Origin of the sequence: Streptomyces sp. NPDC059866 (genome assembly GCF_042731325.1) — a bacterium.
In the GTDB taxonomy this organism is placed as follows: domain Bacteria; phylum Actinomycetota; class Actinomycetes; order Streptomycetales; family Streptomycetaceae; genus Streptomyces; species Streptomyces flavusporus.
The window spans coordinates 284,581-340,281 of record NZ_JBHWJT010000006.1 but is presented as its reverse complement, the minus strand read 5'-3'; the positions used below and the strand labels follow the sequence as shown (position 1 = coordinate 340,281).

At 69.2% G+C, this 55,701-nt stretch carries 50 protein-coding genes and 2 pseudogenes (1 of these 52 only partly in view); 16 read left to right on the top strand and 36 right to left on the bottom strand.

Annotated features, from left to right (window positions below):
• Both ACFV7R_RS12055 and ACFV7R_RS12050 read left to right on the top strand, forming a co-directional pair.
• A protein-coding gene (locus tag ACFV7R_RS12055; protein ID WP_385262748.1) for an RNA polymerase sigma factor crosses the window boundary here: on the top strand, window positions 1-538 show its 3' portion. 137 nt of this gene lie to the left of the window's left edge; the window shows 538 of its 675 coding nt (coding positions 138-675); its start codon lies beyond the left edge, outside the window; it ends in the stop codon at window positions 536-538.
• The gene (locus tag ACFV7R_RS12050) at window positions 519-1,421 is read left to right on the top strand and encodes a CU044_5270 family protein (RefSeq protein ID WP_385262746.1); all 903 of its coding nucleotides are present in this window, start codon (window positions 519-521) and stop codon (window positions 1,419-1,421) included. The genes ACFV7R_RS12055 and ACFV7R_RS12050 overlap by 20 nt, the downstream gene beginning before the upstream one ends.
• Before the next feature lie 7 nt (window positions 1,422-1,428).
• Here ACFV7R_RS12050 and ACFV7R_RS12045 read toward each other — a convergent pair whose 3' ends face one another.
• Both ACFV7R_RS12045 and ACFV7R_RS12040 read right to left on the bottom strand, forming a co-directional pair.
• Window positions 1,429-3,000, bottom strand: a complete 1,572-nt coding sequence (locus tag ACFV7R_RS12045; protein ID WP_385262743.1) for a sodium:solute symporter family protein — start codon at window positions 2,998-3,000, stop codon at window positions 1,429-1,431.
• A 150-nt stretch (window positions 3,001-3,150) separates the two neighbouring features.
• On the bottom strand, window positions 3,151-3,939 hold the full coding sequence (locus ACFV7R_RS12040) for an SDR family oxidoreductase (RefSeq protein ID WP_385262740.1): 789 nt from the start codon (window positions 3,937-3,939) through the stop codon (window positions 3,151-3,153).
• 329 nt (window positions 3,940-4,268) lie between these two features.
• Here ACFV7R_RS12040 and ACFV7R_RS12035 point away from each other — a divergent pair, with 329 nt between their 5' ends.
• From ACFV7R_RS12035 to ACFV7R_RS12025, 3 genes are all read left to right on the top strand, one after another.
• Window positions 4,269-4,706, top strand: coding sequence for a hypothetical protein (locus ACFV7R_RS12035; protein WP_385262738.1), 438 nt, complete (start codon window positions 4,269-4,271; stop codon window positions 4,704-4,706).
• A 392-nt stretch (window positions 4,707-5,098) separates the two neighbouring features.
• Window positions 5,099-5,452 (top strand): hypothetical protein, encoded by a 354-nt coding sequence (locus ACFV7R_RS12030; protein ID WP_385262736.1) that lies wholly within the window; start codon window positions 5,099-5,101, stop codon window positions 5,450-5,452.
• A 277-nt stretch (window positions 5,453-5,729) separates the two neighbouring features.
• Window positions 5,730-7,826 (top strand): protein kinase, encoded by a 2,097-nt coding sequence (locus tag ACFV7R_RS12025; protein WP_385262733.1) that lies wholly within the window; start codon window positions 5,730-5,732, stop codon window positions 7,824-7,826.
• Between the two features lie 154 nt (window positions 7,827-7,980).
• On the opposite strand, the pseudogene ACFV7R_RS12020 reads toward ACFV7R_RS12025, so the two are convergent.
• The 5 genes and pseudogenes from ACFV7R_RS12020 to ACFV7R_RS12000 form a co-directional block, all read right to left on the bottom strand.
• Window positions 7,981-8,202, bottom strand: a pseudogene (locus ACFV7R_RS12020) (transposase); the annotation flags it as partial.
• A 268-nt stretch (window positions 8,203-8,470) separates the two neighbouring features.
• Window positions 8,471-8,683 carry a hypothetical protein gene (locus ACFV7R_RS12015; RefSeq protein ID WP_385262731.1) on the bottom strand — a complete coding sequence of 71 codons (213 nt, stop codon included), beginning with the start codon at window positions 8,681-8,683 and terminating at the stop codon, window positions 8,471-8,473.
• Between the two features lie 732 nt (window positions 8,684-9,415).
• Window positions 9,416-9,844 (bottom strand): hypothetical protein, encoded by a 429-nt coding sequence (locus tag ACFV7R_RS12010; RefSeq protein ID WP_385262729.1) that lies wholly within the window; start codon window positions 9,842-9,844, stop codon window positions 9,416-9,418.
• A gap of 405 nt (window positions 9,845-10,249) precedes the next feature.
• Window positions 10,250-10,513, bottom strand: coding sequence for a VOC family protein (locus ACFV7R_RS12005; RefSeq protein ID WP_385262727.1), 264 nt, complete (start codon window positions 10,511-10,513; stop codon window positions 10,250-10,252).
• Between the two features lie 44 nt (window positions 10,514-10,557).
• Window positions 10,558-10,794, bottom strand: a complete 237-nt coding sequence (locus ACFV7R_RS12000) for a response regulator transcription factor (protein ID WP_385262725.1) — start codon at window positions 10,792-10,794, stop codon at window positions 10,558-10,560.
• A 354-nt stretch (window positions 10,795-11,148) separates the two neighbouring features.
• Between ACFV7R_RS12000 and ACFV7R_RS11995 the strand changes: the two genes are divergently transcribed.
• Window positions 11,149-13,584: a SpoIIE family protein phosphatase gene (locus tag ACFV7R_RS11995; protein WP_385262722.1), complete on the top strand. Its 2,436-nt coding sequence runs from the start codon at window positions 11,149-11,151 to the stop codon at window positions 13,582-13,584.
• A gap of 28 nt (window positions 13,585-13,612) precedes the next feature.
• Here the strand turns inward: ACFV7R_RS11995 and ACFV7R_RS11990 are convergent, their stop codons facing one another.
• From ACFV7R_RS11990 to ACFV7R_RS11980, 3 genes are all read right to left on the bottom strand, one after another.
• Window positions 13,613-14,470: a hypothetical protein gene (locus tag ACFV7R_RS11990; RefSeq protein WP_385262719.1), complete on the bottom strand. Its 858-nt coding sequence runs from the start codon at window positions 14,468-14,470 to the stop codon at window positions 13,613-13,615.
• 93 nt (window positions 14,471-14,563) lie between these two features.
• Window positions 14,564-16,399 carry an MFS transporter gene (locus ACFV7R_RS11985; RefSeq protein WP_385262717.1) on the bottom strand — a complete coding sequence of 612 codons (1,836 nt, stop codon included), beginning with the start codon at window positions 16,397-16,399 and terminating at the stop codon, window positions 14,564-14,566.
• Window positions 16,400-16,598: 199 nt separating this feature from the next.
• Window positions 16,599-18,947, bottom strand: a complete 2,349-nt coding sequence (locus tag ACFV7R_RS11980; RefSeq protein ID WP_385262848.1) for a D-alanyl-D-alanine carboxypeptidase — start codon at window positions 18,945-18,947, stop codon at window positions 16,599-16,601.
• Between the two features lie 225 nt (window positions 18,948-19,172).
• On the opposite strand from ACFV7R_RS11980, the gene ACFV7R_RS11975 reads away from it, so the two are divergent.
• The 3 genes from ACFV7R_RS11975 to ACFV7R_RS11965 all read left to right on the top strand — a co-directional run bounded on the left by ACFV7R_RS11975 (window position 19,173) and on the right by ACFV7R_RS11965 (window position 21,512).
• The gene (locus tag ACFV7R_RS11975) at window positions 19,173-19,925 is read left to right on the top strand and encodes a GPP34 family phosphoprotein (RefSeq protein ID WP_224734706.1); all 753 of its coding nucleotides are present in this window, start codon (window positions 19,173-19,175) and stop codon (window positions 19,923-19,925) included.
• 356 nt (window positions 19,926-20,281) lie between these two features.
• A complete protein-coding gene (locus ACFV7R_RS11970; protein ID WP_129800053.1) occupies window positions 20,282-21,139 on the top strand; it encodes a helix-turn-helix transcriptional regulator in 858 nt (285 codons plus the stop codon).
• 184 nt (window positions 21,140-21,323) lie between these two features.
• Window positions 21,324-21,512 (top strand): DUF397 domain-containing protein, encoded by a 189-nt coding sequence (locus ACFV7R_RS11965; protein ID WP_129800052.1) that lies wholly within the window; start codon window positions 21,324-21,326, stop codon window positions 21,510-21,512.
• Between the two features lie 107 nt (window positions 21,513-21,619).
• On the opposite strand, the gene ACFV7R_RS11960 is transcribed toward ACFV7R_RS11965, so the two are convergent.
• The 3 genes from ACFV7R_RS11960 to ACFV7R_RS11950 are packed head-to-tail and all read right to left on the bottom strand — an operon-like array spanning window position 21,620 to window position 24,058.
• The gene (locus ACFV7R_RS11960) at window positions 21,620-22,498 is read right to left on the bottom strand and encodes a MerR family transcriptional regulator (protein WP_385262713.1); all 879 of its coding nucleotides are present in this window, start codon (window positions 22,496-22,498) and stop codon (window positions 21,620-21,622) included.
• Window positions 22,499-22,552: 54 nt separating this feature from the next.
• Window positions 22,553-23,056: a glutathione peroxidase gene (locus ACFV7R_RS11955; protein WP_385262711.1), complete on the bottom strand. Its 504-nt coding sequence runs from the start codon at window positions 23,054-23,056 to the stop codon at window positions 22,553-22,555.
• A gap of 9 nt (window positions 23,057-23,065) precedes the next feature.
• A complete protein-coding gene (locus tag ACFV7R_RS11950; protein ID WP_385262709.1) occupies window positions 23,066-24,058 on the bottom strand; it encodes a winged helix-turn-helix domain-containing protein in 993 nt (330 codons plus the stop codon).
• A 73-nt stretch (window positions 24,059-24,131) separates the two neighbouring features.
• Between ACFV7R_RS11950 and ACFV7R_RS11945 the strand changes: the two genes are divergently transcribed.
• Window positions 24,132-25,316, top strand: a complete 1,185-nt coding sequence (locus ACFV7R_RS11945) for an MFS transporter (RefSeq protein WP_385262707.1) — start codon at window positions 24,132-24,134, stop codon at window positions 25,314-25,316.
• 91 nt (window positions 25,317-25,407) lie between these two features.
• On the opposite strand, the gene ACFV7R_RS11940 is transcribed toward ACFV7R_RS11945, so the two are convergent.
• The 3 genes from ACFV7R_RS11940 to ACFV7R_RS11930 form a co-directional block, all read right to left on the bottom strand.
• Window positions 25,408-26,985, bottom strand: a complete 1,578-nt coding sequence (locus ACFV7R_RS11940; RefSeq protein WP_385262704.1) for a carbohydrate-binding protein — start codon at window positions 26,983-26,985, stop codon at window positions 25,408-25,410.
• Between the two features lie 281 nt (window positions 26,986-27,266).
• The gene (locus ACFV7R_RS11935) at window positions 27,267-27,728 is read right to left on the bottom strand and encodes a hypothetical protein (RefSeq protein WP_385262702.1); all 462 of its coding nucleotides are present in this window, start codon (window positions 27,726-27,728) and stop codon (window positions 27,267-27,269) included.
• Complete coding sequence (locus ACFV7R_RS11930; RefSeq protein WP_385262701.1) at window positions 27,725-30,493, bottom strand: phosphotransferase; 2,769 nt, start codon at window positions 30,491-30,493, stop codon at window positions 27,725-27,727. Before ACFV7R_RS11930 ends, ACFV7R_RS11935 begins: the two co-directional genes overlap by 4 nt.
• A 425-nt stretch (window positions 30,494-30,918) precedes the next feature.
• On the opposite strand from ACFV7R_RS11930, the gene ACFV7R_RS11925 reads away from it, so the two are divergent.
• Complete coding sequence (locus ACFV7R_RS11925; protein WP_385262700.1) at window positions 30,919-32,604, top strand: SpoIIE family protein phosphatase; 1,686 nt, start codon at window positions 30,919-30,921, stop codon at window positions 32,602-32,604.
• A gap of 78 nt (window positions 32,605-32,682) precedes the next feature.
• Here ACFV7R_RS11925 and ACFV7R_RS11920 read toward each other — a convergent pair whose 3' ends face one another.
• The 7 genes from ACFV7R_RS11920 to ACFV7R_RS11890 form a co-directional block, all read right to left on the bottom strand.
• A complete protein-coding gene (locus ACFV7R_RS11920; RefSeq protein ID WP_385262697.1) occupies window positions 32,683-34,272 on the bottom strand; it encodes a multicopper oxidase family protein in 1,590 nt (529 codons plus the stop codon).
• 166 nt (window positions 34,273-34,438) lie between these two features.
• Complete coding sequence (locus ACFV7R_RS11915; protein WP_385262694.1) at window positions 34,439-34,987, bottom strand: cupin domain-containing protein; 549 nt, start codon at window positions 34,985-34,987, stop codon at window positions 34,439-34,441.
• Window positions 34,988-35,052: 65 nt separating this feature from the next.
• Entirely contained in the window at window positions 35,053-35,613 is a 561-nt protein-coding gene (locus ACFV7R_RS11910; protein WP_385262692.1) for a DinB family protein, read from the bottom strand.
• 244 nt (window positions 35,614-35,857) lie between these two features.
• Window positions 35,858-36,088, bottom strand: a complete 231-nt coding sequence (locus tag ACFV7R_RS11905) for a response regulator transcription factor (RefSeq protein ID WP_385262691.1) — start codon at window positions 36,086-36,088, stop codon at window positions 35,858-35,860.
• 227 nt (window positions 36,089-36,315) lie between these two features.
• Window positions 36,316-36,984, bottom strand: a complete 669-nt coding sequence (locus tag ACFV7R_RS11900) for a PaaI family thioesterase (protein ID WP_385262688.1) — start codon at window positions 36,982-36,984, stop codon at window positions 36,316-36,318.
• Between the two features lie 52 nt (window positions 36,985-37,036).
• On the bottom strand, window positions 37,037-38,047 hold the full coding sequence (locus tag ACFV7R_RS11895) for a zinc-binding dehydrogenase (protein WP_385262687.1): 1,011 nt from the start codon (window positions 38,045-38,047) through the stop codon (window positions 37,037-37,039).
• The gene (locus ACFV7R_RS11890) at window positions 38,040-38,471 is read right to left on the bottom strand and encodes a 4-oxalocrotonate tautomerase family protein (protein WP_385262686.1); all 432 of its coding nucleotides are present in this window, start codon (window positions 38,469-38,471) and stop codon (window positions 38,040-38,042) included. The genes ACFV7R_RS11895 and ACFV7R_RS11890 overlap by 8 nt, the downstream gene beginning before the upstream one ends.
• 104 nt (window positions 38,472-38,575) lie before the next feature.
• Here ACFV7R_RS11890 and ACFV7R_RS11885 point away from each other — a divergent pair, with 104 nt between their 5' ends.
• Window positions 38,576-39,160 carry a TetR/AcrR family transcriptional regulator gene (locus tag ACFV7R_RS11885; RefSeq protein WP_385262684.1) on the top strand — a complete coding sequence of 195 codons (585 nt, stop codon included), beginning with the start codon at window positions 38,576-38,578 and terminating at the stop codon, window positions 39,158-39,160.
• 97 nt (window positions 39,161-39,257) lie between these two features.
• Here ACFV7R_RS11885 and ACFV7R_RS11880 read toward each other — a convergent pair whose 3' ends face one another.
• The 3 genes from ACFV7R_RS11880 to ACFV7R_RS11870 all read right to left on the bottom strand — a co-directional run bounded on the left by ACFV7R_RS11880 (window position 39,258) and on the right by ACFV7R_RS11870 (window position 41,331).
• Complete coding sequence (locus ACFV7R_RS11880) at window positions 39,258-39,734, bottom strand: 4-oxalocrotonate tautomerase family protein (protein ID WP_385262681.1); 477 nt, start codon at window positions 39,732-39,734, stop codon at window positions 39,258-39,260.
• 80 nt (window positions 39,735-39,814) lie between these two features.
• Complete coding sequence (locus tag ACFV7R_RS11875) at window positions 39,815-40,441, bottom strand: NAD(P)-dependent oxidoreductase (protein WP_385262678.1); 627 nt, start codon at window positions 40,439-40,441, stop codon at window positions 39,815-39,817.
• 41 nt (window positions 40,442-40,482) lie between these two features.
• Entirely contained in the window at window positions 40,483-41,331 is an 849-nt protein-coding gene (locus ACFV7R_RS11870) for an aldo/keto reductase (protein WP_385262675.1), read from the bottom strand.
• Between the two features lie 73 nt (window positions 41,332-41,404).
• Between ACFV7R_RS11870 and ACFV7R_RS11865 the strand changes: the two genes are divergently transcribed.
• Window positions 41,405-42,070: a DNA-binding response regulator gene (locus ACFV7R_RS11865; protein ID WP_385262674.1), complete on the top strand. Its 666-nt coding sequence runs from the start codon at window positions 41,405-41,407 to the stop codon at window positions 42,068-42,070.
• 839 nt (window positions 42,071-42,909) lie between these two features.
• Here ACFV7R_RS11865 and ACFV7R_RS11860 read toward each other — a convergent pair.
• Complete coding sequence (locus ACFV7R_RS11860; RefSeq protein WP_385262671.1) at window positions 42,910-43,131, bottom strand: hypothetical protein; 222 nt, start codon at window positions 43,129-43,131, stop codon at window positions 42,910-42,912.
• 216 nt (window positions 43,132-43,347) lie between these two features.
• Between ACFV7R_RS11860 and ACFV7R_RS11855 the strand changes: the two genes are divergently transcribed.
• Window positions 43,348-44,364 (top strand): DNA-directed RNA polymerase subunit alpha, encoded by a 1,017-nt coding sequence (locus ACFV7R_RS11855; protein WP_385262670.1) that lies wholly within the window; start codon window positions 43,348-43,350, stop codon window positions 44,362-44,364.
• Between the two features lie 320 nt (window positions 44,365-44,684).
• On the opposite strand, the gene ACFV7R_RS11850 is transcribed toward ACFV7R_RS11855, so the two are convergent.
• Window positions 44,685-44,825 (bottom strand): hypothetical protein, encoded by a 141-nt coding sequence (locus ACFV7R_RS11850; RefSeq protein WP_385262668.1) that lies wholly within the window; start codon window positions 44,823-44,825, stop codon window positions 44,685-44,687.
• 167 nt (window positions 44,826-44,992) lie between these two features.
• Here ACFV7R_RS11850 and ACFV7R_RS11845 point away from each other — a divergent pair, with 167 nt between their 5' ends.
• Window positions 44,993-46,015: an ADP-ribosylglycohydrolase family protein gene (locus tag ACFV7R_RS11845; protein ID WP_385262666.1), complete on the top strand. Its 1,023-nt coding sequence runs from the start codon at window positions 44,993-44,995 to the stop codon at window positions 46,013-46,015.
• Window positions 46,016-46,290: 275 nt separating this feature from the next.
• Here ACFV7R_RS11845 and ACFV7R_RS11840 read toward each other — a convergent pair whose 3' ends face one another.
• From ACFV7R_RS11840 to ACFV7R_RS11825, 4 genes are all read right to left on the bottom strand, one after another.
• Window positions 46,291-47,313, bottom strand: a complete 1,023-nt coding sequence (locus ACFV7R_RS11840; protein WP_385262664.1) for a LacI family DNA-binding transcriptional regulator — start codon at window positions 47,311-47,313, stop codon at window positions 46,291-46,293.
• A 63-nt stretch (window positions 47,314-47,376) separates the two neighbouring features.
• The gene (locus tag ACFV7R_RS11835) at window positions 47,377-48,213 is read right to left on the bottom strand and encodes an ATP-binding cassette domain-containing protein (RefSeq protein WP_385262661.1); all 837 of its coding nucleotides are present in this window, start codon (window positions 48,211-48,213) and stop codon (window positions 47,377-47,379) included.
• A 2-nt stretch (window positions 48,214-48,215) separates the two neighbouring features.
• Entirely contained in the window at window positions 48,216-49,229 is a 1,014-nt protein-coding gene (locus tag ACFV7R_RS11830) for an ABC transporter permease (protein WP_385262659.1), read from the bottom strand.
• 166 nt (window positions 49,230-49,395) lie between these two features.
• Complete coding sequence (locus tag ACFV7R_RS11825) at window positions 49,396-50,418, bottom strand: sugar ABC transporter substrate-binding protein (RefSeq protein WP_385262656.1); 1,023 nt, start codon at window positions 50,416-50,418, stop codon at window positions 49,396-49,398.
• A gap of 275 nt (window positions 50,419-50,693) precedes the next feature.
• Here ACFV7R_RS11825 and ACFV7R_RS11820 point away from each other — a divergent pair, with 275 nt between their 5' ends.
• Window positions 50,694-50,996 carry a putative quinol monooxygenase gene (locus tag ACFV7R_RS11820; RefSeq protein WP_385262654.1) on the top strand — a complete coding sequence of 101 codons (303 nt, stop codon included), beginning with the start codon at window positions 50,694-50,696 and terminating at the stop codon, window positions 50,994-50,996.
• Window positions 50,997-51,056: 60 nt separating this feature from the next.
• On the opposite strand, the gene ACFV7R_RS11815 is transcribed toward ACFV7R_RS11820, so the two are convergent.
• The 4 genes and pseudogenes from ACFV7R_RS11815 to ACFV7R_RS11800 all read right to left on the bottom strand — a co-directional run bounded on the left by ACFV7R_RS11815 (window position 51,057) and on the right by ACFV7R_RS11800 (window position 55,312).
• Entirely contained in the window at window positions 51,057-53,615 is a 2,559-nt protein-coding gene (locus ACFV7R_RS11815; protein ID WP_385262651.1) for a GH32 C-terminal domain-containing protein, read from the bottom strand.
• 324 nt (window positions 53,616-53,939) lie between these two features.
• Window positions 53,940-54,047 (bottom strand): annotated as a pseudogene (locus ACFV7R_RS11810) (DNA-binding protein); the annotation flags it as partial.
• Window positions 54,048-54,539: 492 nt separating this feature from the next.
• The gene (locus tag ACFV7R_RS11805) at window positions 54,540-54,875 is read right to left on the bottom strand and encodes a deoxyxylulose-5-phosphate synthase (protein WP_385262649.1); all 336 of its coding nucleotides are present in this window, start codon (window positions 54,873-54,875) and stop codon (window positions 54,540-54,542) included.
• Window positions 54,876-54,979: 104 nt separating this feature from the next.
• Window positions 54,980-55,312 carry a hypothetical protein gene (locus ACFV7R_RS11800; protein WP_385262646.1) on the bottom strand — a complete coding sequence of 111 codons (333 nt, stop codon included), beginning with the start codon at window positions 55,310-55,312 and terminating at the stop codon, window positions 54,980-54,982.
• Between the last annotated feature and the right edge of the window lie 389 nt (window positions 55,313-55,701).

Sequence of the window (55,701 nt, the reverse complement as noted above, 5' to 3'; positions counted from 1 at the left end):
GTCGCTGACTTTCCTGGAGGCCTGGCGCCTGCGGGACCGGCTCAGACCCGAGCCCTCCGACCCTCATGAGGGCGACGGGCTGCGGCCCTGGCTGTACGGCATTGCCACCAACGTCCTGCGCAACTCCCGCCGAGCCGCCCGCCGGCACAGCGCCGCGCTCGCCCGGCTCCCGGACCGGCGCAGCGACCGCGAGACCGTGCCGGACTTCGCCGACGAACTGGTCGGTCGTATGGAGGACGCCGAACGGCTCGCGGCCGCCCGGGCGGCACTGCACCGGCTGCGCAGACCCGAGCGCGAGGTGTTCTCGCTGTGCGTCTGGTCGGGCCTGAGCTACGCGGCCGCCGCCGACGCCCTCGGCGTCCCCGTCAGCACTGTGCGCTCGCGTCTCGCCCGCGCCCGGCAGCGACTGCGGCGGCTGGCCGAGGCGGAACTGAGGAAAACCCCGGGACGCACTCCCGCCGCCGGACAGGAACCGGATGGCCGCAGCGAGCGGCCCGGTCGAACCAGGAGAAGTGCCGATGAACCCCGCAGAGCGTGAAGAACTGGCCCGGCTGCTGCCGAGCCCGGGTGAACCGGTCCTGCCGAGCGACCGTCAGAGCCTGCTGAAGGACCGTCTGATGCGCGAGTTCACCCAGAAGTCCGCCCCTGTCCCCCGCCGACGTGTCGTGAAGATCGCCGTCCCCCTCGTCACGGCCGCCGCCGTGGTCGCCGTCGCGCTCGCCGCCACCGGTTCCGGCGAACCCGGCAAGCCCGTCACCGACCAGGAAGCCGTGGCCCTGCTGAACCGCATCGCCACGGTCGCCGACGCCAAGCAGACCGTGCCCGTCCGCGACGACCAGTACGTCTACACCCGTGTCCAGGGCACCGACTGGTGGGAGGCCGGCAAGGAGTGGAAGTACCGGCGCACGGACTGGCAGGCGGTCGACGGCAGGCGGGAAGGGCTGGCCACGATCACGGTGCTGGACCCGTCGCCCGGCGGGGGGCCGTTCCGCGGTGGCAAGTCGACCCACGACATGGTGATGAGCGCCGACCCCAACAACGCCACCTACCGGAAGCTGGAGGCCCTGCCGGCCGACCCGGAGAAGCTGTACCAGAAGATCTGGGCCGACACCGAGGGACAGGGACCGACCCACGAGGAGGCGGCGATGGAGATGATCGACTCGATGCTGGACCGGTCCGTCCTCGTCCCCGACGTGAGCGCCGCCCTCTACCGTGCCGCGGCGAAGATCCCGGGCGTCACCGTGGTCGAGGACGCACAGGACGCCGCCGGCCGGCACGGCATCGGGCTCACCTTCCAGGACAGCGACGACCTCGACACGTGGGTCTTCGACAAGACGTCCCTGGACTACCTCGGTACGGACGAGACGGCCCTGCTCGGGATCGGCGTCGTCGACAAGGTCGGTGAGCACCCGAGCAGCTGACGTCAGGTCAGTCCTTCGTCGTCGTACGCACCACGTCGTCCACCGACCCGGCGGGCGACGGGACCGCAGCCGCTGCCGCCCCGTCCCCGTCGGTGTTGATCCGCTCGATGATCGCCAGCCGCTCCGGGGTGTCCTCGGGCTTCATGTACCCGATGAGGATGTACAGCACCAGCGACACCGCCAGCGGCACGGACACCTGGTACTGGAGCGGCACTCCACCCTCGACGTTCCAGTTGATCGGGTAGTTGACCAGCCAGAAGGCGAGCAGACCCATCGACCAGCTGACGAGCGCCGCGGTCGGCCCGGAGCGGCGGAACGGCCGCAGCAGGCCCAGCATCATCGGGATGGCCATCGGGCCCATCAGACCGGCGACCCACTTGATCACCACGGTGATGATGTCCTTGAAGGTGGGGGAGTTGACCTGCGTGGCCGCCGCCATGGACAGCCCGAGGAAGACGACGGTGGCGATGCGGGCCACGACCAGGCCCTGGCGCTCGCTCCACGACCGGGCCCTGGCCCACACCACGGGCGCGCAGTCCCGGGTGAACACGGCGGCGATCGCGTTGGCGTCGGAGGAGCACATGGCCATGGTGTGCGAGAAGAAGCCGACGATGACCAGGCCCAACAGGCCGTGCGGGAGGAGCTGTTCGGTCATCAGGGCGTAGGAGTCGGAGCCGTCCGGCTTCTGCGACTCCACCAGCAGTGGCGACATCCACATGGGGAAGAACAGCACCAGCGGCCAGACCAGCCACAGGATCGCCGACAGCCGGGCCGAGCGCTCCGCCTCCCGCGGCGTGGGCGTCGCCATGTACCGCTGGGCCTGGTTGAGCATGCCGCCGTTGTACTCGAACAGCTTGATGAAGAGGAAGGCGAGCAGGAAGACCGTCCCGTACGGCCCCACCAGCGGCTTCTCGTGTCCGTCCAGCTCCGGCCGGTCCCAGACGCCGAAGAACCCGCCGTAGTCGCCGAGTTCCACCACGACGGCGACGAACATCGCTATACCGGCGAGGAGTTGGATGACGAACTGTCCCAGTTCCGTCAGCGCGTCCGCCCACAGGCCGCCGATGGTGCAGTACACGGCCGTGATCCCACCGGTGATGAGGATGCCCTCGTTCAGGGAGACCCCGGTGAACACCGACAGCAGGGTCGCGATCGCCGCCCACTTCGCGCCCACGTCCACGATCTTCAGCAGCATGCCCGACCAGGCCAGTGCCTGCTGGGTCTTGAGGTCGTAACGGCTCTTCAGGTACTCCAGCGGGGATGCCACATGCAGCCGCGAGCGCAGCCGGTTGATACGCGGCGCGAACAGCTTCGACCCGATGGCGATGCCCAGCGCGATCGGGAAGGACCACGTCACGAAGGAGGTCACGCCGTAGGTGTAGGCGATGCCTGCGTACCCGGTGAACATCACCGCGCTGTATCCGGACATGTGGTGCGAGATGCCGGACAGCCACCACGGCATCTTCCCGCCGGCGGTGAAGAAGTCGCTGACGTTGTCCACGCGCTTGTGCGACCAGATGCCGATCGCGACCATGACACCGAAGTAGCCGATGAGCACGGCCCAGTCGAGACTGTTCATGTGCCACCCTTCCAGGGTCCGCCTTGTGAACGGCCCGCTCATCGTGAGTGCGGTGACGAGGGCACGACAAGCAAGAGGAAGGTCAAGAGCAGGCAAAAATGTTCTGTCCGGTGACCTTCGTTCACAGACATGAATCCAGGAGGGGTGCGGTCAGCGCATCAGCTCCCCCGCGTTGACCAGCAGCGACTGCCCGGTGATGGCCCGCGCCCGGTCCGACGCCAGGAACACCGCCGCGTCCGCCACATCCCCGTCCGTGGCCAGCTCCGGCAACGCCATCCGCCCGGTCAGCCGCCCCAGCACCTCGTCCTCCGGCACCCCCTCGGTGTGCGCGGCGAACCGCACGTACGCCTGCACCGGCGGTCCCCACATCCACCCCGGCAGCACGGTGTTCACGCGGATCCGATACGGCCCGAGCTCCCGCGCCAGCGAGTACATCGCGCTCGTCAACGCCCCCTTCGACGCCGCGTACGCCGCCTGCCGCACCTGCGACGGCGCCGCCACCGCCGACTGCGTCCCGACGAACACCACCGAACCCCCGCCGCTCTCCTTCAGCCCCGGCAGACACGCCCGCGTCATCCGCAGCGTCCCCAGCAGGTTGACGTCGACCACCGACAGCCAGACCGAGAAGTCGGCGTCCTCCAGCCCGCCGAAGTAGCTGTCCCAGGCGGCGACATGGACGACCGCGTCGATCCCCCCGAACCGCTCCCGCGCCAGCCCGGCCAGCTCCTCGCACTGCCCCTCGTCGGTGATGTCGGTCGCCCGGTACGCCGTGTGCGCCCCGTGCGGATCGATCGCGGCCGCGCTCTTGGCGAGGTTCTCCGCCGTCCGCGCACCCAGTACCGCGTTCCCGCCGTCCCGTACGACCGCCGCCGCGACCTGGTGACCCAGTCCGGCGCCGACCCCCGAGACGACCACGGTCTTTCCCTCCAGCAGTGACATCGCAGACTCCCGGCTCCGACACGTTGTCTGACGGGTCGTCAGGGTATGGGGGGCGCGAGGAAAGGGGAACGCCATGGACGGCTCACCGTCGGGATCCGACGCCGTGGCTTCCGGGCACGGCCCCATACCCCAACTGGATGACCGGGTGCGACCAAAAGGGCAGTTTTTCGCCCCAACCCACTCGAACAGCCCACAATGTCACCCGAATGCTCCATCTTCCAGTGGTGCGCGACCCGTATTCGGCTGAGGGTGATCACGTCGCTACTGCGATTCCTGATGAGCCGGTGCCGTGCCGGCCATCGCAGTCGTGGCGAAAGGAATGTCTCCCCATGCGCATTACTCGCACCTTCTTCGTCTCCGCGGCTGCAGCCGCGGCTCTCGCGATCTCCGCCCCCGCCGCAAGCTCTCTCACCCCGGCTGAATTCGGGGCGTCGAACGGCAGCGTCTCCTATGGCGACTACGGCCACGACAAGGGCAAGGACGAGAAGGCCGGCTACGGCGAGGGCGACGACAACGAGGGCAACGACGGCAACACCCAGACGAACTTGATCGTGGGCAACGACAACGACGACAACGAGCAGGAGAACTCGATCGATGGCGACGGCAACGACGGGAACACCCAGACGAACTTGATCGTGGGCAACGACAACGACGGGAACACCCAGACGAACTCGATCGATGGCGACGACAACGACGACAACAGCCAGCTGAACTTGATCGTGGGCAACGACAACGACGACAACACCCAGACGAACTCGATCGGCTGAACACGTCACACCTGCCGATCGGCCTCGACGAGGTGAACCCGCCACAGGACCGTGGCGGGTTTCGTCGTCTCCGGGCCGCGGAATTTAACTTCTGATATTGATCCTGTCAAGCCCCGAGCTTCCGTAGCTTTGCTTGTTTCTTGCGATGGGTGAATGTGGTTCTAGGCGAATCGCCGGGCCGCCACATCTAAGTGGCGCAACAGGCAAGTGGAAATCTCGGCTTGCCGCACTTCAAAAAGCGAATCAAATTCACTCAAGGAGAAAACATCATGGCTGCAAACATGCGCGTACGCATCTCCCGCATCGTCGGCGTTTCTTGCGTTGCTGCGATTATTGCCGGAACGGCAGGGGTGGCGAGCGCTCAAGCGGTTCCTCAGACGACGAAGGCCGCGGTGAGCGCGGTGCAGGGCGGGGACAACGACTTCAACGAGCAGAAGAACCGGATCAAGGGCAACGACAACGACTTCAACAAGCAGAAGAACCGGATCAAGGGCGACGGTAACGACTTCAACAAGCAGAAGAACTCGATCGAGGGCGACGACAACGACTTCAACGAGCAGGAGAACTCGATCAAGGGCAACGACAACGACTTCAACGAGCAGGAGAACTCGATCAAGGGCAACGACAACGACGGCAACAAGCAGTCGAACTCCATCGAGGGCGACGGCAACGACGGCAACAAGCAGTCGAACTCCATCGAGGGCAACGACAACGACGGCAACGAGCAGTCGAACTCGATCGGCTGAGCACGCCACATGTGCTGATCGGCCTTGACGACGGAACCCGCCACAGGATCGTGGCGGGTTCCGTCGGGTTGTGCGACACGGCCTTTCTCGAAGGGGAGCAGAGGAAGTGGAACAGGACGAGAGCGGCGACGACGATGCCACTGATCTACTGGGGGAACATACGTGGACTACGCCTGTTCTGGGCGACTTGCCGCTCTTCGGGCGATATGAAATACCTGAAGGGGGTCTGTAACGCTCGCCGGGGACCCTGCTGGGCCGCCCTGGAAGAGGGAACGCCATGACGGGAGTGCACGAGGCCGCCGGGCGCGTGATCGCCGGGCGCTACCGGCTTCTGCGTCGGCTCGGCACTGGCGGCAGGGGACGGGTGTGGCAGGCGTATGACGAGCGACTGGTGTGCGAGGTCGCGCTCAAGGAGATCGTCCTGCCGCCGGACCTCCCGGAACAAGAGGTGAGCGCCCGGATCACGAGGGCCCGCGGCGAAGCGCAGCACGCTGCCCGGCTGCGCAACCATCCCCATGTGGTCACTGTGTACGACATCCTGGAGGCCGACGGCCTGCCGTGGATCGTCATGGAATTCGTCCCCGGCGCCATGGACCTGGACGCGGTGGTGCGCGAGCGGGGACCGCTGCCGCCCGCCGACGTCGCCCGGATCGGGCTGGCGGTCCTCGACGCCCTGCAGGAGGGTCACCGGCTCGGCATCCTGCACCGGGACGTCAAACCGGCCAACGTCCTGCTGACCTGCCCCGGCCCGCAGCCCTCCCACCCTACGGAGGGCTGCCAGGTACTGCTGATCGACTACGGCATCTCGCTGGAGCCGAACTCCGGAGAGCGCCTGACCGCCACCGCGGATTTCCTCGGGACCCCGGGCTACATGGCCCCGGAACGGGCCCACGGTGAACCCACCCCGGCCTGCGACCTGTTCTCACTCGGCGCCACCCTGTATTTCGCGCTCGAGGGGACCGGCCCCTTCGACCGCGACACCGCCGTCACCACGCTGAGCGCCGTGCTGTCCGAGTTTCCCACCCCGCCGCGCCAGGCAACGGAGCTGACCCCGGTCCTCCTCGGGCTCCTGGCCAAGGACCCCGAGCAGCGGATGGACGGTGATGAGGCAGCCCAGCTGCTCACCCCCATCGCCGCCCAACCCGGCCCTTCCCCTTCGCGCCCCCTGGTCATGCCGCCGGCCGAGCAGGAGGAACCGACCGGCCCGAAGCCGCCGCGCTCCTCGGAGCCGTCCCCGCCGACCGAGGTCCTGCCGTCGGCCGAGCGGGAGGACACGACCGGTCCGCCCCGGGAACCGCTGCCGTCGGCCGAGCCGGAGGAACTGACCGGCCCGCCCCCGGGACTGCCGCCACACAAAGGTGACGTGGTCCGGCCGCGGCGTCGCCTGCCGTGGCCCAGAAGTCGACGGGCCAGGCTCATTGCGGGGGTGGTGGCGGTGGCGCTGGTCGCGGGGGGTGTCGGCCTCTACCTGACACAGGGTCCTGAAGTGTCCCCGATCCAGGTCGGCGACGGCCCGGCAGGGGTGGCGGTGTCCCCGAATGGGGACCGGGTCTACGTGACCAACTTCAGCTCGGGTTCGGTGTCGGTGATCGACACCGCGACGAACCGCCCGGAGGGCAAGCCCATCCCCGTCGGCCGCGGCCCGAGGGGGGTGGCGGTGTCCCGGAATGGGGACCGGGTCTACGTGGCCAACTCCAGCGAGGGTTCGGTGTCGGTGATCGACACCGCGACGAACCGCAAGGAGGGCAACCCCATCCCCGTCGGCCGCGGCCCGGCAGGAGTGACGGCGTCCCCGATTGAGGACCGGGTCTACGTGACCAACGAGAGCTCGGATTCGGTGTCGGTGATCAACACCGCGACGAACCGCAAGGAGGGCAACCCCATCCCCGTCGGCCGCGGCCCGACAGGAGTGACGGCGTCCCCGAATGAGGACCGGATCTACGTGGCCAACTCCAGCTCGGGTTCGGTGTCGGTGATCAACACCGCGACGAACCGCCCGGAGGGCAAGCCCATCCCCGTCGGCCGCGGCCCAAGAGGGGTGGCGGTGTCCCGGAATGGGGACCGGGTCTACGTGACCAACTTCAGCTCGGATTCGGTGTCGGTGATCGACACCGCGACGAACCGCAAGGAAAGCAAGCCCATCCCCGTCGGCCGCGGCCCGGCAGGAGTGACGGCGTCCCCGATTGAGGACCGGGTCTACGTGGCCAACTCCAGCGAGCGTTCGGTGTCGGTGATCGACACCGCGACGAACCGCAAGGAGGGCGACACCCTCCCCGTCGACCGCGGCCCGCTGGGGGTGGTGGTGTCCCCGATTGAGGACCGGGCCTACGTGACCAACTTCAGCTCGGATTCGGTGTCAGTGATCACATTCTAGAGGACGTCTGAAAGTCAGGACTGCGCTCGGCCGATTCGGCGGAACAGCAGCATGACCATCCGCCCGGAAAGGAAACGTCTCCTCCGGAAGCGCGACTGACCTGCGCAGGCGCTGGCGCGGTCTTTGTCCGGTGGCCTGCTCGGCGGGGGTCCTACACGGCGTCTTGCCGGGCGCAGGCCAGGACGGTGATGGCCTGGGCCAGTTCGCTGTCCGCGGGCAGGGGCCGGTGTTCAGCGATGCCGGTGCGCAAGAGGTGCGCCAGGACCTTGGCGTTCAGGTGGTCGGACCTTTTGCGGCCCAGGGCGTAGCGGTCGCGGTAGCAGGCGGTCAGCGGGTTGATCGCATAGACGGACCGGCCGGTGGCGCGCAGGCAGGCCGCCGCGTCCAGCGGTTGCCCCTCGGCGCAGTGGTGCCGACGGGGACCGGCTCCTCACAGCCGTAGCATGCGACACAGAGGAATCGTGCAAGTGCTTCTTTCCGCGCAGCCAACAGGACCCTCGACAATTCCTGTTGTTGCGGGTCAGAAGCATTTCTCGGGTTTGTGATCAAGCCTTGGGCGACACACTTGGTGAAAGCGTGAGGCCACTGGCCGGTGACCACCCCAGGTCTGGTGAAAACGCGAGGTCCGTGGTGATTGCCTCACTTCATGGCGGGGTGCAGCCCGGCGGTCCCCACGTGCCGTCCTCGTTTTGCTTCTCGCAGGGCATGAGTGGTGCCGCGCTCAGCGATTCCACCGTGGCCTTCGTTGTCTGAGGCACCGCCTCGGCGCTCGCCACGCCCACCGTTCCGGCGAGCAGCGCAGCAGCGCAGGACGCGCCGACGAGGTGTCGGATGCGCCTTCGGGTGCTTGTCTCCATGATGATCTCCTTTGGGGATGGGTGGGTTGCTTACTCACCAGCGTGGGAGGTCGGCCATGATGGCGTCAACGGACATTAGGGGCTTGTCGCAGTATCGGGACATTCCAATGACATTGGTGACTTTCCATAAGTCTTCCCCCTCGCTCCGGAGGCCCCCTCCCAGGCCCTTAAGAGGTCGTTTCCTGCTGATTGAGCGTGTTTCACCCTGCGGATTTAAAGGCGAGGGCAGAAGGCCTGGCCTCGCGGTGTGCCCCGCGACTGGAAGCGGGCGCCTCTCAAGTAGGCCCGAGCGGACGACTCCGGTCATGTCACGAGAAAAGGTGTCTTGACGAAGGCGGGTACGTCAGCTACAAGCCGCAGGGATACGCAACCCTGGCGCTTGACAGTGGCCAGCAGGAACTGGCCACCGACAGGCGCTGCACACCACATCCCCGACAGACCGCCGCACCGGCACAACCTGGCGCACCCTCGGGACCGAGTGTCGGCGAGTCCACCAGGTCACCCTCGCCGGCCCGGCCGGACGCCTGCACCAGACCACCCGCATCGGCGACGCCCAGGCAAAGCCTTCACGGGTGCGGCGTGCCGATGCCCGCCAAAGATGAGCGGATCTCCAGACTCATGAACAGCACCTGACCAGACCAACGGCCACCGAGGCCGTGGACACACGACCCCGGCGGCTCGTCACACCCGTTCGCGCAGATCAGCCCCGGATCCAGGACAACCGCCTGCCTCTCAACCACGGAACCTCTCAACTGCGGAAGTCGGCTTCCAGCCATTGCTGGCGGCACCGCCGGTACCGCCCGTTCCGCCGGTGCCGCCCTTCCCTCTGTCGTCCGTGAGGTAGCACGAGGCAGTGGGAGAATTGCCCTTGTACCCAGGCGCACAGGGGTCGCCGAGGTGGCCGAAGGGGTTGCCGCCGGTGCCGTCCTTCCCGCTGGGCCACTCGCCGGTGCCGCCGCGGCCACCCCATCGCTCGTCACCGCCCTTTCCGCTGTCGGTGACGACGCTCGCGACCGTGGGCTGGCTCACGGCCGTCGTTGCGGCGGTTGCCGGAAGGATGACGCTTCCGGAGATCAAAGCGGTCGAGGCGAAGACCATGGCGAGGCGGAAGCCCCGCCGCTTGAGCTGTGCGTCGTTGTGTGTGTGAACACCGTGGATCATGGGTTTTCTCCTTCTGCCACCGAGGGGTTTTCCGCCCCTACCGTGCGGCCCCGTGTCCTTGTTCGGTGAGGCCCGCACTTTCAGTAGGTCCGACCGGCACAACGCCGTCACGTTCCGACAACTCGGGACTTGATAGAGCCGGAGGCGTCCGGTAAAAGCCCGCAGAAATGCCGCCGGGCAGTCCCCGACCGTTCGGGAGCCCGGCTGCCGAGCGGTGTAGGGCCGAGCGGGCTCGAGGCCGACGGCCGGGCGATCGGCCTCGCTCACGGGCCGCCAGGCGAGTAACGGGGTTGGTCGGTCATGGCGAGGTCTCCTGAGGCTCCCAGTACGTTTCGACCTGGTGGCCGTCCGGATCCGTGCATTTGAACGCGACGTAGGCCGGCTCGTCATGGTGCTCGATGATGTTCACTCCGTCCGCTCGCATCCGAGCGAGCAGGGTGCGTACCTCACCAGGGTCGGAGAGCCGGAGCCGAAGTGGAGGAACGGGGGCAGTGGCCCGACGTCCTGGCCGCCGTGCAAGGCGAGATCGAAACCGTCGGCGTTGCGGATGATGACCGTCCCGTCGTCGTACTGCTGCGCGGTGCCGGGGCCGAAGCCGAAGTAGGTCTCGTAGAACCGCCGGCTGCACAGCATGTCTCGGACGGGCAGATCGAGATGCATCAGATGCATGACCCTTCCCGGAAGGCATCCTGTCCGGCGGCCGGGCGTCACTGTCACAGCCCGAGGGTGATGGCCAGCCGCATGAGTTCTGCCGTGCTGTTGATGCCGAGCTTGGTCCGGATACGGCGCAGATAGGCGTCGACCGTGTGCTGGGAAAGCCCCATGCGGCGGGCCGTTTGAGCGTAGGTGCGCCCTGCGGCGATGTGCCGCAGAACCTCCTGCTCACGCGGGGCCAGCCGGGGCTGAGCGGCTGCGAGGGCTTCGTTGTACGGCGTGGGTGTGGAACTCATGGGATTACTGGGACTTTCCTCCGACGGATCGGCTCGGTCATCACTGCACACACCCTCGAAGGCTGTGGATATGCACCGAGATGTCGCTATTGCCGTACTTCACGCGGAGAGCCCGGGACGCGGTTCCACGCCGTGGGCACTTTCTGAAGATTTTCCGGGCCGCCCGGCCGGGGCGGGACAGCGCGCCGACCGGCTTCCTGCCACCTGATTCGCCCGCAGCCAGCTGGACCCCTCGTGACGGCGCTGCGTTGGTGCTGCGTGCCTCGCAGGATCATGCTTGTCAGTAGGGCCCTGGCCGTGCAGGTTCCCGTGGGACTGCGGGGAAAGGAACTAGCGAGGACGAGATGAGCGGCGATGGAGCGACTTCCCACCCCTCCTGGTGAGCGGCCCGACAGGGCGGACGACTTCGGCGAGTCGGCGTACACGGCCGCGGCCACCGTCGATGCGCAGGGCATCGTGACGGGGTGGAGCGAGGGGGCGCGGCGGCTGCTCGGCTACGAGCCCCCGCAGGTCGTGGGACGCCCCGCCGTACATCTGCTCGCCGACGAACCCGGCGGAAGCGCGCGGCGGGATGCACCCGGGCGGGACAGGTGGAGCGGCAGCGTGGCGGTGCGGCACCGCGACGGCAGCCGGCTTCGGCTGCGCCTGCTCGCCAACCGGCGCCCGCCCGGCGGGCAGGCCGACGAGTGGCTCGTGGTGTCCGCCGTGGCGGGCCGGTCCAGCACGCCCGGCGAAAAGACGCTGGGGGAATGGGTGTTCACCCAGTCCCCCTGCGGCCTGGCGGTCTTCGACACGGATCTGCGACTGGTGCGGGCGAACGTCGCCATGGAGCGCGCGCTCGGCTTCACGGAGACCGAGATGCGCGGGCTGCGGCTGCCGGAGATCGCGCCGCATCCCGCGAGCGAGGAGGCCGACAGGAGGATGCGCCTGGCCTTCGAAACCGGCGAGCCGCAGTACCTGCAGGCCGACATCCGCCCCGCGACGCCGCCAGGCCCGCAGCACGGTCGGCCGGCCTCGCTGACCCCGATAAGAGACACGGACGGCCGGGTGCGCGCCGTATGCCTGGTGGCGCACCACAGGGCGCAGGAGCCGCCCGCCCGGCAGCACACGCTCCTGCTGAAGGACGTCGGCGCCCGCATCGGCACCACCTCGGACCTCGCGCGCACCGCACAGGAACTGGCCGACGCCGCCGTCCCCCGCCTCGCCGACTTCACCGTCGTCGACCTGCTCGACGTCCCCGGGAGCAGCGAGGAGTTGTCCTCCGCCCTGCTGGCCGGGGCCGTCACCCTGCGCCGCATCGCGGTGCAGTCGGTCCTCGACGAGCACCCCGAGTCCGTGGCCGGGGCGGGCGAGACAACCGCCTACGCGGCACTGTCGCCCGTGGCCGAATGCCTGGTCCAGGGCCGTGGTGCCCTGTACGCGACGGCTGACTTCGCCGTCGCCCGGTGGGCGGGCGAGGACCCCCAGGCCGCCCGGATCCGCGAGGTGGGGACACACTCACTGCTGGTGGTGCCGATGCGCTCACAGGACACCACGGTCGGCGTGGCCCTCTTCGGCCGTCACCGGAGCCCGGAGCCCTTCACACCGGAGGACCTGTGGCTTGCCGAGCAGCTCACGGCCCGGGCGGCCGTCGGCATCCACAACGCCCGCCGGCCCGCCCGCGATCGCACCACGACCATGACCCTGCAGCGCAGCCTGCTCCCGCAGACAATGCCCGACCAGGCGGCCCTCGAGATCGCCTCCCGCTACCTGCCCGCCGGCAGCCGGGCCGGTGTGGGCGGCGACTGGTTCGACGTGATCCCGCTGTCCGGCGCGCGGGTGGCCCTCGTGGTGGGCGATGTGGTCGGCCACGGCATGCGTGCCTCGGCCACCATGGGCCGGCTGTGCACCGCGGTGCGCACCCTGGCCGACGTCGACCTGCCGCCCGACGAGCTGCTCACCCACCTGGACGACCTCGTCATCCGCCTGTCCACCGACGAGGCCGTCACGGGCGGCGCCGCCGAGACCGCCGGGGGCATCGGCACCACCTGCCTGTACGCCGTCTACGATCCGGTCTCCCGCCGCTGCACCCTCGCCCGGGCCGGCCACCCCCCGCCCGCCGTGGTCACCCCGGACGGCGCCGTGTACCTCCTCGACGTCCCCGCCGGCCCGCCGCTGGGCCTGGGCGGTCTGCCGTTCGAGACCAGCGAGACCGAACTGCCCGAAGGCAGCCTCCTCGTCCTGTACACCGACGGTCTGCTCGAAATCCGCGACCGCGACATCGACGAGGCCCTGGACAAGATGTTCGCCGCCCTCGCCCGCCCCGCCCGGACACCGGAGTCGGTCTGCGACGGGGTACTCACGGCCCTGCTGACCCACCGCCCGGACGACGACATCGCCCTGCTCATCGCCCGCACCCGGGCCCTTCACCCCGACCGGGTCGCCGCCTGGGACCTGGCCTGCGACCCCGCCGCCGTCGCCGGGGCCCGCCAGCTGGCCACCGGCAAGCTGGCGGCCTGGGGACTCACCGACGCCGTCTTCGTCACCGAACTGATGGTCAGCGAACTCGTCACCAATGCCATCCGCTACGGCCGGCCGCCCATCCAGCTCCGGCTGATTCACGAGAACAACACCCTGATCTGCGAAGTCTCCGACTCGAGCAGCACCACCCCGCACATGCGGCGGGCCCGGATCTTCGACGAGGGCGGGCGCGGCCTGCTGCTGGTCGCCCAGCTCGCCCGCCGCTGGGGCACCCGGCACGCCCCCGCCGGCAAGACCATCTGGGCCGAGCAGTCCCTGACCGGGAGCTGAGCGGGGATTCAGGCGGTCCTGAAGGAGGTCACCGCAGCTCGTCCACGTAGCGGTCCGTCCCCGGAACGGTGGGGATGAAGGGGGCGACGAACGTGACGTCGCCCAGCCCCGAGGCGGCGACTGCCGTGTCCAGGTCCGTGAAGTGGTCCTGCCAGGCGTCGCGTGGGTCGTGCTGGAGGAACCACAGCAGGGTCAGCCGGGTCCCGACGCCCTCGACCTGCTTGACGTAGGTCATCCGGTCCAGGGGCAGCGGCGTCGGCGTGAAGACGGTCACCATGGCCGCGGGGGAGCCCGCCAGCCGTTTCGGGAGGTGGTCGTCGCGCAGCCAGGCGAGCAGTTCCTCGCGCCTGCCGGGGGAGCCGGCGTCGATGACCTGGACGACGAGCCCGGCGTAGGGGTGGTCGAGGGCGTGGATGTCACGCGGGCCGTGGCCGCCGTCGCGGTAGGCGGTCGCGGTGTGGTCCTGGAAGGCGGTGAAGACGTGGGTGCGGTCCTGGAAGACGCGGTGGTCGCGGTTGAGGCGCTTGTTGATGCCGACGGTCCACCGCATGTGGTCGGCGTAGCGGCCCGCGGTGATCCAGTAGACGGACAGGTAGCATCCCGCCGTGACCGGCTGCGCGACGGCGGACTTCTCGGGGTAGCGCAGGAGCTGCAGTTCGCGTGGGGCCACCCAGCGGCGCCCCGCGTACATCCAGGGCATGGCCATCGCGCCGGCGATGTAGTGGTCGTCCTCGTACCAGCGGTTGTACTCGCGCTCCCGGCCGGGGTGCGGCTCGACCATGGTGATCAGGGCGTGCCCGAGGTCGGCTCCGTAGGGGCCGACGGCGGCCAGTTCCGCGTACATGTCGCTGCGGGTGTCGGCTGTGTGTGCCGCGTCGTCTGTCATGCGTCCGGTCTAGCTGACGTTGCGTCAGATGGGGAGAGGCATTCCGTCCGACTTCGCCCGGAGTCCGTCAGGCAGGTGGAGCTGCGCCGAGCGTCACCGCAGCTCCTGAGGGCACGGTGTCCCCCGGGGCAGGTCGTAGGGCGAGGCCAGCCGATACGTCCCGGCCCGCGGAGCGAGCAGCACCGTCCACTTGTCGCCCTCCGCGTCCTCCTCCGTCTCCATCAGACAGCCGTTCACGTTGCGGTACGTCTTCGGAGTGCCGTCGGGTCGGTCCTTGGACGCCTCCGTCTCCTGCGGTTCCTGGACCCCCTTGCCCTCGGCGTCGACGAGCTTGAGCCAGGGGGAGTAGGGGACGCGGATCAGGACCCGGCCCGGCTGTGTCACACGGAGGGTCATCTCGCCCTGCTCGGCCCGCTCGACGGTGGCCGGCGGATCGGCCAGTGGCGTCGGGTCGTCGACCGCGAACAGCTGCCAGTTGGCGTCGCCCCAGATCTGCTTGAGATACGGCAGCCCGCGCTGCACCAGCTCGCGCTCCCGCTCACCGCCGTCGCCGTCCGGGTCGTCCTTGGGCAGGACGACGTAGCGCACCGCCCAGCGCTTGAGCCACTCGTGGTAGTTCGCCGAGTTGAGGGTGTCGTCGTAGAAGAGCGGGTTGCGCTTCATGTCGGCCTGGCGGTTCCAGCCGCGGGCCAGGTTGACGTACGGGGCGAGGGCGGAGGCCTCGCGGTGCGAGCGGGCCGGGACCACCTCGACGCGGCCCTTCTCGGCGCCGGCCTCCTGGAGCTGGTTGACCAGCGGCGCCAGCTCGCGCGCCCAGGACGCCGTCGGAGTCGTGTGGACGACGTCGTCGACCGACTTGAAGCCGATCCAGGCGGTGAAACCGGCGAACGCCACCACGATCGCGTACCACTTGCGTGACCGCGGCACCGTGAACGGCAGCGCCGCCAGCAGCGCCACCCCGGCGAACAGCATCGCCAGCCGGGTGATGTTCGAGCCGATCTGCGAGCTGATCAGCCACACCAGCAGCACCGCGAGGGCGTACACGGCTGCCGTGATCCGCACGGTCTTCCAGTCGTGCGGGACCAGGAGGAAGACGAAGACCGCGTAGAGCAGCGGAAGGGACGCCGACCCGAAGGACATCGGCTGGGTGCCGGAGAACGGGAACGCCCACGCGGACACCGCCACCACGGCGCTCGGTGCCAGCCCCAGCGCCCACGCGCCCGGCCGCCGCTTCTGCAGGAACAGCGCCGCCGCCACCAGCCCCACGAACAGACCGGCGACCGGTGAGGACATGGTGGCGAGCGCGGCCAGCGGCGCCGCGCACAGCGCCTTCGCCCACCGCTTGTAGCGCCAGCGGTACGGCCAGCAGAACACGACGGCCACCGCGCCCAGCGCGAACATCGTGCCCAGGCCGAACGTCACCCGCCCCGACGCCGCGTTGCACAGCAGCGCGTACACCCCCGCCAGCGCCGGCCAGAGCGGCTGCCGGACCACCCGGCTGCGCACCAGTATCAGCGTCAGCAGCCCCGCGGACAGCGTCCCCGCGATCATCATCGTGGTCCGCACCCCGAGCACCGACATCAGATACGGCGACACCATGCTGTACGACACCGGGTGCATCCCGCCGTACCAGGCGAGGTTGTACGCCGAGTCCGGATGCCGGCCGACGAACTCGGCCCAGGCGTCCTGCGCCGCCAGGTCGCCGCCACTGTTCGCGAACGTGAAGAACCAGATGACGTGGAGGATTCCGGAGAGGCCGGTGGCGACGAGGACGGGGTGCCGGGTCAGCCGCTCACGCAGAGCGGCGGCCGTCTTCCCGCGGCCGGGCCGGCCGGACCCGTCCGGCCGATCCGCGGGCACGCGTATTCGCGGACCGGATCCCGGGCCCGGACCGGTGTCGTCGGTGCGTGTCGGCTCCGCAGTGGCCACCTCTTGGCACTCCCCGTGTCCCGTCTTCTGTTCTCGGCCGTACGCGCCGTTTCCGGCCGGTTCTCGGCTCTGTGGCCGGGGGTTTCCGCGCCCGTCGGTCACGCGGGCACCCTGTCCCGATTCGTGACGCTAGCACGCACCCCGCCGACGAGCCCCCGGAGGAGGGCCTCGCCGACGGGGTGCGCCGGGACTGCGGCAATCAGCCGATTCGGGTCAGCTTGGCCGTGAAGCCCGGCTCGGCGAGGTCCGACTGCAGGGCCACCGGCACCTCGACCGCGCCGCCGCTGCCGTCGCCCACGGTGAGCGTGCCGACCTTGGTGCCGGCCTTCGCGGTGTGCGGTACGTCGTCGGCGGCGAAGGACAGCTCCACCTTCAGCCCCGCCCAGCCGACCGCGGCGACGTCCTCGGTCACGACCACCGGCGTACGGCCGCCGAGCTGGTCGTCCACATACCCGACGACGTCACCCTTCTTCAGGATCTTCGCCGAGGCCAGCGCGTCCTGCGCGCCGAGCATCGCGGTCCTGCTGACCGCGTTCACCGTGTCGATGATCGGCGCCGTGTGCTGGCCGAGGATCGCGCCGACGACGGTGACCGTCTCGCCGCCGACCTCCTTGGTGGCGGCGAAGAGCAGGTTGCCGCCGGCCGCGGTGGTGGTGCCGGTCTTGATGCCGATGGCGCCGTCGTACGGCACGAGGTTGTTCCAGTTGCGCCACTTCTGGCCGGACGGGTCGACCCACTCGGGCAGCTTGGTGATCTCCACCAGCGCCGGCATCCGCACCAGCTCGTTGCCCAGCTTCACCTGGTCCTCGGCGGTGGAGACCGTGGACTCCTGCAGACCGGAGGGGTCGGTGTACGTCGTGTTCTTCATGCCGAGTTCCTTGGCGGTGTCGTTCATCTTCTTGACGAACGCCTCCTCGGAACCGGCGTCCCAACGCGCCAGCAGACGGGCGATGTTGTTCGCGGAGGGAATCATGATGGCGGAGATCGCCTGCCGTTCGGTGAGCTGGTCGCCCTTCTTGACGGTGTTCAGCGTCGACTCGCCCTGCTGGTCGTAACCGCCCTCCTTCTCGGCGGTGGCGTCGACCTCGATGTTCGGGCCCTCCTCGCCCGCCTTCAGCGGGTGCTCCTTGAGGATGATGTACGCCGTCATGGCCTTGGCGACCGAGCCGATGGCAACCGGCTTCTGCTCACCGAAGTTGCCCATCGTGCCGATGCCGGTGACGTCCATCGCGCCCTGACCCTCGGTCGGCCACGGCAGGGAGACCTTGTCGCCCTCGAAGGTGTACGACTCCTCGGCGGTGAGCTCGAGGGTGGGCGTCGGGAGCGGGCGTACGGCCTGCACGATCGCAAACACGATCACCAGCAGCAGTGCCAGCGGCGTCCAGATCTTGACCCGCCGTACCGCCGTCCGCAGCGGAGTCTCCGGGGGCGGCGGGGTGTTGGTCAGCTCGGCCAGCAGATCCAGCGGCGGCTTCGGCGGCAGCGGCTGCTGCGTCGTCCGCTCCGGGCCGACCTGCGGCACGGAAGCGGTCGCGTCCGCGGGAACCCTGGGCAGCGCGGTGGTGGCCTCGGCCGGACGGGGCTTGCGCGTCTCGGGATCGTCCAGGGGCTTCAGCGCAACGAACTTACTGGTGCGCTCGGCTTCGGCCTCAGCGGCGGAGGCGGCCTTCTCGGCGCCCTCCTTCGGCGCCTTCTTGACGTCGCCCAGCTTCAGCATGGTGGTGGGCTGGTCGACGGCGGGCTCGGCGGGGCGTACGGCCCGGAAGACAGCGGTGGGCTGGTCCACGGGCTTGGAGGTGCCGTCGCCGTCCCGGCCGGACTCGTCGCTGCCGTCGGCCTCTTGGGCGGAGTCGGCGTCTCCGGCGTCCTCGGCGCTGCCGCCGGCCGCCTCGACGTCGGCGGTGTCGCCGACTTCGGCAGCGCCCGCAGCCGTCTCCTCGGCCGCGTGCGCCGAGGCTTCCTCGGCGGCTTCTGTGGACGTCTGCTCGTCGGTTTCCCCGTCGGGCTCCGTGTCGGCGTCCGCAGCCGCTTCTTCGGCCGTCTCCTGGGTCCCGTCCGCTGAGGCCTCCTCGGCAGCCTCCGTGGACGCCTCCCCGTCGGTCTCCCCCTCGGAGTCCGCCCCGGAGCCGTCCTCCCCGGCCGCGTCGTCCCCGTTCTGCTCGGCGTTCTCCCCGGCGTCCTCGTCCGTCTCCGCGGGAGTGGACCGCTTCTCGTCCGCGGACGTCACCCACGCGGCCACAGCCGCACGCAACCGCTCGTCACCCTCCGCCTCGGTACGGTCCCGCTCCTCGGGGCCGCCGGCGTCACCGGCGTCACCGTCCTCCGCCGAACCCTCGGTGAGCTCCCGCACGGAGAGCACCTGCGTCGCCGTATCCACGCGACCGCCCGCGTCGCCCGACGCGGACTCCCGAGCCACGGCGAGCCGAGGGTCCGCCGCGGCCTTCCTGGCCTCGGGAACCGGACCCGCGCTCCCCGACGTCGGTTCTGCCGACGACTCGCGCTGCTTCGACCTGTCGGGGGACTCGCCCGCCACCGATGCCTCCTCCATGCGGCGCACGTACCCCGTGCACCTACCCGAAACCGTGGAACAGCCGCCTGGGCCACCGTTCCACAGCGCTGTCCGAACCATGTACCAGTGTCCTGTGTGCGGACCTGACCCCTGCGGTAGACGAGAACGACATACCTACTGGTTCCACTACGAACCGGTCACGCACCCTCGACAGACCAATGTGAGAGGGGTCACCCTGTCATTCATCCACGCGGGGAGGCATGGATGGGCAGGAGCCGCAGAACACTTCCGGAGGAGCTTCTGCTGCTGGCACTGGACCCGGCCACGGGTACCACTGCACAGCCGCAGTCGCTCGACCTCGGTCTGGCCGGAGCACAGCTAGTGGAGCTGGCGCTGGCCGGACGGATAGCCCCAGACGGGGATCGTATCGCCGTGGTCGTACCACGGCCGACAGGAGATCCGACGCTGGACTGCGCGTTGGAGTTGCTGCGCAGGCGCGGCGCTCCGGTACGTGCAGTTCACTGGATCGGCGGGCCACGACTGGGGCTCCGCCAGACCTACCTCTCGCATCTGGAGCGGTGCGGCATGGTGCATGCCGTGGCCGGCCAGATGTGCGGGGTGTTGCCGACGACTCGTTACCAGGCGACGGACAACGCCATCAGCCGGGAGATCAGGGCCCGGCTGGATTCAGCGATCCGCACCGGCGTACCGCCGGACCCGCGGACCGCGGCGCTCGCCGCACTGGCCCACGCGGTCGGCCTCGGCAAGCACCTGTATCCGGGCAACGAGGGACGCTCGTCCCGTTCCCGGCTACGGGATCTGATCCGGCATGACCCGATGGGCGGTCTCGTGGCGCACGCCGTGATGGACGTCCAGAACGGCGTGGCGGCCCAGCCACGCCGCAGCGCGGCACCGGCCGGCCGAGCGGCCGCCGGAGCCAGGCCCGCGGCGGAGCCCGCCCGCGGGGTCCCGGCGCAGCCACGCCGCGGATCGATGGCGCGAGCCGTGGCTCACTGAGCCGCAGTCCCACGGCACCGCACCACGACCGCACCACAGCAGAGCAGCACGACAGCAAGCAGCACGTCCGCACCACGCACCGCCACGCGCCGCCGAGCCATGGAACAGGGCCCCACAGACGCCCCACAGACCCGGTTCGGGAGCCGCAGCGGTCCGCGCGGGGCGGCGGGACCCGTCGTCCGGACGACAGACGGGTTCCACCGCCCCGCGCGGTCGCATGTGCGCGGGCGAACTGACGCGTACGCGCCGCATATCCGCTGTTTCCCAGCGGTAAGAAGCACCTTGGTGGCAGTCTGCTCAGCAGCAGATACGCAAAGTGGCAAAGTTCGAGGCATGCAGCCGGAGGTGCACGTCCCGTGGCGTCCAATGTCAATCCCACCGTCAGGCGGCGCCGGCTCGGCCAGGAGCTGCGCAGGCTCCGCGAGCTCAAGGGCATGACGGCCGAGGAGGTGGCGGAGCGGCTGCTGGTGTCACAGTCGAAGATCAGCCGGCTGGAGAACGGCCGACGCAGCATCAGCCAGCGCGACGTCCGTGACCTGTGCGGGGTCTACGAGGTGGAGGACCACCGGATCGTGGACTCGCTGATGCAGATGGCCAAGGACTCGCGCCAGCAGGGCTGGTGGCACGCGTTCGGGGACATTCCGTACAGCGTCTACATCGGTCTGGAGACGGACGCGGCCTCGCTGCGGGTCTACGAACCGCAGGTGATCTCCGGCCTGTTGCAGACGCGGCCGTACGCCGAGGCGCTCATCCAGGGCGCACTGCCCGAGACGTCGGAGGCCGAGGTCGACAAACGCGTCCAGGTGCGCCTGCGGCGGCAGGAACGCATCTGCGCCGAGGAGAACCCGCTGCGCCTGTGGGCGGTGCTCGACGAGGCCGCCCTGCGGCGCGTCGTCGGAAACCGGCAGGTGATGCGCGAACAGCTGGACCACCTGGTCGAGATGTCCCGGCTTCCGCACATCACCGTTCAGGTCATGCCGTACTCGGTGGGGGCGCATCCCGGCCTCAACGGCCAGTACGCGGTCCTGGAGTTCCCCGATGCGGGCGACTCGAGCGTCGTCTACATCGAGGGCGTCACCAGCGATCTCTATCTGGAGAAGCCCGCCGATGTCCAGAAGTACTGCGTCATGTACGAACACCTCAGGGCGCAGGCCCTGAACGTGGACCAATCACGCCAGTTCATTGCAGACGTCGCGAAAGAGTATGCGGGCTGACGCTCAACACCCGAGTAAGGGCGCCGGAGAGTACACGTTCACCGGGCTGAAAGGAAGACTCCTCTGGAATATGCCATCCGGTCGAGTGAATCGCTTCTTCAGGCGGGGAAGTTGGCGAGTAGCGTCGATCACGCCATCGATCAACAACGTTGGCGACTCGTCAACTTGCCAGACCGGAGCAACCATGGCAATTCAGCAGGGCGCCACCCCCGAGTGGACCAAATCCTCGTACTCGACCGGAAACGGCGCTTGCGTCGAGATCAAGTCTCCTGTCCCGTCGGCGCTCGCCGTCCGGGACTCCAAGACCCCCGAAGGCCCCGTTCTGGCCTTCCCCGCCGATGCGTGGAACGTCTTCGTGGCGTCGGTCAAGTAACGCCCGTTCAACACCCACGCGCACCACAGAAAGAGCCCTCTCGACTGGCCCGCCGTCCCGGCCGAGGGGGCTCGGCCCTGTTCAGGCCCTGCTCAGCACGGCATCCGTCACCTCACCGGAAACGCCACATCGCACACCGGGTCCTCGGCCCCCGCCGTGTCCCAGTCCGCGAAGTACACCTCCCGGCACGGGCCGGCCTGCCACAGCCCCTGCTTCGGGATCCACTCCTCCACCGCCTCGAAGGCGGCCAGGATCTGCGGATGGGCCACCTGCGCCTTGGTGATCCGGGTGTACGCCAGCCGCTGAGCCGGCTCCACACGGACCTTCGTCTCCCGCGTACGGCCCTGCTTCTCGACCCAGGCCCGGGCCGCCGCCTCGTCGGCCACCGGCACGCACGACTCGGCCGGTCCGTCGCTCTCCGTCGACACCTCGGAGTGGTACACGACGAACGGCGCCGCCGTGCTGCCGCCGCACTCCCGTGCCCCCTCCTCCAGACGCCCCAGCGACGCGCCGATCCACGCCGGCAGCTCGCCCGCCAGCACATGCCGCGTCTCGGTGATCAGCACCTGTTCGGGCACGTCCACCGTCTCGACCACGAACTTTCCGTACATCTCGGAGCTCCTCCCCGACAGTCGTCCACGGAGGTACCCGGCGAGCGTCCGCTGCCCCGCGAACCGCGCCTCCACGTCCGCCCAGTACGCGTCGAGCCGGCCGGCGGCCGTGGCCCCGTCCGGTGCCTCGACGACCTCGGCGATCCGCGCGAGCGGCATGTCCAGCTGGCGCAGGAGCGCCACGAGGCGGGCGCGTCCGATCTGGTCGGCGCGGTAGTAGCGGTAGCCGCTGACCTCGTCGACATGCGCCGGGGCCAGCAGCCCGAGGCGGTCGTACAGCCGCAGCGCCTTGGCCGACAGCCGGGCCCGCGCGGCGAACGCCCCGATGGTGAGCAGCTCTTCGTCATGAAGGTCCACCACGTCATCCTCCGTCACCGGGCGCCTTCCGCCCGGTGACACAGGACGCTCAGCCCTGCCCCAAGGGCAAGGTCAACCCAGCTGAGCCTCGACGGCGGCCACGACCTCCGCCGCCTCCGGCTCGGTCTGCGGCGAGAAGCGGGCGACGATGGTGCCGTCCCGGCCGATCAGGAACTTCTCGAAGTTCCAGCGGATGTCGCCGCTGTGTCCCTCGGCGTCGGCGAAGCCGACCAGGCGGTCGTACAGCGGATGCCGGCCCTCGCCGTTCACCTCGACCTTCTCGGTCATCGGAAAGGTCACGCCGTACGTCGCCGAGCAGAACTCGGCGATCTCCTCGGCGCTGCCGGGCTCCTGCCCCATGAACTGGTTGCAGGGCACGCCGAGCACGGTGAAGCCACGCTCCGCGTACTGCTCCTGGAGCTTCTCCAGACCCGTGTACTGCGGGGTCAGGCCGCACTTGGAGGCCACGTTCACGACGAGCACGGCCTTGCCGGCGTACTGGGAGAGGTCGGCGGGGCCGCCGGTGAGGGCGTTGATGTGGACGTCGAGGGGGGATGCGTTGGTGTCAGCAGTCATGAGCGGATGCTAGCTCCGGTAGGTGTCGGGCCCGTGGCCCGGTGCCGCCGCCTTCACGAGTACCTCCCCGGCCGCCGTGCGCGAGTACAGCACCGACCGCCCCGCCCGCCGCCGCTGCACCAGCCCCGCGTCCAGCAGCACCTTCAGATGCCGCCCGACCGAGCCGAGCCCCTGTCCGGTCACGGCGACCAACTGGCTCGTACTCATGGGTGAGTCGAGGAGGACGAGCACCCCCGCCCGCGCGGTGCCGAGCAGCACGCCGAGGCTCGCGGGCACGAGCCGGGCGCCGGGGTCGGCGAGGGTGCCCGTGCAGCCGTAGACGATGGCGTATCGCCGCGGTTCCTCCCAGTACACCCAGCCGTGCCCCGGCGTGACCGGCACGAGGACGAGTTCGGCACCGGAAATATCGCGGGGCGGGTACTCGTGCACGTTCACCTGGAGCCGGTTGTCGCCGAGCCAGCGCGTCTGCCCCGGCTTCAGGGAGTCCAGTACGGCCGCCCAACCGCCCCGGCTCACCTGCGCGGTCCGGGCGACCACGTCCGCCTCCAGGATGCGCCGCCGACGGTCCCAATGCGGCCGTACGGTCTCCGTCCAGACGTACTGCAGGAGCGCGGCCGCCCGGTCCGGCAGGTCGTCCCGTTCCAGGGCGGCGGGGAGGGGGCCGGGGAGGGAGACGCGGAGGTCGGCGCGGGCCTCGGCGGGGTCGGTCGCACGCACCTGGGCCAGCGTCTCTTCGAGGGGCTCCCCGTCGCACGGGAGGGGTGCGAGGAAGTCGGCGATCCAGGACTTGCCGAGCCCGGCGCGGACGAGCTGCGCGGTCACCGGGTCGGCCGCGAGGAGCGCACGGTAGCCGGGCAGGTGGGCGCGCAGCCAGGCCTCCTCGCCGGGATGGGCGCCGGTGCCGGCGTGCAGCAGTTTCAGGCTCGCGAAGGTCTCGGCGAACGGGGACAACGCGAACCGGCTGCGGGCGAGGGTGTCGGCGTTCAGCTGCCACCAGCCCATGACCACCCCCGTAGGTTTCGCCGACGAGCGAAACAATAACGACCGCCTCCCGGCTGCTCCGAGACTCCCGTGCATGCGCAGTTACCGCGATCTCTTCCGCACCCCGGAGTTCACCCCCTTCTTCCTCTCCTACGCCGCCTACAACGCGGCCCTGACGATCGGCGGTCTGTCGCTCGCCACGCTGGTCTACCGGGCCACCGACTCGCCGCTGCTGTCGGCGATGAGCATGTTCGGGCCGCAGCTGGCGCAGGTGCTGGGCGCGACCTTCCTGCTCTCGGGCGCCGACCGGCTGCCCCCTCGGTCGACGCTGGCCGGGACGGGTCTCGCCTTCGCGGCCCTCACGGCGGTGCTGGCACTGCCCGGACTGCCGATCTGGGCGGTCTTCGGCGTCGTCCTCGTGCAGGGCCTGATCGCGTCGCTGGGCGGGGGAGTGACCGGGGGCCTGCTCAACGAGATCCTCCCCAAGGACGGCTTTGTGCTGGGGCGTTCGGTGTTCAACATGGCCTCCGGGCTGATGCAGGTCATCGGTTTCGCGACCGGCGGCGCGCTCCTGGCGTTCCTGTCCCCGCGCACCTGCCTGCTCCTCGCGGCGACGCTGTACGCCACGTCGGCCCTGGGCTACCGCCTGGGCCTGACCGCCCGCGCGCCACGCTCCTCGGGCCGTCTCTCGGTCGCGGCGACGTGGCGCACGAACGCCTTCCTGTGGTCCTCGCGCCCGCGCCGCCTCACCTACCTGGGCCTGTGGATCCCCAACGGCCTGGTCGTCGGCTGCGATTCCCTCTACGTCTCCTACGCCCCGCACGCCGCCGGCGCGCTGTTCGCGTGCGGGGCGCTGGGCATGTTCGCCGGTGACGTGATCATCGGCCGTTTCGTACCGCCCGCCCTGCGCCCCCGGCTGGCCACCCCGCTGCTTCTGCTGCTGGCGACGCCGTATCTGCTCTTCGTGTTGCGGCCAGGGGTGGTCCTGGCCGCCTTGGCCGTGTGCCTCTCCAACGTCGGGTTCGCCGCGAGCCTGGTCCAGCAGGAGCGCCTGATGTCCCTCACCCCCGACGAACACGCGGGCCACGCTCTCGGGTTGCGCTCGGCTGGCATGCTCACCATGCAGGGTGTGGCAGCGGCCCTCGCGGGCACCGTGGCCCAACTGACCTCCCCGGCCACGGCGATGACGGCGATGGCGGCCGCGTCGCTCGCGGTGACGGGGTGCCTGGCCCGGGGCCGGCGGGAGGCCGGGGCGAGGCCGGCAGCAGTGGAGGCGTGACGTCGGGCGAGGGGCGCCACCCGGTGGAGCGGAGCCCCGGCCGGCACCTGGGGTGCCGGCCGGGGCGACGCGGTGGCCGCGAAGGGGTCCGTTACGGCGTCACCTGATTCCCGCCGAACGTCACGACCAGGCGTCCGTCCGCCGCGTAGGACCAGTGCAGGGCACCGGCGTACGAGGAGCACCGGGAGCCGTTCGAACCGGACCAGAACTGGTTCGAGCTGTCGGCGTCACCGACGATCCGGTCGTTCGTCCCACTGCCGCTGCGGCACGAGGTGTTGCTGCGGAACACCGAAGTGCCCGCGTCGAAAGAGAAGTTGCGCTCGGTGTTGTCGATGCTGACGTTGTCCGAGACCGTCATCGTGCCGGGGTTCCGGTTGTAGGTGAACCCGTGCTTGCCGTTGTCGTAGGCGATGCTGCGCCGGACGACGTGGTTGACCGGGACGTCCTCGCCGCCGAGCTTGTAGCCGTTGCGGTCGCCGTTCCCGGCCTGGGAGCCGTCGCTGAGGGTGCCGTTCTCGTAGGCGAGGGAGTCCTCGATGGTCACCGCGCCGATGGGGCCCTCGTCGGCGTAGGTGTAGAGGTCCCAGCCGTCGTCGATGTTGTTGTGGGCGACGGCGTGGCGGAAGACGTTCCCGGGGCCGGAGGTGAGCTTCGCGGCGAAGCCGTCGGCGTCCTCGCCGTCGGAGTCGGCGTTGTCGTGCGACTCGGCGCTCAGGATGAGGTTGTTGGACGGCCACTGCTCGCGCGGGGTGGTGGATGCCATCCGCGAGAGCTGCAGGCCCGTGTCACGGTTGAAGCGGGTCACCGTGCGCTCGAAGACGTTGTTGCTGCCGCCGGCGAAGATCCCGTTGTCGCCGGCCCGTTCGACGACGATGCCGGAGACATGCCAGTACGACCCGTTCACGGCGAGCCCGCGGTTGGACGAGGACTCGCTCTGGGCGGAGAAGTTCAGGACCGGGGTCTCACCGGGGTAGGCGGACAGCTTCGTACGGGCGCCGGCGGTGCCGTTGTTGCCGGCCGGGATGGTGATCGTCTGTGAGTGGTGGTACGTCCCGCCGCGCAGGTAGATCGTGCCGCCGGGGGTGATGCGGCTGATCGCCGAGGTGAGCGTGGTGGGAGCCGTCTGGGTTCCGGCCGCGCTGTCGGTGCCGTTCGGCGCCACGTACAGCGCGTCGGCGGCCGGCGGCGGGGTGGTGTCGCCGCCCGTCTCGACCTCGAGGTGGTCGATGTTCGGCAGCCCGGCGGCGGTGGTCGGGTTGAGCCGTACGGTGTTGCTGCCCGCGTTCAGCGACACGGTCAGGGTCTTGGTGACCCAGGTCGACCAGGCGCCCGTGCCTTCGAACGAGGGGGTCTGCACCGTGGACCCGTTGACGACCAGGCCGGCCGGGCGCGCGGTGGTGGTTCCGTTGGCGAAGCGGACCCTCAGCGTCGCGGTGCCCGCGGCGGGGGCGTTCACGGTGAACTGTGCGTGGGCGCCGACCGCGTTGGTGCCGTTGCAGAACCCGCTGCCCGAGTAACCGGCCCAGTCGGAGTCGATGGTGCCGGTGCAGACGGACGGTGAGGTCTCGGCCTCGTACCGGGCGGTCGCGGCCTGCGCCATGGTGCCGGAGAGTGCGGTGAGCGTGCCGGTCAGCAGGCTGACGCACATGAGGGCGGCTCTTCGTTGCATCGTTGTCTCCTGGTTGGTCAGCGGGTGCCATCAGGTTCATGAACGTGAAACGGGCGTGAGTGAGCTGGACGGCCGAATATGTGATCCGGACGAGGGAAAGCGCTTTCTCGGGACGCTAGAGCTGCCGCCGTGAACGCGTCAATAGACGCGTACTTGATCCTTATTCATGAACATGAACTGTCGCGGGGGTTGCGGGACCGACCCGAGCGGGGTGGCCGGACGCGGGCGGAGCGCGACATGCCCCCGGGGCGGACGCCCCGGGGGCAACTGCACCCTCGCGGTCAGGAGTTGGTCTCGCCGCGCCGAATCGGCAGAACCCGCTCCTGCCTCCCATTGCCGTCCTGCCAGCGCAGTACGACGGTGAACCGGCGCGCGCCCCGGTGTGCGTCTGCCGTCGGGAGCCACGGAACCGGGTAGCGGCCCGAGGCGTCAATGCGTTCCAGCGGGAACTCGTCGTCCGGGCAGTCCGCCAGCGTCACCCCGACGCCCTCCCTGTCCTTGACCTCCAGCTCCACGTTCTCCGCGGGCGCGGGCCCGTGGTTCCAGATCACCAGGTGGTAGCCCGCCTGACGCAGCGTGCCGTCAGGAAGCTTGATCTTCGCGAACTCGGAGGTGCGGTGGAAGTACGCCGTCACCCGGGCCGCGAGGATCTCCTTCTTGCGGTTGCGGTGCTGTGTGTATGCGGTGACTGCCGACAGCCCCAGGGCGGAAAGGGCGATGACCGTGCTTATCCACTCGCTCAAGAGTCCATGCCCTCTGCCTCCGCGGCTTTCCACCGGTGCTGGAGAGCCGAGGTGAGGATGGTGCTCAGGGTGATCGCGAACCAGCGCTGCGGGACCGACATCGTGGTGTAGCGCGCCATGGGGATCAATGCACCGGCGAGCGCCAGCTGGTACTCCTCCTTGCGGATCGGCCAGTGTCCTTGTCCGCACCCGTCGGCGATCTCCCTGATCCGCCGGGTGACGGTGAGGGCGACGAGCTCGGCGCGGGTGAGTGAGTCCACGTCGTCCAGGGGCAGCAGCAGACTCGCCTCCGGCCGGAAGCAGCCGTCGGCGATCCGGTGGGCGATCCGGGTGGCCGCCTCCTCGTCCCAGGTGAACACCTGGCACAGCACGCTCGCCTCGAGCCGGGCAAGGTCCTTGCACACATGGCCGTAGTGCGCGCTCTCGAAGTCGATGAGCACGGTCTTGGGCAGATGGCCGCCGGACGTGCACAGGACGTTGTCGAAGTGCAGATCACCATGGGACAGGGCGAGGAGGGTGTCGAAGTCCCGCAGCCCGACCTGGAACGAGTCGATGACCGAGGTCAACGTCCCGCTGCCCACTTCAGCCAGTTCCGCGGCGAACCACAAGGGGTTCACCCACTCGACGTCGTCGCCCGTGCGCGCCATGGCGTCCAGCAGGCCGGGCGCCTTCGCCGCCCACTGACCGACGGCTTGTTCGTCGATGCGAAGTCGCGCGCCGAGCTCCGACAGCACCCGGTCGTCGGTGATCCGGGACAGTTCGACCGCGGCCCAGCTGTCGGGGAACTGCTTGTCGGAGGTGGGGGTGGGCCGGAAGACCGGGTACTCGGACCGCAGGTCGACCCGGTCACGCCGCACATGGGCGAGCCACGGACGCATGGTGTTCAGCAGCAACCTGTCCACCACGGTCGTCGCGTCATCGGCTTCGGCCTGCTGGATCCAGGAACTCAGGGTGAGCGGCTTCTCGCCTTCTTCGAAGGCATAGGCGGTCTCGATCGCGCGCAGCGGGTCGCCGTTCTCGCCGAGGTACATCTCCATGGCGTGAGAGGCGCACTCACTGGGCCGGTTGCTCTGGTGGAGCCGCTTGGCGTACCGCTTGAAGTTGCCGACCTCGCGCACCACTTTGTCGCGGTAGTCGACCTTGAGTACGGAGAGCGGACCATAGCGGTTCGTGAGCAGGAACGTGGGCATCCGGCGTCCCTTGAACAGGTTGCCGTGGACGGTGATCACGTCGCCGGGCGACAGCCCCTGCGCCACCGCCGCCTGGAGCACGGGCGAGGGAATGCGCAGCCGGCCCGCGTCGTCGCTGGTGATGACGCTTCCGCGGGAAAGACCGGCCTCCTCGTGGGACCACGGGTTGGTGGCCACCCGGACCTTGCCGGCCGCGCTCATCAGCTCGTCGACGGCCTGGCGCCAGAAGTTCTTGTCGAGCTCCCTGCGGTCGTCGGCCGAAGCCTCGAAGATACGGTCCACGAGCCACTGGGCGCGCAGGGCGTCCCACCCGGAGACGGACGCGAGGGCGAAGCAGGCGCCCTTCAGGCTCTCCCCGTCGCGCCACTGCCGGAGCAGGATCTCCGGCCACTGCTCACGCTGCGCCCGGTGCAGACCGCGGTGGGTGGCCTGCTCGCTGTAGACGCGCTCGTCGTAGTAACTGTCCTGCGGTCGCGAGGGGTTGGGCCCGGACAGCATGAGATACGTGCCGACGGACGCCAGGAGCCAGCCGCGCAGATAGGGGAACCGGCCGAGCACCACCGCGGGCAGGCTGTGCGCGATGCAGACCTGGGCTTCCGTACAGTCGAGCAGCAGGTCGCGGGCCGAGTCCTGGTAGCGCTTCTCGCTGCTGAGGATGGCACCGATGTAGCCCATGAGGTCGATGAGCACCTGAGGGCCGTTGGTGGGGATACCGCCTGGCATCTTCCACACGCGGTAGTTGGTGGTCGCGGAGACCAGCCAGCGGACGCGGCGTTCACCACGCTCCTCCAGCGTCTTCCCGTCGAAGGCGAACCGCCGCATCCGCTGGGCGAGCGACTCCAGGTCCTGCCGTTCCAGCGGCATTCCCTCCGGGAACAGCGCAGCGACCGCTTCGACATCCGCGCGGTACTCGCGCCTCAGGTCCCGCTCGAAGGCACCGAGCTGGCCGCTCACCCCGGAGAAGTAGGTCAGCAGGGCCTCGCTCGCTTCGTCGATCGGCACCCGGCCGGGAGCCCAGCCGCCGGCAAGCCTCTTGATGAGGTCCTGGGCGGTGACAGGGTCCTGGTCGGAGCCGTACTGCCGCGGAGCCTCTCCGCCCCGTCCGGCCCCCGGCTCGTGCTCGGCGGGCGCCGACTGCGCGGCCTCTCCCTCACCGAGGATGTCGGTCAGGTCGAGGATCGGCGCGTCCACGGCCTCGGGGAGCGACGTCGTGGTGGACGCTCCGAGCGACTGGAGGTTACGGCGGCTGAAGTACGCGGCCTTGTCGACGTGCTGCGGGGGAGCGCCCGCGTCCGGGTCACCGATGAGGACCTGGTAGGCCACCTGGAAGGCGAGCACGGCCTCTTTGGACCTGCCCTGCTGCACGAGCTCCGTCGCCAGCCCGTTGAGACCGACACCCAGCCAGAACGGGATCTGGTCGGTCTCGGTGCCGCGCCGATGATGGTCGTACGCGCGGGCCAGATTCGCCGCCGCCTGCACGACACCCGCCGGCGACTTCCGAGGATCGGGATACGTCCAGCCTTCCGGGTACGGAAATGCCGTCAGCGCCCACGCCACGTATGGAGAAGTGTCCACGTCCCTGCCATCCCCCTTCGTCGGATGTGACCTGGATCTCCAGGGCGGATCACGCTATCCACACCCCTGTGGACATGGGGGCGAATTGCGTCAACCGGAAGCGGCCGACCTGGGCCACAGTGACCCCACATGTCACGGTGTGGCTGGGCGCCACCTTCCCCGGGGCGTCCTCAGCTGCGGATTCGAAGGTGCGGTCGCCGTCCGGGAATCATCGAGGGGCGGATCGCCCCTGGCTCGTTCTCGTCCATGGCCGCAGGCATGGTCTTGCAGGCTGATGCGAGTGGCTGCCGGCCCCGGCCGGTCCCATGGTCCTGCGTCGGCTCCGTACGGAGCTGGGCCGGGATGCGCCCCACCGGTCTCTGCCACAGGATGGGGGGAGGGATTTCCCTGGTCAGGACGGTGATCAGAGAGAGGCGCCGAGGTCGATGGACGACCTGATGGACGACCTGATGGACGGGGAGTGCGAGTGCGGACTGCTGCGCCGGATCATCGAAGAGACCCTGGCTCCCGTGGTGATGCTCGACGAGCGGCTCCGCTATCTCTACGTCAACCCCGCCTGGGTCCGGGTCAGTGGCGTCCCCGCCGCCGCGTATCTGGGCCGGCCTCTGGGTGAGGTGCTGCCCGACGTCTCCTGGCCCGACGACGTCCTGCTCAAGGTGCTGGAGGACGGCCGGCCCAGGGAGGCGACCTTCACGGGCACCACACGCGTCCCCTCCCACCTCGGTCGCAGGCTGTGGCGTGGGGTCTTCCACCGGCTGAAGACGCGGGACCGAGGCCTTGCCCTGTGCGGGATCGGCGTCGAGGTCAGCAACCTCGGCCGATACCTGGACGACCTCGAGAACGCACACCAGCGGCTTGCCCTGCTGGACCTTGCGGCCACCCGGATCGGCACCACACTCGACATCGAGACCACGTGCACCGAACTGGCCGACTTCCTTGCGCCCTCCATGGCCGATGTCGCCGCGGTCGGGATCGTCGAGGACGAGTTCTGCGGTACGCCGGCTCCCGGCATGCTCCGACTGCGCAAGACGGCACTCTCCGCGCCGCAGGAACTGAGATGGCACTTACGTCACCTGGGCGGACCCGATGAGTACCTGGACCTCCCGCGGACTTCGGTCACCCGGCGGTGCATGGACACCGGGCGGCCATGGCTGGGCAATCTGGCCACGGACGAACTGATCGAGAAGGTGACGGTCGACCCCGAGCGGGTGAGGATCTTCCGCGCGGCCGGGGTCCACTCGGTTCTTGTCGTCCCGCTGCCCACAGCAGGACGCTGTGTCGGTGTCGTGATCCTGGGGCGGGCCGGTGCGTCAGCGCCCTTCAGCGAGGACGACGTCGTCACGGCCCAGGGCCTGGCCGGGCGAGCAGCCGTGGCCATCGACAGCGCCCGCCGGTACACCCGTGAGCACACCATGGCACTGGAGCTGCAGCGCGCCCTGCTGTCCGAACCGGGCAGCCCCCACCCCGGTGTCGAGGTCGCCACCCGCTATCTGCCCTCCGGCCGCAGCGCCCTCGTCGGCGGTGACTGGTACGACTCGCTCGCCCTGCCCGGCGGCCGCACCCTGCTGGTCATGGGAGACGTGATGGGCCACGGCTTCCAGGCCGCCGTCACCATGAGCCAGTACCGCTCCCTCCTGCGCACCGTCGCCGCCTCCGACATGCCCGTCGACGACATCCTCGGCGAGGTCGACCGCCGGGTCGCGCACATCGGACTCGACCGTGTCGCCACCTGCCTTCTCGTCCTCATGGATCCCCAGGCCGGCACCTGCACCGCAGCCAGCGCCGGGCACCTGCCGCCGCTCGCCGTCCACCCCGGGGGAACCTCCGAAATGCTGTGGCTCCCGGCCGGCCCACCCCTCGGCGCCGAACTCGGAGACTACGAGTCCGTCACCGTCCCGACCGAGCCCGGCACCGTCCTTCTGCTCTACACCGACGGGCTGGTGGAGCAGCGCGGCACGGACATCGACACCCGGCTGCGCGCCCTCACCGATCTGCACCTGCCCACGGAGAACCCGCTGGAGGCCATGCTCGACACCCTCCTGGCCCGCCTGGCGCACGGCGCCCACGAGGACGACGTCGCGCTGCTCGCTGCCCGCCAACGGCCGGACTGACGGCCGACTCGGGTTCGTGCCGCGGGTACGCCTCCGCGGCCTCGGTACCCGCAGCCGGTAGCGGAACCTGAGCCATCGTCACTTCCGGTAGCCGAGGATGGTCATCATGCCGGACTCGGAGTGGTACTGGTTGTGGCAGTGCAGCATCCACAGGCCCGGGTTGTCGGCGTAGAAGTCGATGACGAGTTTGCGGTGGGGCCGTACGTGGGCGGTGTCCTTGCGGGCTCCGGCCGCGTCGATGCCGGTGAGGGCGAACGTGTGGCCGTGCAGGTGCATGGGGTGCCACATGTCGGTGGCGTTGATGAGAGTCAGGCGGACCCGTTCACCTTCCCGGACCGGGACGCGTTGCTCGATGGAGTAGGGCTTGTGATCGAAGCCCCAGTCGAAGTTCTCCATACCGCCGGTCAGTTTGATGCGCATCTCGCGGTCCGGTTCTTCGTCGCCGAGGGCCACGGACTCGTCCGGCAGGAGCCGTCGGGCGGGCACAAGCCGGCCCTCGAGCTCGTCCGGATGCACGGAGGGCGGGGGGAGCGTCCCGCTGCCGGTGCGCAGGACTGCCAGGGCGCGTGCGCCCTTGCCCTCGGCGAGCGCGACCAGCGGGAACACCCCGTCCTTGGCGGTGATCAGCACGTCGTAGCGTTCGGCCATACCGAGCAGCAGCGCGTCCGTCTTCGTGTGCTCGACCGGGTAGCCGTCCGTGTGCGTCACCGTCATCTCGTGATCGCCCAGTGCCACCCGGAAGGCGGTGTCGCCCCCGGCGTTGATGATCCGCAGCCGGATGCGGTCCCCGGGGCGGGCCCGGAAGACCGAGGGAGCCTGCGGAAGGCGGCCGTTGACCAGGTAGTACGGGTAGTCGACATTGCCTCCCTCGCTCTCCAGGATGCGGCTGTGGGAGCCCCGCAGGATGCGGGAGGGGCCGGCGGACCTGTCATGGTCCGAACCGTTGTGTACGTCCCCCTCACCCATGTCCATCGGCTCGCCCTTGCCGTTCCGCAACTGCGCGAGCACGCCGTCCGGGGTGGATCCGGCCACGCCGTCCAGCCAGTCGTCCAGGACGACGACCCACTCCTTGTCGTAGGACAACGGCTCCCTGGGGTCCTCGACGATCAGCGGGGCGTACAGGCCGCGGTCGAGCTGCATGCCCGAGTGCGAATGCAGCCAGTACGTGCCCGGGTCCGCCACCGCGAAACGGTAGGTGAAGTCCGCGCCGGGCTTGATGGAGTACTGGGTCAGGCCCGGTACGCCGTCCATGTCGCAGCGCATCCGGATACCGTGCGAGTGCAGCGTCGTCGCCTCGCGCAGATGGTTGGCGAGCGTGAGATCCAGTACGTCGCCCGCGGTGACCCGGACCTCCTTGCCGGGCAGCGTGTCGCCGTACGCCCATGACCTGACGGTCCGTCCGCCCAGGTCGAGGGAGGTCTCGGTGGCGGTGAGCGTGAACCTGCGGACGGGACCGGCGCCGCGCTTCTTCTCGACGGCGACGACCTCGGGATCGGACGGGTTGACGTATCCCTTGGGCCCCTTGGGGACGAAACCGCCGCTGTGCCTGCCACCCGTCCGGCCGGTGGCACCGGGGTACGCGCCGGACCCGGTACAGGCGGTCAGGACTCCCGAGCCGGCCGCCACGATCGAGGCACCGAGCAAGGTGCGCCGCGTATATGTGTGCATGGGTAAATAAGACCTGTCTTGTGGTCTTATATGTGAGAACTGATGCGGCGCGTCTCACGAATCGGGGGCACGGCCCTTGCGGACGCAAGTGCCGCCCACCAAGGCTCCTCACCCGGACCCGGTGGGGCGAAGCCGACGGGAGGACGGGCGGCGGCGGGTACCGCGGTCACGGTTCGCCGAGCAGCTTGAGCCCGTACCTGGCGGTGAGTTCGGCGACCCACTCGTCCGAGAATCCCAGGCCGTGCCGCTCGCCCAGCTCGGCGCGTCGCTGGAGGAACTCGGCAGGATCGGCCGCCGTCTCGGCGGCCCTCCCCAGCTCTTCGAAGAACTCCTCGAAGCCGGCGGGGGAGATGATCTCCAGGACCCTCGCCGGTTCCGGTCCGGCGTTCCAGACGGTGTGCAGGATCTCTCGCGGCTTGATGATGTACGAGCCCGGCCCTGCCGTTGCCTCGTAGTCACCCACCCGGGCGCCGACCCGGCCCTGCAGGACGTAGGTGTACTCGTCCTCGCGGCTGTGCACGTGCGGCGGTATGAGACGGCCCGGCTCGATCGGGTGCTCGACGATCGAGAACTGGTTGCCGGTGTCCTCGCCCCCGATCTTGAAATCGACCCCCAGGCCCCCGAGCCAGATCGAATTCCCCTCGTCCGGTTCGACTACGAAGCGGAGAGCCGCCATCACGGCCTCCCAGGTGTCGCTTTCACTACCTTCCGTCATCCTATGACCGATTTCTGGAAGGTGCCCGGCGGGTCCATCCCAGTAGGTTCAGACACCCGGACTCGTCACTGGCCCACCCTTCCGTCGATGCACTCGCGCAGCAGGTCGGCGTGCCCGCAGTGACGGGCGTACTCCTCGATCCTGTGCACCATCAGCTCCCGAACTGCGATCCCGTCCTTCCCCAGACGTTCGCCCAGATCCGGGTGCTCGGCCAGCGCGGCGTCCATCGCGGCCTGCTCGCGCTCCAGATCGGAGTACGCGGCGTCGACCTCGGCCTGCTCGGCGACAGCCCTGTCGAAGTCCGCGTCACGCTCGCCGTACAGCTTCGGCAGCGGATCACCGTCGCTGATCCAGTTGCGCCAGTCCCGTTCCACCTCGGCGAGGTGCCGGATCAGGCCGAGCAGCGACATCGTCGACGGCGGAACCGACCGACGGGCCAGTTGCTCCGCATCCAGGCCCTCGCACTTCATCCGCAGGGTTGTGCGGTAGTTCGTCAGGAAGTCCTGCAGCGTCGCAAGCTCGCCGTCCGGACTGGCACCTTCGCTGTTGCGGGGGTCGTCGTCCGGGTCGGCCCACATGTCGGGGTAGACGGTGGCCTGGCTCCATCGCGCGGGTTGGTCACTCATGCGCACATGCTCGTCCGTGAGGGGCCGAGCTCGCCAGTCGGTTTCGGTCCGGGCGAACGGGGTGTGCGCGGTCGTTCGCCGCCGTACGTCGGCGTTGTCACGCAGTTGGAGGGCGTCTGATCAATGTTGACGATGTTGTGGGTGGGATGTCTGTTTCGACGAGTTCTCGTGGTGCAGGCATGGCGACACCGGTGTCGCGGATCGACTGCTCCCGCCCGGTCGGTCGGACTCGGACGGCCGGGCGTCACAGCCCCAGGGAGATGGCCAGTCGGGTGAGTTCGGCCGTGCTGTTGATGTCGAGCTTGGCCCGGATACGTCGGAGATAGGCGTCGACCGTGTGCTTGGAGAGCCCCATGTGGCGGGCCGTTTGCAGGTAGGTGCGCCCTTCGGCGATGTGGCGCAGTGTCTCCCGCTCACGCGGAGCCAGTGCAGGTGCGGGGGCTTCGACGTACGGCATGGTGGCTGTGAGGCTCATGGGATTTCCTCCGACGGATCGGCTCGGTCATCACTGCTCACACCCGCGGAAGCAGGAGATGTATGCCCGAATAGTGCTATTTGCCCTCTTTTGAAAAGCCTGCCCGGGCGACTTCACGACGGTGTCCGCCGACTGTCACAGACGTGTCACGGGACACGGCGGCAGGAACCTGACGCCAAACGCCCCGGACCATGATCGGTCCGGGACGTGGACGTGGAACCGGCAGCTCAGGCGCGCTGCAGCCCTGGGAACAAGGCGCGGGCGCGGTGAAGGTCGGGGGCAACGAAGATCCCGTCGGCCGTGACGAGGCTTGCGTCAGGGTCTGTCCGGCTGGCGATCGAACCGCTCACGAAGATCTTGCGGTCATCTGTGCCGGTGACGCGGGCAAGGATCAGCAGCGTGGTTTCCAGCGGGACCGGGCGGTGGTAGCGCATCTGAAGAGAGACGGTCAGGCCGGGCATTCCGGCTGCCGTACAGGCGCGGCCCATGAGTTCGTCCAGGAGCATGGCGCTCATGCCGCCGTGGCCGTAGCCGGGCGGGCCTTCGTGGGCGATGCCGAGGGTGCACTCGCCGGTCAGCCCATCGGCGGTGGGCGTGACCTTCACCGGCGGCGCGAGCGGGCTGCCGGCTCCGGTGACCGGGCTGTAGATCCTCGTCCCCGCCGGGAATTCGTCCACCTCGGGGATCTCGGCTCTCGCGCGCCGTCGCCCCGTGAGCTGTCCGGTAATGGTGCGGACGCCGTCCGCCACCCGGTGAAGGGTTTCCGGGGAGGCGGCGGTGCGGACGGTGGCCTCCACCAGGCCGCGCAGTTCGTGGCCGAGGCGGGTGATGGCCGCCTTCTGATGTTCCAGTTCCTCGTCGGCGGTGGCCGACGGGCCGGTGGGGGAGATGTGCATCGGGTTTCTCGCTGCGCTGGGGTGGTGGGGCTGGGGCTGCGGTCGGGGGCGGTCAGTCATCTGTCCGGACGAAGACCGGCTTGAGGTGTTTCTCCGGCAGCGCGGTCGGCAGGTCCTCCCAGTCGATGACGTGGGAGACGACCCGTTCGGGGGCGACCTTGCCGGAGGCGGCGAGGGCGAGGGCGTCGGGGATGTGGGAGCGGACGTTGTCGCGGGCGATGCGCAGGGTGACGCCGGTGAGGTACATGTCGAGCAGGGGCAGCTCGCCGGGGCGGAAGTGGTTGCCCGCCGATTCACAGATCCCTTCCGGAGCCAGGCACTTGACGGCCAGGGCGAGCTGGTCGACGCGGCCGGTGGCCTCGACGGCGATGTCGAAGCCCTGCGGGGTCGGCTCCAGGGTCTCGGCGGTGGCGGCTCCGAAGGTGCGGGCGAGTTCGCGGTGTTCGGGCTCGGGGTCGACGTAGAGCACCGAGGAGGCGCCGAGGGTGCGGGCGATGTCACACACGTACAGGCCGATGCTTCCACGGGCGACGACCAGCACCCGTGCTCCGGGGCGGGCCTTGAGATGGGGTGCGACCAGGCGCCAGGCCAGGGACCAGTTGTCGCTGGCGGAGGCCATGGCGACCGGGGCGAGGCCGGTGGGCAGGGGTACGAGCATGGCGTCGGCGTAGGGCACGCGGACCAGGTCGGAGAAGAGTCCGCCCCAGCTGCCCCCGATCGGTGCGCCGTACATCGCCATGTAGGGGACGGTGGTGCAGTGCGCGGTCAGTCCGGCGCGGCAGCGGTCGCAGGTGCCGCAGTTGATGGACCAGGGGACGACGACCAGATCGCCGGGGGCTACTGCGGTGACGGCGTCGCCGGTCTCCACGACCCGGGCGACGCACTCGTGGCCGAGGGCGAAGGGCGGATCGATGAAGCCATGGCCGGCCAGGATGGAGGAGTCGACGTCGCAGGGGGTGGCGGCCACGGGCGCGACGATCGCCTCGCGGTCGGACTGGAGCTTGGGGTCGGGCGCCTCGCGCCACTCGACGGTGCGCTTGGCGACGTAGGTCAGTTCACGCATCGGTGCGCTGCCCCTTCGCCAGTGCCACCAGGTCGGCGTAGCGGATGACGGAGCCGCCCGCGCCCCAGGTGCCGTCGGGCTGTTCGTGCACCAGCACCCAGACGCGCAGGGCGTCGTCGGCGGTGAGGCCGGCCGCGGCCAGGACGGTCTTCGTCGCGTCCTCGACCAGGCCCGCCTTGCGTCGCTCGGACAGGGCCCCCTGCGGGACGGTGACCTCCACCAGGAAACGCGGCGCGTCGTCCTCCGCGGTGGTCTGCGCACTCTCCGGCAACTCGACCAGGTAGCTCCACGCCTGCGCACGGAAGAAGGCGGTGTCGGGTGCGCCCTCCCAGCGCAGCAACACCGCGGCGAGGTCGCGCTGGATGGTGGTGCGGCCCTGTTCGGTCAGGGAACCGGTGGGGGCGGTCAGCCGGATCATGGGCATGGCGGCTCCTTCGTTTCTTCGCCGGCCACTTGCTATGACGATCGTTATAACGAGAGGTCACGGTAGACTATGACGGTCGTTATAGCCAGAGGGGATGTGTGCAGGTGGCCAAGAGCAGTACGCCGTCACGCGAGCGGATCGTGGCCGGGGCCGCCGACATGATCAGTCGGCGTGGTCTGAGCGCCACGAGCATCCGGGAGATGGCCAAGCACGCCAAGGCGCCGCTCGGCTCGACGTACCACTACTTCCCCGAGGGCAAGCAGCAGCTGGCCACGGAAGCCGTCCGGTACACGGGTGAGTGGGTCGCCCGCGCCTTGCGCAAGGAACTGGAAGCGGGGCCTGTCGAAGGGCTGCGGGCGTTCCTCGCCCTGTGGCGCACGATCGTCGTCGAGAGCGACTTCCGCGCCGGCTGCCCCGTCCTGGCCGTGGCCATCGAGGAACCCCCGGCCGACGAGATCCCGCCCGCCCTGGCAGCCGCGGCCGAGGTGTTCGATCAGTGGGAGAGCCTGCTGGCCGCCTCCCTGCGGGCGCACGGCGCCGAGGCCGAGCGGGCCACGCAGCTCGCGACGCTCGTCGTCGCGTCCGTCGAGGGCACGGTCGCCATGTGTCGCGCCAAGCGCAGCACGGAGCCGCTCGACCGCACCGCCGAGCAACTGGAGGCCCTTGTCGCCGGCGCGATCAGGGGCTGACCCCCCAAGGGGCGCACTGGGCGGGGTCGGCGCCCTGATGCCTGCAGCTTCTCGTGCTCAGGTTCCTGACGTCGGGAAGGCGGACGCGCGGGCCCGGTCACGCGCCGAGAGCGGCGCGGACGGCCTTGGCTTTGTCCTCGGTGAACACACCGCTGTCGAGGAGGGAGAGGACGGAGAGCACGCCGCCGCGTGAGCCCCAGCTGCCCTCGTCGATCACCCGGAAGGTGACCCACCAGGCCGGGGGCGGCTCGGTGAGTCCGCAGGCGTCGGCCATCGCGGCCAGGACGCGTTCGATGACCTCGGCCCGGACCTCCTGCCGCCAGTCCCCGTCCATCACCGTCACGTCGATCACCATGACGTCGGCGTCCGGGCCGGCATCTGCGAGGAGCCGTCCGCCGATGGCCGTCATGTCGGCCTCACGCTCGACGAAGTGCACCTGGAACCCGACCCGCGCGGCCGGGGCGAACTGCCCGACCTCCGGCACGAGCACCGCATCCGTCAGCGTCTCGGCCAGCTTTCGGCGCTGCTCCTTGCTCAGGCGTCCCTTCGGGGCGTTCACGGTGATGATCGTCACGGCATCCTCCTATGACAGTCGTTATAGCCGCCGCTCAGGTTACACCCGTCTATAACGACTGTCATAAGCGGTGCGGACGCTCAGTCCGAGATGACGGCTGTGCGGTGGATCCACTCGTTCCCGTGTGCCGCCCGATGCATGAAGGCGGCGACGTCCGCCCGGCTGATCGTCGGGTTGCCCTTCATCGGCAGCCGATCGTCCGCGCGGTACGTACCCTTGGCCGGGCCGTGGGTCAGCCTGGTCGGGTAGACCACGGTCCAGTCCAGCCCGCTGGAGCGGATGCTGTTGTCGGCGATCTCCTTGTTCGCGTAGATCGATCGCAGGAACGTGCGGTACATCAGCTTCTGAGGGGCGCTCGACCACGCGAGAGTGTGGCCGACCCCGAACGACGACAGCCACACCAACCGGGAAACGCCCGTTTCCCCGGCTGCGGCGATCAAGGCCGCCGAGGAGCGCGTGAAGAGGTCGTCGGCGACCACCGAATTGCCTCTGCCGAGGGCGGCGATGACGGCATCCTGCCCGGCCAGTGCGGTGGAGACATCACGGCGGGAGGTCGCGTCTCCGGTGACAACAGTGACCTGATCCGCCAGGTCGCCCAGCGCCGCCGGGTTACGGACCATGGTGGTGACCTGGTCACCTGAGCGCAGGGCCAGGTCGACGACATGGCGACCGGTGGGTCCGGTCGCACCGAGGATCAACAGCTTCATGGCAGGGGCATCTTTCGTCTGCGTGGTCAGGTCGGTCGATGTCACGCGAGGTCGGCGAGGTCTTCCTCGGTGAGGGTGATCGCGGCGGCGGCCATGTTGCCCTCCAGGTGGGGGAGGGACCCCGTGCCCGGGATGGCCAGGGTCACCGGGGAGGAGGCCAGCAGCCAGGCCAGGCCGATCTGGGAAACGGTGGCGCGGTGCCTGGCCGCCACCTCGGCCAGACGCTTGTCGTCGAGGTCCCGGCCGCCACCGAGCGGGAAGAAGGGCACGAAGGCGATGCCGGCCTCTTCGCAGGCGCTCAGAAGGCCGACGTCGTCACGCCGGCCGGCGTGGAACTGGTTCTGCACGGCCGCGACGGGCGCGATGGCCTGAGCCTCCGCGAGGTGACCGGTGTCGACGTTGCTGAGGCCGAGGTGCCGGATCAGGCCCTCCTCGCGCAGCGCGGCCAGCGCCTCGAAGCGTGCGGCGATCGACTCGCCGTGCGGGGGCGTCATGAGACCGATGCGCAGGTAGACCAGGTCGAGGCGGTCAAGGCCCAGGCTTTCCAGGTTGGCCTCGACCAGGCCGCGCATGTCGGCGGGGGTGCCCTGCGTGAAACCGTCCTGCCGGACGATGGGGCCCACTTTGGTGGCGATCACCAGGTTGGACGGGTAAGGGTGCAGAGCCTCGCGGATCAGGGTGTTCGCGCGCACCGTACCGCCGTGGCTGAAGTAGAAATCGGCGGTGTCGATGTGATCGACGCCGAGTTCCGCGGCGCGGCGCAGCACGGCACGGCCGGCCTCGGGATCGCGGGCGGGACCGCCCATGCCGTCCTTCGACGGCAGGCGCATGGCGCCGAAACCGAGCCGGTTCACATCCAGGTCGCCACCGAGGCGGAATCTGTTGCTCATGGTCTTGAGCCTGCACGGCCGGGAAGCCGCCGACGAGCCCGTGGCATTTTGCTGCCAACGGCACAATGGACCTATGTCACAGGTCATGGAGCTCCGCGGTGATCTTGAGTTCTGGGCGCGGATCAAGCCCCTGGCGGAGTCGGACGACGCGGAATGGGTCCATGTCGCCCGCGACCTCGACACCTGGCCGGGCGCCCGTGAGGCCGCCCGCCTCCAGATGCGCAGAGGCGGAGCACTTCAGGCACGCAAGCTGTACAGTCCCGCCGTCCTCGCCGACGAGCGCGACCGGGAAGCCCTGCGCGAGATGGCCGCCCACGGCTTCCAGGTGCGGATCGCAACCACCCCGCTCCCCCAGGGAACCGTCATCATCGACCGGCGAACCATGATCCTCACCGACCCGGTGTCACCTGCCGCAGCCGCTCACAGCCACCGCACATACACCATGAGCGCCGCGCCGGCCCTGGTCGGCGGCGCCTACGCGCTGTTCGAAGCCGCCTGGGAGAGCGCCGCCGACCTGGCCGCCTTCCTGGATGCGGAACGACCCCGGATCGACGCCCAGACCGCCAGGGTCCTGCGCGCCCTGGGCTCGGGCGTCACCGACGAGGCAGCCGCACGGGAACTCGGCATGTCGCTGCGCACCTACCGCCGCCGGGTCGCGGAACTGCTCGTCGCCCTCAACGCGGGCTCGCGATTCCAAGCCGGAGTACGCGCGGGCGAGTTGGGCCTGACCCGCGGGTGATCACCGTCTTCGACCGACGCGCCCGGCCCCCAGCCGTGAGCAACTGTCGTCGGCCTGGCTCCCTACAGCTCCGACCAGGTGTGCGACTTGGTCCGCGCCGCGGCACCCTTGGAACGGCCGTGACTCCGCTCCTGGCTGCCGCCTGCACGCCTCCTCGGGTTGGACGGTGCGGGGCCTTGCCGGCTGTCGCTGATGGTCGATCACCGGCCGGGTCTCCGTTGTCAGTGCCCGTAGCTATGGTCTCCAGTGCGCGGCTGGCTTCCGGGGTTTCCAGCTCTGAAGGGAATGGTTGCATCCCCGGCCTGTCTGGGGGCGGCCCGGAAACTTCGTCCGGGACCTAACCGACGGTCGGGCTTCGTCGATGGCCAGGAGACAACCTGCCAGCGCCAGCCGCGCTCCACCTCTCGCGCGGACTGGGGGCAGGCGCACGCTTTCCAACTGCGTTGGCGGGTGCTGGGCTGTGTGCCAGGGCGTTCACCTGCATTCTCGCCTGAACGACCGTGAACGGGGCCGAATGAGACGGAAACCAGACGGCCGCACTCCTCACCGCAGCACCGGAGACAGCCCGCCGGGAGCTGGCGAAACCACCGCTAGGCAGCCTTGGACCGCGCCGCACGCGTGCCCGGGGCGGGCACCTGAGCATCCTCGGACCAGAAGATCTCGTCTTCTCCGAAGTCCGGGGCCTGGAAGGGTTCTGTCGTCGGAGGCGGCGATACTGCAGCGGAACGGCGGGGTTGCCCTTCCAGGGCGGAGAACAGCGTCGTCAGGTCGATGAGAGGTCTGCCTTTCGTTGCAGGCCCCTGATGGGGCCTGGCGTGCCGTGACCGGGCACAGCGGTTCTACAGCTTGGTCATCTTGGCGTACGGGCTCAAGATCCGCATCTGTGCCGAGCTGAAATCCACGAGCGCGGCGATTCCATCCTCGATGCCGATCACTCGGCCGAGGCCGTACATGTCGTGTGTGACCTGGTCGCCCACGGCGAAGTGCTTGGGAGCAGGCGCGACCGGGGCCTTGAAGGGGCTGGTGGGCAAGTGACGCTTCGGTGCAGCAGGCTTTGTCATTACCCCCAGTATGCGCCTACGAACTGCGCTGGTGGCCGGCTCTCAGGATCAGAAGTAGTGATCAGTGGACTTCACTCGGCAAGCCCTGAGCATGCTGACCGGCCGGAAGACGGGCGGGTACGGGCGGTTCGGCCTCATAGGCGGCCGAACCGCCCGTACCCTTCGTGGTGTCTACGGCGTCACATAGCGGGCGCCAAACACTGGAGGCAATTCCTCGTGCTGATCGCTCAGCGTCCCTCGTTGACCGAAGAGGTCGTCGACGAGTTCCGCTCCCGGTTCGTGATCGAGCCGCTGGAGCCGGGCTTCGGCTACACCCTCGGCAACTCCCTGCGTCGTACCCTTCTGTCCTCGATCCCCGGTGCGGCGGTCACGTCCATCCGCATCGACGGTGTCCTGCACGAGTTCACCACCGTGCCGGGCGTCAAGGAGGACGTCACCGACCTGATCCTCAACATCAAGCAGCTGGTCGTCTCTTCGGAGCACGACGAGCCGGTCGTGATGTACCTGCGCAAGCAGGGCCCGGGTCTGGTCACCGCCGCCGACATCGCGCCGCCGGCCGGTGTCGAGGTGCACAACCCCGACCTCGTCCTGGCCACGCTCAACGGCAAGGGCAAGCTGGAGATGGAGCTCACGGTCGAGCGTGGCCGTGGTTACGTCTCCGCCGTGCAGAACAAGCAGGTGGGCCAGGAGATCGGCCGTATCCCGGTCGACTCCATCTACTCGCCGGTTCTGAAGGTCACGTACAAGGTCGAGGCCACGCGTGTCGAGCAGCGCACCGACTTCGACAAGCTGATCGTCGACGTCGAGACCAAGCAGGCGATGCGTCCGCGTGACGCGATGGCCTCCGCCGGTAAGACGCTGGTCGAGCTGTTCGGGCTCGCCCGTGAGCTCAACATCGACGCCGAGGGCATCGACATGGGTCCGTCCCCGACGGACGCCGCGCTCGCCGCCGACATGGCGCTGCCGATCGAGGAGCTGGAACTCACCGTCCGGTCGTACAACTGCCTCAAGCGTGAGGGCGTCCACTCCGTGGGAGAGCTCCTGGCACGCTCCGAGGCCGACCTCCTCGACATCCGCAACTTCGGTGCGAAGTCGATCGACGAGGTCAAGGCGAAGCTGGCCGGCCTGGGTCTCGCGCTCAAGGACAGCCCGCCCGGATTCGACCCGACCGCTGCTGCCTTCGACGCGGACGACAACGGGAGCACGGGTTTCGTGGAGACCGAGCAGTACTGAACGCCGGGCTGGGTCGCGGGGAGCCGGGAAGGCAGAGGAGCAAGCGGTGAGCACCCGCCGACCGCACCCGGCTCCCCGATATCAGCGTCGATCGCCCAGCGCGAACGCCTCATGCAGGTGCTCACCGACCTGGCCGAAGCCGAGCCGGATCCCGCGCGACGGGAGTTCTTGGAGTCGTTTCCCTTCGTGCGGCCTTGTCGAGGAGCAGGAAGGCTGAGCCCAACCTCGGCGGGGAGAGCACCGCTTGAGGAGCGAGGTTGGGCCGCGTGGTGGCTGACCCGCGGGATCCGTGCTCGTGCTGGTGCCTGCCTGAGGAGTCGTCAGTCTCCTAGAGCCGCCGTGATTCCCCGCTCCTTCTGGCACGGCTGTGGCACGGGCTGACCCTCTCGTTCCCGGCCGAACTGCTCGGCGAGGTGACGCGCCACCTGGAGCAGTTCGCCGCTCCAGGCCGTGACGGTCATGTCCTGCACGCTGGCCTCCACGGCCGGGGCCGGCACGCGGGAGCTGATGACGCGGATGGGCCTTTGGTCTGGATCAGGCCGGATCAGGGCGGGCTCCGGAGGTTGTGAGGAGCCCCTTCCCCCGCTTATGGTCGCCTTGACGATAAGCGGGGGAAGGGGCTTCCTGCATGACCACGACGACAGTGAGCAAACGCGCCGCGACCGGAGCACTGATCGGGCTCGCCCTCGGGGACGCCCTCGGCTTCCCGACCGAGTTCAATGACGTGCCCTCGATCCTCGCCAAGTGCGGTCCCTGGCGGGAGATGGAGCTGCCGAAGCGCGCCTTCGTCTCCGACGACACGCAGATGACCCTCGCCCTCGGACGCGCACTCAGGACCGCCCTGGGCCGGGGCATGCTCGTCCCGAAGCGGCTGGAGCGGCCGCTGCGCGAGGAGTTCGTCGACTGGTACCAGTCGCCGGAGAACAACCGGGCCCCGGGCAACACCTGCCTGACCGCCTGCAATCTGCTGAAGGTGGACGGACGGGTCTGGCAGGAGGCCAGCCAGATCGGCTCCAAGGGCTGCGGCGCCAACATGCGCGTGGCCCCCCTCGGGCTCGCCCCCGGGCTCAGCGACGCACAGCGCGCCGGTGCCGCCCAGTTGCAGTCCGCGCTCACCCACGGCCACCCGACGGCCCTGGCAGCCTCGGACCTCACCGCCCGCGCCGTGCACCTGCTTGCCCAGGGCGCCGACCCCGCCGGACTCGTCGGCCAACTGCGGTCGTACGCCTGCGACAACCGCACCCGCTACCACCACACCTGGCTCGGCGACCTCTGGACCCGCTCCCAGGACCCCACCCCCGAACACTTCATCGCGCGCGGCTGGGACGAGTGCCTGGAGATCCTCGGCCGGCTCCAGGAGGCCGTGCGCACCGTCTCACCGGAGATCGACCCGTGCCTGGCCACCGGTGCGGGCTGGGTCGCCGAAGAGGCCTTCGCCACCGGCCTGCTGTGCTTCCTGCTCTTCCCCGAGGAGCCCGTCACCGCCCTGCGCCGAGCTGCCTGCTCCTCCGGCGACTCGGACTCGATCGCCTGCCTCACCGGTGCCTTCGCGGGCGCCTGGCTGGGCGCGGAGGCCTGGCCCACTCAGTGGGCGGACCGAATCGAGTACCGAGGCGAGCTGCTTGCCCTGGGAGCGCTCTGGGACGCTTAGCGGCACGCCTGTGGCACGCCCCCTGAAACGCCGAAGGGCCAGCCTGGGAGGAAACCTCCTGAGCTGGCCCTTCTCGCTGTGCCCCGGCAGGATTCGAACCTGCGACACCCGCTTTAGGAGTTTTTCCGGGGCAGGGCTCTGACCTGGGTAAACGTCAAGGCTGGCGCGTCTGAGCTGGGAAAACACCCCTCCATGGTTCTCGCGTGTTCGCGGTGCGTCCCGTCCTCATGTGTGCTGAATCCGTTCCAAGGGGACCCCCCTGGTGGGCAAGCCGCCTACCGCTTGGGCGCGGGTTGCTCCCCCGATCCCCGGACGATCAGGTGGGTGGGAACGGTGATGGTGCGCGCCCGGGAGCGGTCGCCGTCGAGGCGGGCCAGGGCGGTGGTGGCGGCGCTGCGGCCGATTTCCTCGGGGTCCTGGGCGACGACGGTCAGGGCCGGTTCCAGTGCCTCGGCGAGGGATACGTCGTCGAAGGCCACGACGGCTACGTCCTTGCGCTTGCTGCGGGCGAGTTCGGCGACGATGCCCAGCGCCATGATGTTGTTGCCGGCGAACAACGCGGTGGGGGGATCGGCCAGTTCGAGGAGGTGGGAGGTCGCGGCCTCCGCGCCCTGCTGGTCGTGTGCGTCGGCGACCAGCGAGCGGTCGTAGGGGATGTCGGCCTCCTGCAGGGCCGCGCGGTAACCGGCGAGGCGTTCGCGGCGGGTGTACAGCTTGACGGGCAGGTCGCCGACGAATCCGATGCGGCGGTGCCCGTGGGCGATCAGGTGGGCGACGCCGTCCTGGGCCCCCGCGCGGTTGGAGCTGACGATGCTGTCCGTGGACAGGCCGACTCCTGGTCGGTCGAGGAAGACGATGGGCAGCCCCGCCGCACGGTGCGACTTGAGGTGGGAGTGGTCGGCGCCGACGGACGGCACGACGATCAGGATGCTGATGCGGCGGGCGAGGAACTTGTCCGTCAGGGCGCGTTCGCGGTCGGGGTCGTCCGCGGAGGAGCCCATGAGCAGCGTCAGCCCGCGTTCGCGGACGGTGTCCTCGATGCCGCGGGCCACGGCTCCGAAGAAGGGGTTGCCGAGGTCGGGGATGACCAGGCCGATGGTGGTGTCCGGGCCGCCGACGCGGATGTTGCGGGCCATGAGGTTCGGCTGGAAGCCGAGCTTGGCCACGGCGGCGAGAACCTGTTTCCTGGTCTGTTCCGAGGCGTATCCGTCCTCGTTGAGGACCCGGGAGACGGTCTTGGCGCTGACGCCCACCTCTCGGGCGACGTCTGCCATGGTCGGGCGGCGGTTCGCTGCCATGGAGGAAACGGTCTCCTGTCTCGTCGGTTCCGGTCGCGGCCTCGGCCGGAACCTGTGAGTGCTTCAGTTGGCCTGAACTCCCGCGGCCTTCGCGGCCTGGGAATCCGCTACGACAGTACCTCCGGCCTCGTCGACGCTGAGCGCGCCGGTCATGATGGCGACGACCTCCGCCATGGAGTAGTCCGAGGGCTTGATCACAGCAGCGCGCTTGCCCAGTCGGTGGACGTGGATTCGGTCCGCGATCTCGAAGACGTGCGGCATGTTGTGGCTGATCAGGACGACCGGCATGCCCTTGTCGCGGACGCGGCGGATGAGGTCCAGGACCTGACCGGACTCCTTGACGCCGAGGGCGGCGGTGGGTTCGTCCATGACGACGACACTGCGGGCCCAGGCGACGGCGCGGGCGACCGCCACGGCCTGCCGCTGTCCGCCGGAGAGGGTCTCGACCGACTGGGTCAGCGAGCGCAGGCCGATCTTCAGGTCCGCCATGTGCTCGGCGGCCTCCTGCCGCATGCGCTTCTTGTCGAGCATGCGGAAGGCGCTGCCGAGGATGCCGGGGCGGCGGAGCTCGCGCCCGAGGAACATGTTCGACGCGATGTCCATGGAGGCGGCCACGGCGAGGTCCTGGTAGACCGTCTCGATGCCGTGGGCACGAGCACTTTGCGGACCGGAGAAGGTGATGGGCTTCCCGTTGAGGCGTATTTCGCCCGCGTCGGGGACCACCGCTCCGGTGAGGGCCTTGATCAGGCTGGTCTTGCCGGCGCCGTTGTCGCCGATGACGGCGAGGACCTCGCCGGGCAGCAGATCGAAGTCGGCGCCGTCGATGGCGGTGACGTGGCCGTAGCGCTTGACCAGACCGCGGGCCTGCAGGACGGGGGTGGGGGAGCTGGTGGCGGTCATGGTCAACGGGCCTTCTTCCTCGAGATCTGGTCGACGGTCACCGCGAGGATCACCAGAACACCGGTGATCAGGGTCTGGTAGATCGAGGCGACGCCCATCAGCTGCAGGCCGTTGCGGAACACGCCGACGATGAGGACGCCGATGAACGTGCCCAGGACCGAGCCGCGTCCGCCGAAGAGGCTGGTTCCGCCGAGGACCACGGCGGTGATGCTGTCGAGGTTGTCGGTCTGCCCGGCCTGCGGGTCGCCGACTCCGGTGCGGGAGATGAGCAGCAGGGCGGCGATGCCGTACAGCAGGCCGGCCACGGTGTAGACGCCGATGGTCAGTCGGGAGGTGCGGATGCCGTTCAGCCGCGCCGCTTCCGGGCTGTTGCCCAGGGCGTAGACGTGCCGGCCCCAGCTGGTGCTGCTCAGCGCGTAGGCGAAGGCCAGGAACAGGGCGATGGTGACCAGCGAGCCGTAGGTGATGTCGGTGTTGCCGAGCGGGAAGGTCTGCCCGAGGGCCGTCAGCGGGCCGGGCAGGTTGGTGACCGTCTGCTCCTCGGAGTAGATGTGCGTCAGCGCGAACGCCACGTTGAGCATGCCGAGGGTCACGATGAACGGCGGCAGCGGGATCTTCTGCACCAGCGCCCCGTTGAGCAGGCCGAAGCCGCCGCAGACGACCAGGCCCAATGCGATGGCGACCAGCGGCGGCAAACTTCCCTCGGCCGCCATCTTGGCGATCATGATGCTGCCGAACGCCATCACGGCTCCGCAGGACAGGTCGATGCCCGCGGTGAGGATGATCAGCGTCTGGCCGATGGCCAGCGTGCCGACGACCATGACCTGCTGCACGATCAGCGAGAAGTTCCCGCCGGTGAGGAACTGGTCGGTCGAGACGGAGAAGAAGACACACGCCAGGAGGAGGGCGACCAGCGGGCCGGTGGTCGGTTGCGTGAGCAGTCTGCGGACCGTGGTCGGTGCTTTGAGCTCGGCGTACGGCGTGGACGTGGAGGGGGGCGTGGACGTGGCAGTCATGCGAGGTCCTTGTCGGAAGACATAAGTCCTTGTCAGTCCTCGTCGGATGGCAAGGTCAGTCCTTGTCGGACGGCAAGAGGACGAGGGGCGGCCGTCCCCGGCCGGGGAGGAGGGGCCGGCCGCCCCGCTGAGGGGTTTCGAACGGCGGCAGCCGGGGGTCGGCGGCTCAGCCCCAGCAGTTCTCCAGGCCGTAGGCGGTGTCCTTGGACGTAACACCGTCCTGTGCCTTGTCGGTGATCAGCGTGACGCCGGTGTCGGTGTAACCGGACGCCTTCTTGCCGTCCTTGGCGTACGTCGCGACGGCCTTGACGCCCTCGGCGGCCATCTTCAGTGGGTACTGCTGCGAGGTCGCGGCGATCTTGCCGTCCTTGACGGCCTGGGTGCCGGTGCAGCCGCCGTCGACGGAGACGATCAGGACGTCCTTCTCCCGGCCCTTGGCCTTCAGTGCGGTGTACGCGCCCAGGGCGGCCGGTTCGTTGATGGTGTAGACGACGTTGATGTCGGGCGACTTCTGCAGGCAGTTCTCCATCGCGGTCTGCCCCTTGGCCTGGTCGCCGCCGGTGTCCTGGGAGCAGACGACGGAGGGGTCGCCCTCCTTGATGCCGAAGCCCTTCAGGAAGCCGTTGTGCCGCTGGACGCCGACGGAGACACCCGGTGCGAGGTCGAGGGTGGCTATCTTGGCCGGCTTGCCCTTCATGGCGGCCTTGGCGTACTCGCCGATCAGCTCGCCTGCCTTGAGGTTGTCGGTGGCGAAGAGGGCGTCGACCGCGCTCTCCGGGTCGGTCGGGGTGTCCAGGGCGATGACCAGGACGCCCTTGGCCTTGGCCTTCTCGATCGCCGGCACGATCGCCTTGGAGTCGCTCGGCGTGATCAGGATGCCCTTCACCCCGGCGGCGACCATGTTCTCGATGGCGGTGACCTGACCGGCGTTGTCCCCGTCGAACTTGCCCGCTGCGGTGGACAGTTCGACACCGTTCTCCTTGGCGGCCTGCTCGGCGCCCTCCTTCATCTTCACGAAGAACGGGTTGGTGTCGGTCTTGGTGATCAGACCGACCTTGACGCTGCCCGATCCGGCGTCCGCGGTGCCCGAGCTGGAGCCGGATCCACAGGCGGTCAGGGTGAGGGCCGCGATACCCGTGCACGCGGCGGCTCTGAGCACGGAGGAGGGCAGACGAGAGATGCGTGACATGAACGACTCCTGCGGGATTGCGGGCGAGCGGTCGGCATCGGGGCATGCCGTCCCAGAGGTGTCATCGTTGACTTATGTCATCGTTGACACTGCTTGGCGAGGATGATGGACTCCGCCTCCAGGCAACGTCAATGCCTTGCACCCGTCACAAATCGGCAACGCCCGTGGCCGTCGCCCGCCCGAAGCCGCTCAGCGACTGCCCGCAACGTGCCCGTTCTGCCGGCGCGTTCCAAGAGAAGAGCAGCGACTTCACCCACTGACAAGGACACGAAACCGTGACGAAAACCCTGCTCGCCGAGTTCACCGCCCGAGAGGGAGCGGAGGACGAGGTCGCCCGCCTGATCCAGGACTACGCCCTGAAGGTGCGCGAAGAGGAAGGCAACCTGGCCTTTGACGTCTACACCAGGGCGGCCAACCCGCGCGCCTACTGGATCTTCGAGGTCTACCGGGACGAAGACGCCTTCAAGACGCACCTGGACGCCTCGTACGGCGCCCCGTTCAACGCCGCCCTCACGCCGCTGATCGAGGAGGACGCCTCCGTACTGACGTTCCTCGATCCGCTGACCACGCATCCGTAACGAGCGGAGCCGCGCGCCGGAAGCCGCTCCCGGCCGACCGGCGCGCGGACCCGCGGCTCGTCACTGCCAGATGGACTTCAGCTGCCACATCTGCATGTGGTCGAGGGTGGCGGTGCCGCCCTCGGCGAAGACCTCGACGCCGGTGCTGGAGGGGTCGGGGAAGATCTGGTCGGTGATCACGGCCTCTCCGCTGCCGCCGAAGACCTCGACGGACGACCAGTCGACCAGGATCCGCAGCTTGACCTTGCCGTTCTTGGCCTTCAGGGGTGCGGTCTGGACGCCGGGGAAGGTGCTGTTGAAGTCACCGGCACCGGAGCGGGTGCGGTCGACGTACAGCTCCTGGGTCGTGGTGTCGTAGCCGATGACGGTCTCCTCGCCATTGGCGCCGGTGCGGACCTTCAGGCCGAAGCGTTCGGCGTCCCTCAGGGAGAAGGTCGCCTCGATGTCGAGTGCCTTGCCCTTGGCCGTGGGGCCGGTCAGAGGCTTGGAGGTGCTCTTGACGGTGACGTCGGACGCCGTCGCCGGGCGCTTCTGGCGGAGGGACTCCAGGCTGCCCACCGGCTTGCTGGTCAGCCGGATCCGGCCGTCGACGGTGCGCAGGGCCATCTCCCTCGGAACGCTCTGCGCGCCCCGCCACGGGAAGGTGGGGACGGAGCCGCCGTAGTCCCAGTTGTTCATCCAGCCGATCATGTAGCGCTTGCCGCCCGGCGCGTTCTCCCAGGACACCGCCGCGTAGTAGTCCTTGCCGTAGTCGGCCCAGTCGGCGCGCTGTACGACGGACTTGGCGGGCTTGTCAGCGGCGGTGAACTGGTCGGCCAGGACGTGGCCCCAGCCGGCGGTGTTCATGTCGCGGATCTGGATCTGCGCCTTCTTGCCGACGTACGGGCGCATGTCGAAGGACGCCCAGTCCAGGGTCTCGCTGTCGGCGCCGGTCGCGCTGCGGACGACCTGGCCGTCGACGAGCAGGTTGACGGACGTCTCCTGGGAGACGCGCTGGGCCTGGGTGTCGGACAGCACGATGTGGTCGACGTTGAGGTGGCCCCAGCCGCCGGTGTTGTCGTCGGCGATCCTGATCCGCGCCTTCTTGCCGGCGAGTTCGCTGACGTCCCAGGAGGCCCAGTTGAGAGCCTCGGCGTCCTTTCCGGTGGCGCTGCGGACGACCTGGCCGTCCACGAGGAGCTCGACGGCGGTGGGGTTGGCGGAGCCGGCCGGGTGGTTGCCGCCGCCGATGAGGAAGTTGATGTGCTTCTTGTCGATGGTGAACTCGGGCGAGGTGAGGGTGCCGGTGGTTGAGTCACCGTTCAGGAAGGTGTTGACCAGGCCGCTGTCCAGGTATCCGGAGACCTGTTGCTGGCCGGGGAGGGTGCCGGTGGCCGGTGCGGTGCCGAAGGCGTCCCCGGTCGCCGTCCAGTCGCCGTAGGTTCCGCTCTCGAAGTCGGCGAGGACCGTGCCCTCCGGCGGAGTGCTGTCCAGGACGGTTCCGGCCTCGTGCGGATGCCGCCCGCCACCGATCTTGAAGTTCAGGTAGGGGCTGTCCACGGTGAAGGAGGGGGAGGTGAGGAGGCCGGTGGCGCCGTCGCCGCCGTGGAAGCTGTTGGCGAGGCCCTTGCCGTCGAAGCCCGCGACCGTTCCCTGACCGTCCACCGCCCCGGCTGCCGGTCCCTGACCGAACGCGGTTCCGGTCGCCGTCCACTCACCGAAGCCGGCGCCCTCGAAGTCCTGCACGACCTCGCCGGTGGGCGGCGTGTAAGTGCCCTTGTCCTCCGCGGTGAACTTCCTGCCGTCGAAGTCCCCGATGAAGTACTGGGCGGCCGAACCGCCCGCGATGCCACCCGGGTTGATGTTGACGACCAGGACCCACTTGATGTTGTTCTTGTCGCCGTCGACGGCGAGGGGGAACAGGTCGGGGCACTCCCACACGCCTCCCGTCGCACCAGCCGGTCCGAACTCACTTTGCAGCTTCCAGTCCTTGAGGTTCTTGGACGAGTAGAACTGCACCTTGTGCTCGGCGGACAGCGACACCGTCATCAGCCAGCTCTTGGTCGGCGCGTACCACTGGACCTTGGGATCGCGGAAGTTGGTGGAGTCGATGTCGATCACGGGATTCCCCTGGTACTTGGTCCAGGTACGGCCGCGGTCGGTGCTGTACGCGAGCGACTGGGCCTGCTTGCCGCCGTCCTTGTAGGCGCTGGTGTAGATCGCCACCATGGGCGGGTTCTTCTTCGTGCCGAACCCGGTCGTGTTGTTCCAGTCGACCACGGCGCTGCCGGAGAACACCATCTCCTCGTCGTCGTGCGACAGGGCGAGCGGCAACTCTTCCCAGTGCACGAGGTCCTTGCTCACCGCGTGCCCCCAGGACATGTCGCCCCAGGAGTTGCCGTTCGGGTTGTACTGGTAGAAGAGGTGGTACTCGCCCTTGTAGTAGACGAGACCGTTGGGGTCGTTCATCCAGTTCTTCTCCGGAGTGAAGTGGAACTGGGGTCTGTAGGTCTCGGTGTACGGCGAGGTGTCGGCCGCGACGGCCTGGGGGGCGAGCGGGGCTGCGGACAGGGCGCAGACGGTTGCCACCGCCGCCATCATCCGTATGCGGGCATGCCGGGATACGCGTACAGAGCTCATGGTGTCTCCTTGTCCCGCGGTCGTCCGCGCAGCGGTGAGTGCGGCTCCGGCGCGGGCGGACCGAAAGCGACACCCTGGGCCGACGCCGACGTCCACGCCGCCGACCAAGGGTGTCATCGTTGACTTGTGTCATCGATGACATCGAGTGCCCGATTATGAAGCCCAATCCGGCCAGTGCGTCAACGGTGCGGGCGCGATTGCTTGGGTACGCGCCGACAGCCCGTCAGGCGCTGTAGGTGGTCGCGACCTACGTCAACGGGGTTCGCCATGGCGGGTCGAGGTCGGCAATCGGGCTGGCCGGAGCGGCGATTTGGGCAGCCACCCGTGCCCGTTGGGGCCGATGCCCCGGTACTTCCACTGGCAGAGGGTCTTCACCTGCACCCCGAGGTACTCGGCGACTTCGGCCGGAGTGGCCGGCGGGCCGCGCTTGGCAGGGGCATGTCCTGCGAAGTGGTGTAGCGGTCAGGGCTCCTGAACCGCGCGGGTACCCGTCTGGCTGTCATCGCCAGCCGAACAAGATGGCTCCGCCAAGTGCGCCGGCTGCGCTGCTGATCACGGCCAGTACCTGATACGGCACTCGCTCGACAACCACGTGCACACCGCCCCAGTGCAGTTCGAGGAAGGGACGTGAGGGTTGGCGCTCTGCGCGTCGCGATGCCATGCGGGCCTCCGGCTCGTCGGGAGATGCGTTTAGCACCGTCGCGAACGATCCGTGACTTCCACGCTGTACCCGAGAGCCCTCTCAGGCAAACCCACGCGCCCCGCCTTACGCCGAATGGTGGGCGCCTATGCCTGAGGAGTGGAAAATCACTCCTCGCCACGCACAGGACAAGACGGTCATCGCGAAGTCAGCACACTCACGCTCAGCAAGTCCTTCTACCGAGGGGCTGATCAACCGCTTGGCCGACCCCTGCTGCCGGGCTGTTAGGGCAGGTCGCGGCGGACCAACGCCTGAGCGAACGGTTCTCCGGTGGCCCGGGCGTAGGCCATCCGCTCGCGCACCTCGCTGAGGGTGCGTGGGCGGTAGCCGGGGCCGCCGCAGCAGCTCTTGTGGAAGCGCACACCGGCGTGCAGCAGCACGGAGAGGGTGCGCCAGGCGGCGGTGTCCCGCCTCTTGGGCGCGGCGAAGGCCGAGCCGACGTGGATCAGTGGTTTGGCGCAGCGTGGACAGACCCGGTCGTGGTCGTAGTGGCTGGGGTAGGGCTGCTTGTACGAGGCCCGGCAGGGCAGGCAAACGTACGAGGTCTTTCCATGGGCCATGCGGCAAGGGTAGAGCCGCCGCAGGGGAGGGCTCGACAGATTTCCGGCATGCTGTGCAGGCTCTTCAGCAAAGGTGGGGCGGCGACGGCCGACCGTACTTGCTTCTACTCGCCGCCTCGGAGTTCTGCGTCGATGGCGTCAGCAGCATCCCCCGCGGCCAGATCGCTGATCTCCCTGGGGACCTCGCGGTCGTCATACACGAAGAGTCTTGCGTCGACGACGTGGGTCTTCGGGCGCCAGCCGAGACGGCGGCCAGCCTCGCGTGCAGCACGACGGACGTCCTTCAGTTCGCCCATCTCCTCAAGATCGCCGCTGCTCAGGATCAGCTGCCCGTGGTAGCCCCGGTAGCGAGGCTTCAGCGAAGCCCGCATCAGGCCCTCCAGGCGGTCTACCAGCTTCTCGTACCGGCGCCGAGCCAGCTCGTCGTTCGCGGGCATCTCGCACAGCTCCCCACCTCTGCCCGCAGCGGCGTGTGTGCCATATGTGTGCCGCGAGTACGAAGGCCCTCCCGTCCGTCGGACGGAAGGGCCTCTGACCAGGTGTTTCTCTGTGCCCCCGGCAGGATTCGAACCTGCGACACCCGCTTTAGGAGAGAGGCTGGGCCGTCTTGCCGGTGACCTGCAGCTCTGTTGGTGGAGCTACCGGGCAGGGGCGCGCCCGCTAGACACCCGTGTTGACCGTGGCTGACCCCGGCATCTGGCACGGCTGTGGCACGCGACCTCTTCGTCCCGAACTACTGGCTGGGAGGGTATTGAGGTCAGGCGGGCTAGGCGGATGGGTATCTGAGGGTGTTGGCGGTCGGGTGCGGCGGCTTCGCAGCGATCGG

Excerpts from the sequence above, each read along its gene's own strand:
- ACFV7R_RS12050 (WP_385262746.1), top strand. The coding sequence starts at position 519 with ATGAACCCCGCAGAGCGTGAAGAACTGGCCCGGCTGCTGCCGAGCCCG.
- ACFV7R_RS12045 (WP_385262743.1), bottom strand. The coding sequence starts at position 3,000 with ATGAACAGTCTCGACTGGGCCGTGCTCATCGGCTACTTCGGTGTCATG.
- ACFV7R_RS12040 (WP_385262740.1), bottom strand. The coding sequence starts at position 3,939 with ATGTCACTGCTGGAGGGAAAGACCGTGGTCGTCTCGGGGGTCGGCGCC.
- ACFV7R_RS12035 (WP_385262738.1), top strand. The coding sequence starts at position 4,269 with ATGCGCATTACTCGCACCTTCTTCGTCTCCGCGGCTGCAGCCGCGGCT.
- ACFV7R_RS12025 (WP_385262733.1), top strand. The coding sequence starts at position 5,730 with ATGACGGGAGTGCACGAGGCCGCCGGGCGCGTGATCGCCGGGCGCTAC.
- ACFV7R_RS12015 (WP_385262731.1), bottom strand. The coding sequence starts at position 8,683 with ATGGAGACAAGCACCCGAAGGCGCATCCGACACCTCGTCGGCGCGTCC.
- ACFV7R_RS12010 (WP_385262729.1), bottom strand. The coding sequence starts at position 9,844 with ATGATCCACGGTGTTCACACACACAACGACGCACAGCTCAAGCGGCGG.
- ACFV7R_RS12005 (WP_385262727.1), bottom strand. The coding sequence starts at position 10,513 with ATGCATCTGATGCATCTCGATCTGCCCGTCCGAGACATGCTGTGCAGC.
- ACFV7R_RS12000 (WP_385262725.1), bottom strand. The coding sequence starts at position 10,794 with ATGAGTTCCACACCCACGCCGTACAACGAAGCCCTCGCAGCCGCTCAG.
- ACFV7R_RS11995 (WP_385262722.1), top strand. The coding sequence starts at position 11,149 with ATGGAGCGACTTCCCACCCCTCCTGGTGAGCGGCCCGACAGGGCGGAC.
- ACFV7R_RS11990 (WP_385262719.1), bottom strand. The coding sequence starts at position 14,470 with ATGACAGACGACGCGGCACACACAGCCGACACCCGCAGCGACATGTAC.
- ACFV7R_RS11980 (WP_385262848.1), bottom strand. The coding sequence starts at position 18,947 with ATGGAGGAGGCATCGGTGGCGGGCGAGTCCCCCGACAGGTCGAAGCAG.
- ACFV7R_RS11975 (WP_224734706.1), top strand. The coding sequence starts at position 19,173 with ATGGGCAGGAGCCGCAGAACACTTCCGGAGGAGCTTCTGCTGCTGGCA.
- ACFV7R_RS11965 (WP_129800052.1), top strand. The coding sequence starts at position 21,324 with ATGGCAATTCAGCAGGGCGCCACCCCCGAGTGGACCAAATCCTCGTAC.
- ACFV7R_RS11955 (WP_385262711.1), bottom strand. The coding sequence starts at position 23,056 with ATGACTGCTGACACCAACGCATCCCCCCTCGACGTCCACATCAACGCC.
- ACFV7R_RS11950 (WP_385262709.1), bottom strand. The coding sequence starts at position 24,058 with ATGGGCTGGTGGCAGCTGAACGCCGACACCCTCGCCCGCAGCCGGTTC.
- ACFV7R_RS11945 (WP_385262707.1), top strand. The coding sequence starts at position 24,132 with ATGCGCAGTTACCGCGATCTCTTCCGCACCCCGGAGTTCACCCCCTTC.
- ACFV7R_RS11940 (WP_385262704.1), bottom strand. The coding sequence starts at position 26,985 with ATGCAACGAAGAGCCGCCCTCATGTGCGTCAGCCTGCTGACCGGCACG.
- ACFV7R_RS11925 (WP_385262700.1), top strand. The coding sequence starts at position 30,919 with ATGGACGACCTGATGGACGACCTGATGGACGGGGAGTGCGAGTGCGGA.
- ACFV7R_RS11920 (WP_385262697.1), bottom strand. The coding sequence starts at position 34,272 with ATGCACACATATACGCGGCGCACCTTGCTCGGTGCCTCGATCGTGGCG.
- ACFV7R_RS11915 (WP_385262694.1), bottom strand. The coding sequence starts at position 34,987 with ATGACGGAAGGTAGTGAAAGCGACACCTGGGAGGCCGTGATGGCGGCT.
- ACFV7R_RS11910 (WP_385262692.1), bottom strand. The coding sequence starts at position 35,613 with ATGAGTGACCAACCCGCGCGATGGAGCCAGGCCACCGTCTACCCCGAC.
- ACFV7R_RS11905 (WP_385262691.1), bottom strand. The coding sequence starts at position 36,088 with ATGAGCCTCACAGCCACCATGCCGTACGTCGAAGCCCCCGCACCTGCA.
- ACFV7R_RS11900 (WP_385262688.1), bottom strand. The coding sequence starts at position 36,984 with ATGCACATCTCCCCCACCGGCCCGTCGGCCACCGCCGACGAGGAACTG.
- ACFV7R_RS11895 (WP_385262687.1), bottom strand. The coding sequence starts at position 38,047 with ATGCGTGAACTGACCTACGTCGCCAAGCGCACCGTCGAGTGGCGCGAG.
- ACFV7R_RS11890 (WP_385262686.1), bottom strand. The coding sequence starts at position 38,471 with ATGCCCATGATCCGGCTGACCGCCCCCACCGGTTCCCTGACCGAACAG.
- ACFV7R_RS11875 (WP_385262678.1), bottom strand. The coding sequence starts at position 40,441 with ATGAAGCTGTTGATCCTCGGTGCGACCGGACCCACCGGTCGCCATGTC.
- ACFV7R_RS11870 (WP_385262675.1), bottom strand. The coding sequence starts at position 41,331 with ATGAGCAACAGATTCCGCCTCGGTGGCGACCTGGATGTGAACCGGCTC.
- ACFV7R_RS11865 (WP_385262674.1), top strand. The coding sequence starts at position 41,405 with ATGTCACAGGTCATGGAGCTCCGCGGTGATCTTGAGTTCTGGGCGCGG.
- ACFV7R_RS11860 (WP_385262671.1), bottom strand. The coding sequence starts at position 43,131 with ATGACAAAGCCTGCTGCACCGAAGCGTCACTTGCCCACCAGCCCCTTC.
- ACFV7R_RS11850 (WP_385262668.1), bottom strand. The coding sequence starts at position 44,825 with ATGACCGTCACGGCCTGGAGCGGCGAACTGCTCCAGGTGGCGCGTCAC.
- ACFV7R_RS11845 (WP_385262666.1), top strand. The coding sequence starts at position 44,993 with ATGACCACGACGACAGTGAGCAAACGCGCCGCGACCGGAGCACTGATC.
- ACFV7R_RS11840 (WP_385262664.1), bottom strand. The coding sequence starts at position 47,313 with ATGGCAGCGAACCGCCGCCCGACCATGGCAGACGTCGCCCGAGAGGTG.
- ACFV7R_RS11835 (WP_385262661.1), bottom strand. The coding sequence starts at position 48,213 with ATGACCGCCACCAGCTCCCCCACCCCCGTCCTGCAGGCCCGCGGTCTG.
- ACFV7R_RS11830 (WP_385262659.1), bottom strand. The coding sequence starts at position 49,229 with ATGACTGCCACGTCCACGCCCCCCTCCACGTCCACGCCGTACGCCGAG.
- ACFV7R_RS11825 (WP_385262656.1), bottom strand. The coding sequence starts at position 50,418 with ATGTCACGCATCTCTCGTCTGCCCTCCTCCGTGCTCAGAGCCGCCGCG.
- ACFV7R_RS11815 (WP_385262651.1), bottom strand. The coding sequence starts at position 53,615 with ATGAGCTCTGTACGCGTATCCCGGCATGCCCGCATACGGATGATGGCG.
- ACFV7R_RS11805 (WP_385262649.1), bottom strand. The coding sequence starts at position 54,875 with ATGGCCCATGGAAAGACCTCGTACGTTTGCCTGCCCTGCCGGGCCTCG.
- ACFV7R_RS11800 (WP_385262646.1), bottom strand. The coding sequence starts at position 55,312 with ATGCCCGCGAACGACGAGCTGGCTCGGCGCCGGTACGAGAAGCTGGTA.